The 57,531-nt window shown below is 72.4% G+C and carries 45 protein-coding genes and 2 pseudogenes (2 of these 47 running past the window's edge); 25 read left to right on the forward strand and 22 right to left on the reverse strand.

The annotated features are described in order from the left end of the window. Positions 1-1,191: the 3' portion of an alkyl/aryl-sulfatase gene (locus IEZ05_RS30710; RefSeq protein WP_189233561.1), read on the forward strand. Its footprint begins 690 nt before the window's first position; the window shows 1,191 of its 1,881 coding nt (coding positions 691-1,881); its start codon lies off the left edge, out of view; it ends in the stop codon at positions 1,189-1,191. 175 nt (positions 1,192-1,366) lie between these two features. Here the strand turns inward: IEZ05_RS30710 and IEZ05_RS30715 are convergent, their stop codons facing one another. Further along, a complete protein-coding gene (locus IEZ05_RS30715; RefSeq protein WP_189233562.1) occupies positions 1,367-3,997 on the reverse strand; it encodes a SpoIIE family protein phosphatase in 2,631 nt (876 codons plus the stop codon). A 350-nt stretch (positions 3,998-4,347) separates the two neighbouring features. Between IEZ05_RS30715 and IEZ05_RS30720 the strand changes: the two genes are divergently transcribed. Further along, complete coding sequence (locus IEZ05_RS30720) at positions 4,348-4,572, forward strand: hypothetical protein (RefSeq protein ID WP_189233563.1); 225 nt, start codon at positions 4,348-4,350, stop codon at positions 4,570-4,572. 222 nt (positions 4,573-4,794) lie between these two features. Next, complete coding sequence (gene rox / locus IEZ05_RS30725) at positions 4,795-6,276, forward strand: rifampin monooxygenase (protein WP_189233564.1); 1,482 nt, start codon at positions 4,795-4,797, stop codon at positions 6,274-6,276. Positions 6,277-6,353: 77 nt separating this feature from the next. Here rox and IEZ05_RS30730 read toward each other — a convergent pair whose 3' ends face one another. After that, positions 6,354-6,806, reverse strand: coding sequence for an Lrp/AsnC family transcriptional regulator (locus IEZ05_RS30730; RefSeq protein ID WP_189233565.1), 453 nt, complete (start codon positions 6,804-6,806; stop codon positions 6,354-6,356). 122 nt (positions 6,807-6,928) lie between these two features. Between IEZ05_RS30730 and IEZ05_RS30735 the strand changes: the two genes are divergently transcribed. Further along, entirely contained in the window at positions 6,929-7,858 is a 930-nt protein-coding gene (locus tag IEZ05_RS30735; RefSeq protein ID WP_189233637.1) for an SMP-30/gluconolactonase/LRE family protein, read from the forward strand. A gap of 17 nt (positions 7,859-7,875) precedes the next feature. Here IEZ05_RS30735 and IEZ05_RS30740 read toward each other — a convergent pair whose 3' ends face one another. Then, on the reverse strand, positions 7,876-8,688 hold the full coding sequence (locus tag IEZ05_RS30740; protein WP_189233566.1) for a phytanoyl-CoA dioxygenase family protein: 813 nt from the start codon (positions 8,686-8,688) through the stop codon (positions 7,876-7,878). 352 nt (positions 8,689-9,040) lie between these two features. Between IEZ05_RS30740 and IEZ05_RS30745 the strand changes: the two genes are divergently transcribed. Beyond that, entirely contained in the window at positions 9,041-12,661 is a 3,621-nt protein-coding gene (locus IEZ05_RS30745; RefSeq protein WP_189233567.1) for a TIM-barrel domain-containing protein, read from the forward strand. Positions 12,662-12,739: 78 nt separating this feature from the next. On the opposite strand, the gene IEZ05_RS30750 is transcribed toward IEZ05_RS30745, so the two are convergent. Continuing rightward, the gene (locus IEZ05_RS30750) at positions 12,740-13,474 is read right to left on the reverse strand and encodes a L,D-transpeptidase family protein (protein ID WP_189233568.1); all 735 of its coding nucleotides are present in this window, start codon (positions 13,472-13,474) and stop codon (positions 12,740-12,742) included. 378 nt (positions 13,475-13,852) lie between these two features. Here IEZ05_RS30750 and IEZ05_RS30755 point away from each other — a divergent pair, with 378 nt between their 5' ends. The 3 genes from IEZ05_RS30755 to IEZ05_RS30765 all read left to right on the forward strand — a co-directional run bounded on the left by IEZ05_RS30755 (position 13,853) and on the right by IEZ05_RS30765 (position 17,832). Then, on the forward strand, positions 13,853-14,056 hold the full coding sequence (locus tag IEZ05_RS30755) for a cold-shock protein (protein WP_028964611.1): 204 nt from the start codon (positions 13,853-13,855) through the stop codon (positions 14,054-14,056). A 277-nt stretch (positions 14,057-14,333) separates the two neighbouring features. After that, complete coding sequence (locus IEZ05_RS30760; RefSeq protein ID WP_189233569.1) at positions 14,334-17,159, forward strand: SpoIIE family protein phosphatase/ATP-binding protein; 2,826 nt, start codon at positions 14,334-14,336, stop codon at positions 17,157-17,159. Positions 17,160-17,226: 67 nt separating this feature from the next. Continuing rightward, positions 17,227-17,832, forward strand: coding sequence for a GNAT family N-acetyltransferase (locus IEZ05_RS30765; RefSeq protein WP_189233570.1), 606 nt, complete (start codon positions 17,227-17,229; stop codon positions 17,830-17,832). Positions 17,833-17,860: 28 nt separating this feature from the next. Here the strand turns inward: IEZ05_RS30765 and IEZ05_RS30770 are convergent, their stop codons facing one another. The 3 genes from IEZ05_RS30770 to IEZ05_RS30780 all read right to left on the reverse strand — a co-directional run bounded on the left by IEZ05_RS30770 (position 17,861) and on the right by IEZ05_RS30780 (position 20,939). Continuing rightward, positions 17,861-18,544, reverse strand: coding sequence for a GntR family transcriptional regulator (locus IEZ05_RS30770; RefSeq protein ID WP_189233571.1), 684 nt, complete (start codon positions 18,542-18,544; stop codon positions 17,861-17,863). 155 nt (positions 18,545-18,699) lie between these two features. After that, positions 18,700-19,425 (reverse strand): aspartate/glutamate racemase family protein, encoded by a 726-nt coding sequence (locus tag IEZ05_RS30775; protein WP_189233572.1) that lies wholly within the window; start codon positions 19,423-19,425, stop codon positions 18,700-18,702. A 26-nt stretch (positions 19,426-19,451) separates the two neighbouring features. Then, positions 19,452-20,939, reverse strand: coding sequence for an NCS1 family nucleobase:cation symporter-1 (locus tag IEZ05_RS30780; protein ID WP_189233573.1), 1,488 nt, complete (start codon positions 20,937-20,939; stop codon positions 19,452-19,454). A 200-nt stretch (positions 20,940-21,139) separates the two neighbouring features. Between IEZ05_RS30780 and IEZ05_RS30785 the strand changes: the two genes are divergently transcribed. Next, positions 21,140-22,069: a GNAT family N-acetyltransferase gene (locus IEZ05_RS30785; RefSeq protein ID WP_189233574.1), complete on the forward strand. Its 930-nt coding sequence runs from the start codon at positions 21,140-21,142 to the stop codon at positions 22,067-22,069. A 143-nt stretch (positions 22,070-22,212) separates the two neighbouring features. On the opposite strand, the gene IEZ05_RS30790 is transcribed toward IEZ05_RS30785, so the two are convergent. Next, positions 22,213-23,250, reverse strand: a complete 1,038-nt coding sequence (locus IEZ05_RS30790) for a C40 family peptidase (protein WP_189233575.1) — start codon at positions 23,248-23,250, stop codon at positions 22,213-22,215. A 666-nt stretch (positions 23,251-23,916) separates the two neighbouring features. Here IEZ05_RS30790 and IEZ05_RS30795 point away from each other — a divergent pair. From IEZ05_RS30795 to IEZ05_RS30805, 3 genes are read left to right on the forward strand one after another with little or no spacing between them, the layout of a single operon-like run. After that, positions 23,917-24,747: a PP2C family protein-serine/threonine phosphatase gene (locus IEZ05_RS30795; RefSeq protein ID WP_189233576.1), complete on the forward strand. Its 831-nt coding sequence runs from the start codon at positions 23,917-23,919 to the stop codon at positions 24,745-24,747. 51 nt (positions 24,748-24,798) lie between these two features. After that, positions 24,799-25,785: an MASE1 domain-containing protein gene (locus IEZ05_RS30800; RefSeq protein WP_189233577.1), complete on the forward strand. Its 987-nt coding sequence runs from the start codon at positions 24,799-24,801 to the stop codon at positions 25,783-25,785. A 59-nt stretch (positions 25,786-25,844) separates the two neighbouring features. Next, on the forward strand, positions 25,845-26,060 hold the full coding sequence (locus IEZ05_RS30805) for a hypothetical protein (RefSeq protein WP_189233578.1): 216 nt from the start codon (positions 25,845-25,847) through the stop codon (positions 26,058-26,060). A 24-nt stretch (positions 26,061-26,084) separates the two neighbouring features. On the opposite strand, the gene IEZ05_RS30810 is transcribed toward IEZ05_RS30805, so the two are convergent. The 6 genes and pseudogenes from IEZ05_RS30810 to IEZ05_RS30835 all read right to left on the reverse strand — a co-directional run bounded on the left by IEZ05_RS30810 (position 26,085) and on the right by IEZ05_RS30835 (position 35,274). Further along, on the reverse strand, positions 26,085-26,918 hold the full coding sequence (locus IEZ05_RS30810; RefSeq protein ID WP_189233579.1) for a class II glutamine amidotransferase: 834 nt from the start codon (positions 26,916-26,918) through the stop codon (positions 26,085-26,087). A gap of 51 nt (positions 26,919-26,969) precedes the next feature. Continuing rightward, complete coding sequence (locus IEZ05_RS30815) at positions 26,970-28,448, reverse strand: glutamate-cysteine ligase family protein (protein ID WP_189233580.1); 1,479 nt, start codon at positions 28,446-28,448, stop codon at positions 26,970-26,972. 194 nt (positions 28,449-28,642) lie between these two features. Further along, on the reverse strand, positions 28,643-29,140 hold the full coding sequence (locus tag IEZ05_RS30820; protein WP_189233581.1) for a peptidylprolyl isomerase: 498 nt from the start codon (positions 29,138-29,140) through the stop codon (positions 28,643-28,645). A 49-nt stretch (positions 29,141-29,189) separates the two neighbouring features. Further along, positions 29,190-30,188, reverse strand: a complete 999-nt coding sequence (gene gap / locus IEZ05_RS30825) for a type I glyceraldehyde-3-phosphate dehydrogenase (protein WP_189233582.1) — start codon at positions 30,186-30,188, stop codon at positions 29,190-29,192. Positions 30,189-30,296: 108 nt separating this feature from the next. Continuing rightward, positions 30,297-31,252 (reverse strand): annotated as a pseudogene (locus tag IEZ05_RS30830) (GlxA family transcriptional regulator). Positions 31,253-31,452: 200 nt separating this feature from the next. After that, positions 31,453-35,274, reverse strand: coding sequence for a CHAT domain-containing tetratricopeptide repeat protein (locus IEZ05_RS30835; protein WP_189233583.1), 3,822 nt, complete (start codon positions 35,272-35,274; stop codon positions 31,453-31,455). A gap of 79 nt (positions 35,275-35,353) precedes the next feature. Here IEZ05_RS30835 and IEZ05_RS30840 point away from each other — a divergent pair, with 79 nt between their 5' ends. Both IEZ05_RS30840 and IEZ05_RS30845 read left to right on the forward strand, forming a co-directional pair. Continuing rightward, on the forward strand, positions 35,354-35,746 hold the full coding sequence (locus tag IEZ05_RS30840) for a hypothetical protein (protein WP_189233584.1): 393 nt from the start codon (positions 35,354-35,356) through the stop codon (positions 35,744-35,746). 22 nt (positions 35,747-35,768) lie between these two features. Next, the gene (locus IEZ05_RS30845; RefSeq protein WP_189233585.1) at positions 35,769-36,695 is read left to right on the forward strand and encodes a hypothetical protein; all 927 of its coding nucleotides are present in this window, start codon (positions 35,769-35,771) and stop codon (positions 36,693-36,695) included. 30 nt (positions 36,696-36,725) lie between these two features. Here IEZ05_RS30845 and IEZ05_RS30850 read toward each other — a convergent pair whose 3' ends face one another. Then, on the reverse strand, positions 36,726-37,598 hold the full coding sequence (locus IEZ05_RS30850) for an SGNH/GDSL hydrolase family protein (RefSeq protein WP_189233586.1): 873 nt from the start codon (positions 37,596-37,598) through the stop codon (positions 36,726-36,728). Positions 37,599-37,908: 310 nt separating this feature from the next. On the opposite strand from IEZ05_RS30850, the gene htpG reads away from it, so the two are divergent. Beyond that, entirely contained in the window at positions 37,909-39,807 is a 1,899-nt protein-coding gene (gene htpG / locus IEZ05_RS30855) for a molecular chaperone HtpG (protein WP_189233587.1), read from the forward strand. 53 nt (positions 39,808-39,860) lie between these two features. Here the strand turns inward: htpG and IEZ05_RS30860 are convergent, their stop codons facing one another. Next, the gene (locus IEZ05_RS30860; RefSeq protein WP_189233588.1) at positions 39,861-40,193 is read right to left on the reverse strand and encodes a hypothetical protein; all 333 of its coding nucleotides are present in this window, start codon (positions 40,191-40,193) and stop codon (positions 39,861-39,863) included. A 124-nt stretch (positions 40,194-40,317) separates the two neighbouring features. Between IEZ05_RS30860 and IEZ05_RS30865 the strand changes: the two genes are divergently transcribed. Then, complete coding sequence (locus IEZ05_RS30865) at positions 40,318-40,761, forward strand: DUF3093 domain-containing protein (RefSeq protein WP_189233589.1); 444 nt, start codon at positions 40,318-40,320, stop codon at positions 40,759-40,761. A gap of 3 nt (positions 40,762-40,764) precedes the next feature. Here IEZ05_RS30865 and IEZ05_RS30870 read toward each other — a convergent pair whose 3' ends face one another. After that, on the reverse strand, positions 40,765-41,703 hold the full coding sequence (locus IEZ05_RS30870; RefSeq protein ID WP_189233590.1) for a TauD/TfdA dioxygenase family protein: 939 nt from the start codon (positions 41,701-41,703) through the stop codon (positions 40,765-40,767). 501 nt (positions 41,704-42,204) lie between these two features. Here IEZ05_RS30870 and IEZ05_RS30875 point away from each other — a divergent pair. The 5 genes from IEZ05_RS30875 (at position 42,205) to IEZ05_RS30895 (ending at position 46,833) form a co-directional block, all read left to right on the forward strand. Then, the gene (locus tag IEZ05_RS30875; protein WP_189233591.1) at positions 42,205-43,506 is read left to right on the forward strand and encodes a flavin-containing monooxygenase; all 1,302 of its coding nucleotides are present in this window, start codon (positions 42,205-42,207) and stop codon (positions 43,504-43,506) included. A gap of 10 nt (positions 43,507-43,516) precedes the next feature. Next, complete coding sequence (locus tag IEZ05_RS30880; protein ID WP_189233592.1) at positions 43,517-43,987, forward strand: RidA family protein; 471 nt, start codon at positions 43,517-43,519, stop codon at positions 43,985-43,987. After that, the gene (locus tag IEZ05_RS30885) at positions 43,984-44,658 is read left to right on the forward strand and encodes a DUF1028 domain-containing protein (protein WP_189233593.1); all 675 of its coding nucleotides are present in this window, start codon (positions 43,984-43,986) and stop codon (positions 44,656-44,658) included. The genes IEZ05_RS30880 and IEZ05_RS30885 overlap by 4 nt, the downstream gene beginning before the upstream one ends. Further along, on the forward strand, positions 44,655-45,788 hold the full coding sequence (locus IEZ05_RS30890; RefSeq protein WP_189233594.1) for a M20 family metallopeptidase: 1,134 nt from the start codon (positions 44,655-44,657) through the stop codon (positions 45,786-45,788). Before IEZ05_RS30885 ends, IEZ05_RS30890 begins: the two co-directional genes overlap by 4 nt. 97 nt (positions 45,789-45,885) lie before the next feature. Continuing rightward, a complete protein-coding gene (locus IEZ05_RS30895) occupies positions 45,886-46,833 on the forward strand; it encodes a LysR family transcriptional regulator (protein ID WP_189233595.1) in 948 nt (315 codons plus the stop codon). Here the strand turns inward: IEZ05_RS30895 and IEZ05_RS30900 are convergent. After that, on the reverse strand, positions 46,811-47,428 hold the full coding sequence (locus IEZ05_RS30900; protein WP_189233596.1) for a TetR/AcrR family transcriptional regulator: 618 nt from the start codon (positions 47,426-47,428) through the stop codon (positions 46,811-46,813). The genes IEZ05_RS30895 and IEZ05_RS30900 overlap by 23 nt on opposite strands. A gap of 240 nt (positions 47,429-47,668) precedes the next feature. On the opposite strand from IEZ05_RS30900, the gene IEZ05_RS30905 reads away from it, so the two are divergent. The 3 genes from IEZ05_RS30905 (at position 47,669) to IEZ05_RS30915 (ending at position 52,189) form a co-directional block, all read left to right on the forward strand. Then, positions 47,669-49,141 (forward strand): aldehyde dehydrogenase family protein, encoded by a 1,473-nt coding sequence (locus tag IEZ05_RS30905; RefSeq protein ID WP_189233597.1) that lies wholly within the window; start codon positions 47,669-47,671, stop codon positions 49,139-49,141. Between the two features lie 63 nt (positions 49,142-49,204). Then, positions 49,205-50,557, forward strand: coding sequence for an aminotransferase family protein (locus IEZ05_RS30910; protein ID WP_189233598.1), 1,353 nt, complete (start codon positions 49,205-49,207; stop codon positions 50,555-50,557). A 129-nt stretch (positions 50,558-50,686) separates the two neighbouring features. Further along, positions 50,687-52,189, forward strand: a complete 1,503-nt coding sequence (locus IEZ05_RS30915) for an APC family permease (protein ID WP_229869933.1) — start codon at positions 50,687-50,689, stop codon at positions 52,187-52,189. A 22-nt stretch (positions 52,190-52,211) separates the two neighbouring features. Here IEZ05_RS30915 and glpK read toward each other — a convergent pair whose 3' ends face one another. Together glpK and IEZ05_RS30925 are read right to left on the reverse strand one after the other, a co-directional pair. Next, positions 52,212-53,729 (reverse strand): glycerol kinase GlpK, encoded by a 1,518-nt coding sequence (gene glpK, locus IEZ05_RS30920; protein WP_189233599.1) that lies wholly within the window; start codon positions 53,727-53,729, stop codon positions 52,212-52,214. A 26-nt stretch (positions 53,730-53,755) separates the two neighbouring features. After that, the gene (locus IEZ05_RS30925) at positions 53,756-54,601 is read right to left on the reverse strand and encodes an MIP/aquaporin family protein (RefSeq protein WP_189233600.1); all 846 of its coding nucleotides are present in this window, start codon (positions 54,599-54,601) and stop codon (positions 53,756-53,758) included. A gap of 381 nt (positions 54,602-54,982) precedes the next feature. Between IEZ05_RS30925 and IEZ05_RS30930 the strand changes: the two genes are divergently transcribed. Then, positions 54,983-55,996, forward strand: coding sequence for a hypothetical protein (locus IEZ05_RS30930; protein WP_189233601.1), 1,014 nt, complete (start codon positions 54,983-54,985; stop codon positions 55,994-55,996). On the opposite strand, the pseudogene IEZ05_RS30935 reads toward IEZ05_RS30930, so the two are convergent. Together IEZ05_RS30935 and IEZ05_RS30940 are read right to left on the reverse strand one after the other, a co-directional pair. Beyond that, positions 55,997-56,332: pseudogene (locus IEZ05_RS30935) on the reverse strand (dihydrofolate reductase family protein); the annotation flags it as partial. Positions 56,333-56,559: 227 nt separating this feature from the next. Next, positions 56,560-57,531: the 3' portion of a PP2C family protein-serine/threonine phosphatase gene (locus tag IEZ05_RS30940; RefSeq protein ID WP_189233639.1), read on the reverse strand. It continues 267 nt past the right edge of the window; only the last 972 of its 1,239 coding nucleotides appear in the window; its start codon lies beyond the right edge, outside the window; its stop codon occupies positions 56,560-56,562.

Below are 57,531 nucleotides of genomic sequence, written 5' to 3' on the forward strand. Positions count from 1 at the left end.
GAGACCGTCGACGGCGTCCGCATGGTCTTCCAGCTCACCCCGGGCACCGAGGCACCGGCGGAGATGAACATCCACTTCCCCGACCTGCGGCTGCTCTGCGTGGCGGAGAACGCCTGCCACACCCTGCACAACGTCCTCACCCTGCGCGGCGCCCTGGTCCGCGACCCCAGCGCCTGGGCCCGGTACCTCACCGAGACCCTCCGCCTGTTCGCCGACACCACCGATGTCGTCTTCGCCTCCCACCACTGGCCCACCTGGGGCCAGGACCGCGCCCTGCGCTTCCTGGAGGAGCAGCGCGACGCCTACGCATACCTCCACGACCAGTGCGTGCGCCTCATCAACGCCGGGCACACCGGCGCCGAGATCGCGGAGCAACTGCGCTTCCCGCCCGCGCTGGAGACCCGCGCGCACATCGGCGGCCACTACGGTTCCCTCAGCCACAACGCCAAGGCCGTCTACCAGCGCTACATGGGCTGGTTCGACGGCAACCCCGCTCACCTGTGGCAGCACCCACCGCGCGAAGCCGCCCTGCGCTACACGGAGTTCATGGGCGGCGCGGACGCCGTGGTCGCCAAGGCACGCGCGTCCTTCGACCGCGGCGACCTGCGCTGGGTCGCCGAGGTGCTCCACCACGTCCTGTTCGCCGACCCCGGGCACGCCGAGGCCCGCGCCCTCCAGGCCGACACGTTCGAACGCCTCGGCCACGGCTCCGAGTGCGGCCCCTGGCGCAACTTCTACCTCACCGGCGCCGCCGAACTGCGCCACGGCGTCCTGCCGGCCCCCGGCCGCGGAGCGTCGTCGGGCATCACCGCCGCGCTGACCGTCGAGCAGATCTTCCAGTCCATGGCCGTTCGCATCGACGGGCTCCGCGCCGCCGCGGCCGGACGTCTCCTCCTGCGCTGGGAGATCACCGACGACCACACGCCCAGCCCTTCCGCCGACGTGTGGACGCTGCTGCTCTCCAACGGCGCCCTCACCCCGATGCCCGGCGGCGCCCCGCGCGGCGAGAGCCCGCACCTCACCCTGAGGCTGACCCGCGCCACCCTCGACGCGGTCGTCGGCCGCGCCACCACGTTCCCCGAGGCCGTCAGGGACGGCCGGATCACCACGGACGGCGACATCACCGCCCTGATGACCCTGGGCGGCCTGATGGAACGCCCCGACCCGCGCTTCGCCATCGTCACCCCATGACCCGGTGGACCCGACGGGCCCGGCACCCCGCATCCCCTGGAAGTCCGCCCAAGGGCCTCTGCCGAACCGCAGGCCCCGTCACCAGCCCGGGCCCTCAACGGATCGCCGGCCCCCTCGCGGCGGACCGGCCCGCCTGACTCCGCCCCGAGGCCCGGAGGTGCCACGGATCAGCGGATCAGGCGGGCGGGGTGGGGCGGAGGGCGAGGACGGCGATGTCGTCGGCACTGTCGGCGCCCAGCCCGATCAGCAACTCGTCGCAGAACGTGTCGAGGGACTCGCGGGCAAGGTCGGCCGCGTGCCGGCGCAGGCGGTCGAGAGCGACGTCGAGCACCTCGCCCCGGCGCTCCACCAGACCGTCGGTGTACAGCAGCAGCGTCGAGTGGGCCGGCAGCACGGTGCAGGCCGTGGGGCGGGCCACCTCCGGATCCATGCCGAGCAGCAGGCCCGCGCCCTGTTCGAGGTAGCGGGTCTCGCCGTCCCGGGTGGTCAGCAGGGGCGGCGGATGACCCGCGGAGGAGTGGTGCAGCTCCCAGGGGCCCTCGGCGGGGCCCTTGACGATGCCGTAGACGCAGGTGGCGGTGGCCTCCCGGTAGAGACTGTGGTTCGCCAGGTCCAGTCGGCGCAGCACCTCCGCGGGCGGCTCCTCGCGGTCCACGGCGATGCCCCGGAGCATGCTCCGCAGCTGGCTCATGGCGATGGCCGCGTCGAGGTTGTGCCCGGTGACGTCGCCGATGACCACGGCGGTGTCCCCGCTGGGCACGACGAAGCCGTCGTACCAGTCACCGCCGACCTGCGCGGTGGTGGACGAGGCAGCGTAGCGGGCGGCCATCTGCAGGTGCCCGACGTCGGGCAGCACGGGTAGCAGGGAGAGCTGGAGCCGTTCGGCGATGCTGCGGGTCCGCTGGTACAGCCGGGCGTTGTCCACGCCCAGGGCGAGGCTGTGCACCAGGTCGTCGACGAGGGACAGGTCCTCCTCGGTGAAGGGCGGGGCCCCGGCCGTCCGGGTGACGGTCAGCGCACCGAAGATCTCCCTGCGGGCGCGCAGCGGGGCGACGACGGCACTGCCCGCGCCGAGCCTCCGGAACAGGTCGGCGTAGTCCCGGTCGAGCTCGCTCACGGCCTGTCCCGGCGTCGGCGTCCCGGTGAGCAGCAGGGGCCCCGCCCCGCGCAGCGCCCGGGCCAGTGGGCCGCGCGAGACCTCGGAGACCGGCGGGAGCGGGCCCTCGTACGACTCGGGACGCAGCCCGCGTGGATCCCGGTGCACGACACAGACCCGGTCCACCTGGGCGTGTTCGGTGAACAGGTCCACCGCGCACCAGTCGGCCAGCCGCCGCGTGAGCAGCCGGCCGACGCGCCGCAGGCCCTCGCCCAGGTCCAGGGTGTTGTTGAGTTCGGCCCCCGTGTCGGCCAGCAGGGACAGCCGGTCCAGCGCGGACATGCCGTGGCCGTTGCCGTCCGGCCTCGGAACCCGTTCCGGAGCGGCCGGAGAGCGGCTCCTGCCGGGGTCCGGCAGCGGGGCCTGCCGGTGCCTGCCGGCCGGTCCGGGAGAGTCGAGGGACGTGGTCGCCCGCGGGGAGAGCTGGGCGACGAAGACGGTGCGGCCGTCGGCGGTCTCCTGGGTCTGGATGTACAGCCGGACCGGCACCAGCCGGCCGTCGTGGTGCAGTGCCGGAAGCGGCACGGACCGGCCCACGATGCGGGTGCGACCGGTGAGCAGCAGGGACGTGAAGGCCGCGGTGTGCCGGTCTCGCAGGTGCTCGGGAATGAGGGTGGTGAGCTTGCGCCCGACCAGGTCGTCCACGGTCCAGCCGAGCATGTCAGCCGCCGGCCCGTTCGCCGCGATGATCCGGTTGGCCTCGTCGGCGGCGATGGTCGGAAGCCGGCCGGCCCGCACATGGGTGACGTCCCACGGCACCAGGTCCGAGGAGCTGACCTCCGGCTCGCGGGGGAGGACGGTCCACGCGGTGGGCCGGCCCCCGGAGAGCTGGCCGACGATCTCGTCGAACAGCCAGTCCTGGAAGGCGCGTCCGCGCGGCAGGGCCGGCAGGGTCAGGAGACGCTCCTCCCGGGCCGCTTCCTCTGCCGTCTCCAGGACGCGGCGCAGGGTGCGTACGGCCGGTGTCGCGTCGGCCGGCAACGTCAGCGACACGGAGCGCAGCCCCGCGTCGGGGAGCGGCTCGGCGGGGGCGGCCAGACCGGCGCTGATCATGTTGTTGGTGTCATGGGCGGTGGTGAGGTCGTGCGGCAGCACCTCCAGGTGGTCTCCGGTGAAAGCGCCGAGGGTGAGCTCGCGCAGCAGTGCGTGCCGGTGCTGCTGGGATGCCGCGCACAGGGCGCTGGGCACGTCGACAAGTGCCACCGTCCTCCCGTGCGGGTCCGGCGGGGCGGCCTCCCACCCGGGCGCCGGCGGTGGGGGACCGTCGGGCCACAGCTCGAACCACACGGTCTTGTGCGTGTCGCCGGCGTCGGCCCCGTGCCGCGACGCCAACTGCTCGACCAGCGCCAGCCCTTGCCCCGTACCGGCGTACGGCGGGGAGTGGCGCGGTACGGGACCACGGCGGGGCCGGCGATCACCGACCTCCACGCGCACCCGGCCGTCGTGCACCCGGACACCGACCTCGATCTCCGTGCCCGCGTGCAGCACCGCGTTGGTGACCAGCTCGCCGGCGAGGAGCTGGGCGGTGTCGGTGAGGTCCGGGGCGACGTCGTCGAGAGCCGCGCGCACGAACCGTCGAGCCGACGCCGCGCTCCGCGGCTCGCCGGGAAAGCGCCGTGACACCGCCTCCGGCGGATCGGGATGGTCCATGGCACCCAGTGTGTGCCCGGCACGGCCGGGATCGCGGGACGCCGTGCGGCGGGCCCCGGCCGGGCCGCCGCCGCCGTCCGCCGTCCGGGTGACGGCCCGGACGGCTCGCACGAAGGGGGCACAGGAGGAGCCAGGGGGAGCCACCGGGGGCCGCTCTGGTAGGCGGCGGACGACTCCGATAGCTTTCTCGTGTGGCCCCGCGTTCTCCCCCGTGCGCGGGGCCACGCCACCGAGCGGAGCCTCGTGATGGTCGACGTGCCCGGTGATGCGGAGCGCCGACCGGGCAGAATCCCTCACAACAGGCCGAGCTGCGGCAACCGCGGCTCGCGGTGCGAGAGAGGTGTCGGTGCGTGGGTGAGCGGCAGGACCGGGAGTGGACGGCGATGACCCCGGGGGACTTCGACCGGGAAGCCCCGCTGCGGCTGAACGTGGGCACCGGTCCCACCGCCGTTCCGGCCGAGCCGGACGAGTACGGCACGGCTCCCCTGTTCGGGGACACGGCACCCGAGCGGGCCGCCCCGCGCCGGGACCGGCCGCGCGCCAGACCGACCGGCGCGCAGGAACGCCTGTTCTGACCCGGAGGTCATGATCACGCGGCTGGCGAACGAGCTGCCAAATGACTGGACGGCGCGATGCTCGGGCTTGTAGCTTGCGGCGGACCGTGACACCGCCCGAGGAGGTGAGACCCATGAACGCAGTATCGACGTGGGTGCTCCCCCTTTCCGTCACGGCCGGCGATTGACGTAGGTGTCGCCGGGAGCGCCTCCCGCCAAGGCACTCCCGAAAGGCAAACACCTATGGACTCTTCGCAGTTCGCCGCAGAGCCGTCGGCCTCCGGCGCCGATCGCGCGTCCCTCGTGCACGATGTGATCATTGCCGGGTGCGGGCCGACCGGCGCGACGCTGGCCGCCGAACTGAGGCTGCACGGCGTGCGGGTACTCGTCCTGGAGAAGGAGACCGAGCCCGTGTCGTTCGCCCGCATCGTCGGTCTGCACATGCGCAGTCTCGAGCTGATGGCGATGCGCGGACTCCTGGACCGCATGCGCGACCACGGAAGGCAGCGTCCGGCCGGCGGATTCTTCGCCGGCATCGACAAACCCGCACCCAAGGGCCTGGATTCCGCGCACGCCTATCTGCTGGGCATCCCGCAACCGGTCGTCGTGCGACTGCTCGAAGACCATGCGACCCGACTGGGTGCGCAGATCCGGCGCGGTCGTGCGGTGGCCGGTCTCGAGCAGGACGAGGAAGGTGTGACCGTCGAGCTGGTGGACGGCGAACGGCTGCGCTCGCGCTATCTCGTCGGCTGTGACGGCGGGCGCAGCACGGTGCGCAGACTGCTCGGCGTCGGCTTCCCCGGTGAACCCTCGCGGACCGAGACGCTGATGGGCGAGATGCACGTGGGGGTGCCGCAGGAGGAGATCGCCGCCAAGGTGGCCGGGCTCGGCGCGACCGGCAAGCGCTTCTGGCTCAGGCCCGTCGGAAGGGCCTACAGCGTTGTGGTCCCCGCCGCGGGAGTCAGCGATCGCACCGAACCACCCACCCTCGAGGACTTCAAGCGACAACTGCGCGCCATCGCCGGAACCGATTTCGGCGTGCACTCCCCGCGCTGGTTGTCCCGCTTCGGGGATGCCACCCGGCTGGCCGAACGCTATCGGGTCGGGCGGGTGCTGCTGGCCGGCGACGCGGCACACATCCATCCGCCCACCGGCGGACAGGGCCTCAACCTGGGCGTCCAGGACGCGTTCAACCTCGGCTGGAAACTGGCCGCACAGGTCCGCGCCTGGGCGCCGGAGACACTGCTGGACACCTACCAGGCGGAGCGTCATCCGGTCGCCGAGGACGTGCTGGACAACACCCGCGCCCAGATGGAACTGCACTCCACCGAACCGGGCCCGCAGGCCGTGCGCAGGCTGCTCACCGAACTGATGGACTTCGACGAGGTGAACCGCTACCTCATCGAGAAGATCACCGCGATCGGCATCCGCTACGACTTCGGCGAAGGCCCCGACCTGCTCGGCCGCCGCCTGCCCGACATCGACGTGAAACACGGCCGCCTCTACGGTCTGCTGCATCGCGGCCGCGGCCTGCTGCTGGACCGCACCGAACGCCTGACCGCCGGCGGCTGGTCGGACCGGGTCGACCACCTCGCGGACCCCACCGCGGCCCTCGACGCCCCCTGCGTCCTGCTGCGCCCGGACGGCCACGTCGCCTGGATCGGCGACGATCAGCGGGATCTGGACGAGCACCTCTCCCGCTGGTTCGGCAGGCCCGCCGGCTGACCCTCGGACGGCGAAGGCGGCCCGACCCGTATCAGAGGGCCGCCTTCCGGAAGTGCCGGGACGGCACGGCCCGAGGATCAGAGCTGCTCGGTGGCTTTGGGGGAGACAGCCCGCTCGAAGAAGGTCTCCAGGACGACGGTGGCCTGCGTCCCGCTGACGCCGTCGATCGCGTAGATCCGGCGGAGCACGTCCTGCAGTTGCTCGGTGGTCGCGGTCCTGACCTTCACCAGCACCGAGGCACTGCCGGCCGTGATGTGCGCCTCGAGTATCTCGGGAATCGCGGCGAAGCCCTCCGAGGAATCACCCATCCACGCGGTCGAGTCGACCGTCACATAGGCCAGGACGCCGCCGCCGACCGCCGTCGGGTCCACCTCGGCGACGGTGCGCCGGATGACGCCGCGCGAGCGCAGCTTGCGAACGCGTTCGTGGGCGGCTCCCGCCGACAGACCGACTGCCCGGCCGAGAACGGCGTAGGACTGTGTGGCGTCCTGCTGGAGCAGCTCCAGCAGGACACGATCGATGTGATCCACGACTCTCCATTCGGCTTCTGCTTGATTGCACCATATCCGATCCAGCAATCTTGCCAATGTGCCGTACATGATTCGGCGCTGGCGAGGATAAGGGGAGAGTCGTGGCCGACGAGCTGTACGAAATGTTCGACGACCGGTTCCGTACCGGGCGGTGCATGAACGGTGACGCGGGCCTCGAGGTGCTGGCAACCGGTTGCCGGTGGGCCGAGGGACCGATCTACGTGCCCGCCTGGCGGCAGTTGATCTGGAGCGACATCCCCAATGACCGGATGCTGCGCTGGGACGAGGAGACCGGCGAGGTCGGCGTCTTCCGCCGCTCCGCCGGGCACCCCAACGGCAACACCCTCGACCGGCAGGGCCGGCTGATCACCTGCGAACAGGGCAACCGCCGGGTGACCAGGACCGAACACGACGGCAGCCGCAGCGTGTTGGCCGATCGCTGGCAAGGTAAGCGTCTGAACAGCCCGAACGACGCGGCTGTGAAGTCCGACGGCTCGATCTGGTTCTCCGACCCGGACTTCGGTATCACCAGCGACTACGAGGGCCACCGTGCCGAGAGCGAGATCGGCGCCAACAACGTCTACCGCATCGACCCGGACAGCGGCGAAGTGCGCCTGGTCGCCGACTGCTTCGAAGCCCCCAACGGCCTGGTCTTCTCGGCCGACGAGCGGCAGCTCTTCGTCTCCGACACCCGGGCCGGCTGCATCCGGGTCTTCGACGTGCGAGAGAACGGCACGCTGTCCGAGGGCAGGGTTTTCGCCGACGCCGCCGGCCGCACGAACGCCCGCTTCGACAATCTCCGCTTCGACGACGGGGGCCGGCTCTGGGCTGCCGCGATGAACGACGGAGTGCACTGCTACGACCCCGACGGCACGCTCATCGGGCGGCTCGACGTGCCCGAGGCGGTCTCCAACATCGCCTGGGGCGGCGCCAAGCGCAACCGACTCTTCATCACCGCGGAGACCAGCCTCTACTCCCTGGTCATGGGGGCCACGGGCACCCATCCGACCGGACCGGGACACCAGCCGTGGCGGGACGCGGCAGCACGCTGAGCGTCGCGGAGGGGTGTCTACCCGGCGCTGCGGTCGGTGCCGTCCCCGTCCGGACCGGGGGTGGGCTGTCCGAGTCCCCGGCGGATCGCGACCTCCACCGGTGAGTAGGCGCCGTCGGCACGCTCCAGTTCGTACGGCGCGGCCGGCAGCAGCGGCGGCTGGGCCATGAAGCGCGGCCGCACCCCGTGGTGCGGTTGCGCCGCGTGCACCAGGAACGGGTGGCACAGGAAGACGTCGCCCGGGGACCCGGTGGCGAGGGCGAGGGGCCGGTGGTCGGACGCCGCCACCAGATCGGGCGCGAGCGTCAACCCGCTCGCCCCCTCCTCCCCGTACTTCTCCAGCACCTTCGGCACGTCGAGGTGCGAGCCGACCCGGATCCGGGTCGGGGCGTCCTCCTCACCGACCTCGCTGAACAGGAACAGCATCAGCAGCGCCCGGCCCCGGGAGCGCAGATTCGTGAAGTACCAGCTCTCGCCCTCCGGCAGATAGCTGCCCTCGATGTGCCAGCCCGCGTCCGCCGGCTCCTCCTCGTGCGGGAAGCGCAGCGGGAAGGTGCCCAGTGAGTAGCGCGGCTCCCAGCGTCCCGCGCCGACGAGCAGGTCGTACGCGCGGTGCAGGGACGGCGAGTTGGGTGCGGCGGCGAACGGCCCCTGCCCCATGCCGGGCACCCAGTGCACCGGCTGCGTCCACGTCGCCGGATCGTCCGGGTCGCAGCCCGTCTCCCGCCACAGCAGCCGCGTGCAGTCCGCGGCCACGCGCGGCGCGACGGCGCCTTCCAGCTTCACGAAGCCGTCGCGGAGGAAACGGGATACCAAGATCGTGTCGTCCATGCCCCCATCGTGCGGCGACTCCGCCCCCGGGCACCCGACAGCAACCGCACCGCCTTTGTCGGGTGTCGACGGAGCGGCGGGTACACCGACGCGGTCCAAGCCACCGGGTGGACGCGGCGGTCATGCTCGGAACTGCTCGAAACGGCTTTGCATCGAGCACGTATTGACATGCCCGGGCCGAGCCCGCCAGAGTCGTGCACCGACAGTGCTCCGGCAGTGACGCGGACAGCCCACTGGGGGAGTGTTGCCGTCATGCCCGGAATGCCTGCTATGTCACGCCTGCCGCCTCGGGACGCCACCGTCACCACCGACGCGCACGCGGCCGCAGCGCCGACCGACCCCGGAGGGCACCATGAACGGTCAGTCCCGAGCGCGTCTGCTCGCCGCCGCCCTGGCCGCGGCGCTGCTCACGGCCGCGGTGCCGTCGTACGCCGGCGCCCGCGACGCGTCCGCCGCCGACGGCCGGCTCGGCGACGCCACCGGCTTCACCGCGGACGGCGACACCTACACCGTCACCTCGGGCGACGCGAAGCTCCGCATCAGCTTCCCCGACGACGACCTCTTCCGCGTCCGCCTCGCCCCCGACGGGCACTTCACCGACCCGGCGAACGACGACCCCGCGGATCCCGCCGCCCCGGACGCCGACATCGTCGTCAAGACCGACTACAAGGGCGCCCACTCGACCCACACCGAGACCGACGACGCCTACGTCATCCGCACCGACGAGGCGACCCTGACGGTCACCAAGTCGCCCGTCACCCTGGCCCTCGCCGACGAGGACGGCAGACAGCTGTGGCGGGAGACCGCACCGCTGTCCTGGTCCGCCGGCGGAACCGCGCAGACCCTCGGCCAGGGCGCACAGGAGCAGTTCTTCGGCGGCGGCATGCAGAACGGCCGCTTCAGCCACCGCGGCCGGAGCATCGACATCAGCCGCGACTACGACTGGAACGACGGCGGCAACCCGAACGCGGCGCCGTTCTACCTCTCCAGCAACGGCTACGGCGTCCTGCGCAACACCTTCGCCCCCGGCCGCTACGACTTCGGCGCACCGGTACGCACCACCCACCAGGAACAGCGCTTCGACGCCTACTACTTCGTCGGCGACGCCAAGCAGGTCATCGACGGATACACCGAACTCACCGGCCGCCCCGCCATGCTGCCGATGTACGCCATGGAGCTCGGCGACGCCGACTGCTACCTGCACAACGCCAACCGCGGTGAACGCGAGACGCTGCGCGACTCCCGCGCGATCGCCGACGGCTACGCCCGCGAAGGCATGCCGCTCGGCTGGATGCTGGTCAACGACGGCTACGGCTGCGGCTACGAGGACCTCCCCGCGACCGGCGACATGCTGCACGGAAACGGCGCCGAACTCGGCCTGTGGACCGAGGCCGACCTGACCGAGCAGGAGTCCGAGGTCGCCGCCGGCGTACGGGTGCGCAAGACCGACGTCGCCTGGGTCGGCCCCGGATACCGCTTCGCCCTGGACGCCTGCGAGAAGGCGCAGAACGGCATCGAGGAGCACAGCGCCGACCGCGCCACCGTGCTCACCGTCGAGGGCTGGGCCGGCACCCAGCGCTGCGGCGCCATGTGGAGCGGCGACCAGTCGGGCTCGTGGGACTACATCCGCTGGCAGATCCCCACCTACGCCGGTTCCACCATGTCCGGCCAGCCCGTCACCACCGGCGACGTCGACGGCATCTTCGGCGGCAGCGCCGAGACCTATGTGCGCGACCTCCAGTGGAAGATGCTGCTGCCGATGACGTACGCCATGAGCGGCTGGGCGGCGAGCGACAAGCAGCCCTGGCGGTACGGCGCGCCCTACACCGCGATCAACAAGAAGTACCTGCTGCTGCACGAGCGGCTGCTGCCCTACCTGTACACGCATCTGGCGAACGCCTCGAAGACCGGCGTCGGCCCCACCCGCCCGCTGTACCTGAACTACCCGGACGACCCGGCCACCTGGGGCGACGCGGCGAAGTACGAGTTCCTCGCCGGCGACGACCTCCTGGTCGCCCCCGTCTACGAGGACAGCGACGTCCGCAACGGCATCCACCTCCCCGAGGGCCGCTGGGCCGACTACTGGACCGGCCGCGTGTACGAGGGCGGACAGACCCTGGACGGCTATCAGGCACCGCTGGACACGCTCCCGCTGTTCGTGCGGGCCGGCGCGATCGTGCCCATGTTCCCCGAGGGCACGACCGACTGGGCGCAGGGCAAGAAGTCGGGCCGTCTCGACCTCGACATCTACCCCGAGGGCGACTCCGCCTTCACCCTCTACGAGGACGACGGCCGCACCCGGGCCCACACCGAGGGCGAGTCGGCCACGCAGCGCATCGACGTGACCGCGCCGGACGCCCGCCGCCGCGGCCCCGTGGACATCCGGATCGGCGCGCTCCGGGGCGCCTACGAGGGCAAGCCCGCCCAGCGGCGCTACGGCCTGACCGTGCACACCGACACCGACCCCTCCGGCGTCCGGGCCGCCGGACAGCGGCTGCGGGAGGTGGCGTCCGAACGCGAACTGCGGGCGGCGCCGTCCGGCTGGTACTACGACGCCGGGACGGGTGTCGTCCACGTCAAGACCGCCCAGGTGTCCTCGGGCGAGCAGGTGACGGTGCGCATCGACGGAGCCGGCTCCGTCGGCGGCACGCATCCCCAGGACCGCGCCGTCGGCCTCGACGCCCGCACCGCCGCCATCGGCACCATCGGACAGTCCCAGCAGGTCGACGTCGCGGTCACCAACAGCACCGGCAAGCCGGTCGCGGTGACCGGATCGGCCGTCGACGCCCCCGAGGGCTGGCAGGTCGCCGCGACCGGACCGACGGGCACCCGTGCCCTGCCGGACGGCGGCACCTTCACCGCGCGCTTCACCGCGACGCCCCCGAAGGGCGCCGCCCCGGGCAGGTACGACCTCTCCGCCCGGGCGTCGTACACGACCCGGCAGCACAGCACCTACGCCGTGAACACCCGGACCGCCACCACACTGGCGCACCCCTCGCTCGCCTCGGCCGCCGACAACGTCGGCGTGACCAGGCAGGACGACCCGGACCCCGGCGACATCGACGGCGGCGGCTCCAGCTTCATCGCCGAACGGCTGGCCCACAAGGGCGTCACCCCGGGCGCCGCCGTCGAGGCGAACGGCTTCGCCTTCACCTGGCCCGACGCTGCACCGGGCACCCCCGACAACGTGACGGGCAAGGGCCAGACCATCCAGGTCTCCGGCGACGAGAAGGGCAACGCGCTGGCCTTCCTCGGCACCGGAACCAGCGGCAGCGCCGAGGGCACGGCGACCGTCCACTACACCGACGGCACGACCGCCGAGGCCAAGCTGGGCTTCCCCAACTGGTGCTGTCTGCCCACCGACCGGTACGGGGCGAAGACCGCGATCACCACGAAGGGCAAGAACACCCCGTCCGGCCCCGCCTACGACACCGTCGAGTACCGCCTCTACACCAAGACGCTGCGCATCGACCCGGACAAGGACGTCGCCGCCGTCACCCTGCCGGCGAACAGCGCCGTGCACGTCTTCGCACTGGCCGTGGGCGACGAGGACGTCGTGCCCCCGGCGATCCCGGACGGCCAGTACGCCCTGGCCCACACCGGAGGCGACGAACGGCTCGAGGCACCCGGCGACAGCGAGGCCGGCCCGCTGCGGGTCGGCGCGGCCTCCACGTCGCCGGCACAGAAGTGGAACGTCACCCGGAACGACGAGGGCGCCTACCAGCTGAAGAACGCCGGCAGCGGCCTCTGCGCCGACGTGGCCGGCAGCTCACAGGCCGCCGGAGCCACGGTGGTCCAGTACACCTGCACCGGCACCGCCAACCAGCAGTGGACCGTCACCGCGCAGGACGGGACGCTCACCCTGAAGGCCCGGCACAGCGGACTGACCCTGACCGCCACCGCCGACGGCCTCGTGGTCCAGTCCGCCGACGAAGGGGGAGCCCGGCAGCGCTGGCGGGCCACGCAGAACTGACCCCGCGCGCACCGCACCGGTCCCGCCACGGCCCACGGCTCATGCCAGGCCCCGGCGGGACCGGTGCCGTCGTGCCGGCTACTGCGCCAGCGCCGAGGCGGGCCCCATGACGACGACCGGCTGCCGGTCCGGGTCCAGGGCACGCAGCAGCGCGCGCAGGTGCTCCTCGTCCAGGGACACGCACGCGTTGGTAGGCCCGCCGTGGTCCACGTGGATCCACACCCCGCCGCCCTTGTCGTCGCCCAGCGGCCGTGTCTTGTCCAGCGGGGTGGTGCCGGGCACCCGGTTGTAGTCGACGGCGATCACGTAGTCGAACGAGCCCTCCAGGTCCTCGCCCAGGTGCCCGGTGCCCGAGAGCGCGAACTCCGGGTCCTGGTCGTAGGGCAGCCGGGTCCCCGGGTCGGGCAGCCGGCCTCCCGCGTCGCTGATCCCGAAGACGCCGATGGGCGTGCGCAGGTCGCCCGCGCTGTGGTCCCTCGTCCAGCCGCGCAGCCCGTTGTGCGCGGACCAGGGTCCGGCCACGGCCTGCCAGCCCCGCACGGGGTGCCGTTCGTACAGCACCACCTGGGCCCGGTTGGAGTCCGCTGTCGCGCCCCGCACCACCAGGGCCTGCCCGGTGGCCGCGGGCACCCGGGCCCGCACGGCGGGCCCGAGCCCGGGAAGCGGCCGGGCGGTGGGGCCCGCCGGAGCGGGGCGGGGGGATGCCGGCGGCGCGGGGGGTGTGCCGGGCGTCCGCGAGGCGCAGCCCGTACCCAGCAGGCCGGTGCACATCACCGCGCCGATCACCAGGGCCAGGGCTTTCCTGACGCTCATCTCAACCTCCGGTTCGGTAGGTGGGCAACTCATTGGTTGACCACCCGCGCAACCGGGTCGTGCCGATGCCCCGCGTCTCGCCCGTATGGCGCACGGACGACGCCGTGTGCGGGGAGTGACGGAAGGGGGCGCCGGCGGCGCCGGTCAGGTCGGACCGTCCGGGACCGGAGGGGCCCGCGGGCGCAACACCGTTCGTGCTCGGACCCCTTACTCACTGGTGAGGCGCGGACATGCCGTGTAGCGTCATCGGCAGATGTCGTGGTTCGACCCGACCGCCCGCACCGTGGTGCGGGCGGTCTGCTGTGCAGTGCCTTGGACCAGGACGACCACCTCCGGGTCCGCGCGGTGCGGATCCGATATCGGCTGAAAGGCAAAGGCATGGCCAGCGGTACCGTCAAGTGGTTCAACTCGGAAAAGGGCTTCGGCTTCATCGCGCAGGACGGGGGCGGCCCCGACGTCTTCGCGCACTACTCCAACATCAACGCCAGCGGGTACCGCGAGCTCCAGGAAGGCCAGGCTGTCACCTTCGACATCACCCAGGGCCAGAAGGGCCCGCAGGCGGAGAACATCACCCCCGCCTGACCGGGATGCGTTGAACCCGGCACGGCCCCCGGAAGCGGTTCGCTTCCGGGGGCCGTGTGCTTTTCCGGGCGGCGTACGACACGCGGCGCCGTGAGGCCGCAGCGGGTACGGTTGACTCATTCGTGAGGAATGCGACGAGCATCCCGGAAAGCGGCCCGGCAGGCGACGGCGGCGTCACTCGATCCGCGGCGCGCCCCGCTCCCCGTCGGATTTCTCGGCCGGCGAACGGCGGAACCCCACCCAGGGCCCGGACACTTGGGAGGGAGGAACACGGAGCGTGAGCGCACACCCACGTCGTCCCCGGGCCACGTCCCCCCACTCCGTCGGCGGGCGGCGCTCGCGAACCTCCTCCGGCCGGCACCGGGACGACCGGCGCGGCGACGACTCCCGGCCGGCGCGACCCCCGGGACGGCTGGGCTCCCTGTTCGACGTGCGCAGCGTCGCCGGCCAGGTGCTCCTCTTCCAGGTGATCGTCGTCGTCCTCACCGTCGCCGCCGCACTCGTGGCCCTGGTGCTGCAGTCCCGGAACGACAACACCCGTGCGGCCCGGCTCCGGTCCCTGGACATCGCCACGACACTCGCGCAGGCGCCGGGCACGGTGAGCGCGATGACCGGTCCCGACCCCACCGCCGTGCTGCAGCCCCTCACCGAGCGGATCAGACGCGACACCGGCGTCGACCTCGTCGTCGTGTACTCGCCTGAAGGGGTCCGGTACACCCACCCCGACCCCGCCCAGATCGGTGAGACCATCCCCGGTCCGCCCGAACCGCCGCGCGAACCCGTGACACGGACCATCGACACCACCCAGGGGCTGTCGGTCGTCTCGACCGTCCGCGCCACCGCGGCCGACGGCACCGCGGTCGGTTCGGTGGCCGTCGGCATCACGGTCCGCAAGGTGGCGGGCATGGCGGCCGAGCAGATGCCGATCCTCCTCGGCGCCGCCGCCGGGGCGCTGGCCGTGTGCGCGGGCGGCACCGCGCTGGTGAGCCGCCGGCTGCTGCGCCAGACCCACGGCCTCGGCCCGGTGGAGATGACCCGCATGTACGACCACCACGACGCGGTGCTGCACGCGGTGCGGGAGGGCGTGCTGATCACCGGAGGCGACGGGCGGCTGCTGCTGGCCAACGACGAGGCACGGCGCCTGCTCGACCTGCCACCGGACCTGGAGCGGCCGCGGATCGCCGACCTGCGCCTGGACCCGGGCATCGCCGAGCTGCTGACGTCGGTCCGGACGGCCACCGACGAGGTGCACCTGACCGCCGACCGGCTGCTCGCGGTCAACAAGCGGCCCACGGCCCCCGACGGCGCGTACGCCGGGAGCGTCGTGACGCTCAGGGACACCACGGAGCTGCGCGCCCTGTCCGGACGGGCCGAGGTGGCGCGCGAGCGCCTGACACTGCTCTACGACGCCGGCATGCGCATCGGCTCCACCCTGGACGTGGAGCGCACCGCACGGGAGTTGGCCGAGGTGGCGGTGCCGCGCTTCGCCGACCTCGTCACCGTGGAACTGGCCGAGGAGGTGCTGCGCGGAGAGGAACCGGCGGCCGTGACCACCGTCATGCGCCGTGCCGCCGTGAGCGGCAGCGGTGCCGGCCCGTCACCGCTGCCGGTGGGCAGGGCGGTTCCCCTCGCCGACGCCACGCCCCAGGCGCGGTGCGTGGCGAGCGGCCGGGCGGTGCTGGAGACGGACCCGAGCGCGGCCGGGGCAGGGCCGGCGCGGGACACCGAGCACCCGGCGCGCCCGCCGGACCACGACGCCGACGCCCTGATCGCGGTGCCGCTGCGCGCTCGCGGTGCGGTGCTCGGAGTGGTGAGCTTCTGGCGGGCCGGCGGAGCGGGGCCGTTCGACGAGGAGGACGTGCCGTTCGCCGAGGAACTGGCCACCCGTGCCGCCGTCGCGCTCGACAACGCCCGCCGCTACACCCGTGAGCACGCCATGGCGGTCACCCTGCAGCGCAGCCTCCTGCCCCGCGACCTGCCGGAACCGAGCGCCCTGGAGCTGGCCCACCGCTACCTGCCGGCCCAGGCGGGGGTGGGCGGCGACTGGTTCGACGTGATCGAGCTGTCCGGTGCCCGGGTGGCGCTGGTGGTCGGGGACGTGGTGGGACACGGGCTGCACGCGGCGGCCACCATGGGACGCCTGCGCACCGCGGTGCACAACTTCGCCACCCTCGACCTGGCCCCCGACGAACTGCTGGCCCGCCTGGACGACCTGGTCGCCCGGCTCGACCGGGAGCGGGCGGCCCAGGGAGAGGAGGAGGGACTCATCGGGGCCACCTGCCTCTACGTCGTCTACGACCCCGTCACCGGCACCTGCTGTACGGCCAGGGCCGGACACCCGCCCTTCGCCCTCGTCCTCCCGGACGGCACCGTGTCCTTCCCCGACCTGCCCGCCGGACCGCCCCTGGGCCTGGGCGGCCTGCCGTTCGACAGCGCCGAGTTCCGGGTGCCCGAGGGAAGCCAACTGGTCCTCTACACCGACGGACTCGTCGAGGACCGCGACCGGGACATCGACGTCGGCCTCGACATCCTGCGCACCGCGCTGTCCCACCCCGACCGGCCCCCCGAGCAGACCTGCCGGGCCGTGCTCGACGCCCTCCCGCCGGACCACGCGCGCGACGACATCGCCCTGCTGGTCGCCCGCACCCGGGTGCTCGACCCCGGCCGGGTCGCCGACTGGGACGTACCCCGAGACGCCGCGGCCGTTTCCGCCGTCCGCGCCGACGTCGGCCGGAAACTCGAGACATGGGATCTGGCGGAGGTGGGCTTCACCACCGAGCTCATCCTCAGCGAACTCGTCACCAACGCCATCCGCTACGGCAGCGCCCCCATCCACGTCCGCCTGCTGCGCGACCGCGGCCTGATCTGCGAGGTGTCCGACGGCAGCAGCACCTCGCCCCACCTGCGCCACGCGGCGGCCACGGACGAGGGCGGACGCGGCCTGTTCCTCGTCGCCCGGTACGCCGAACGCTGGGGAACCCGGTACACCACCACGGGCAAGGTCATCTGGACCGAGCAGTCGCTGGACGGCCGGACCACCGGGCTCGGCGGGTTCTCGGACGACGCCGACCCGCTCGACCAGTGGTCCGACGTGACCTTGTGACGTCCCGCGGTCAGGAGCGGGGCGGTACCCGGACCCCCGTGACCCGCCCAAGATCATCAAAGGCAGAATGACCCGTATGCCGATGACGAACACGCCGAGGACGGCGACGGCCGACGACGCTTCCGCGATCAGCCGCATCCTGGCCCGCGCCTTCGACGACGACCCGATGATGTGCTGGTTCTTCCCCGACGACGCCACCCGCGGCGCGGCGCTGGACCGCTACTTCGCCACCATCTTCACCCGCCAGTACGTCCGCCACTGCCTGTGCGAACGGACCGAGGCGGCAGCCGCCTTCTGGGTGCCGCCCGAGGCGCAGGCCAAGGCCGTTCCCGACGCGGAGACCGTCCAGCAGCTCCAGGACATCCTCGGCGACCGGGCCCCGCTGTTCCGGGACGCCGTCGAGGCGGCCGCGGCGCACACACCCCGGGAACCGCACTGGTACCTGGCGGTCATCGGCGCCGATCCGGCCGCCCGGGGCCAGGGACACGGGGCCGCGCTGCTGCGCTCGGGACTGGCCAAGGCCGACGCGGCGGGCATGCCCGTCTGCCTGGAGTCCTCGAAGCCGTCCAACCTGCCCTTCTACGAGCACTTCGGCTTCACCGTGCGTGAGGAGCTGCGGCTGCCGGGGGAGGGGCCGGTTCTGTGGTCGATGCGGCGCGAGCCGCGCCGCTGACCGGTGACGGGGCCGGGCGGCGCAGCGGCTAGCCCTGTTCCCGCTCCGGCTCCGTCTCCTGTTCCTTCTCCTGCCGGGTGTGGCGGCCCAGGGCGGCACTGCGGCTGGTGGCGAGGTGCTCCAGGACGAGTGCCTGCACCCGCTCGACGTCGCGCTCCGCGATCGCCTGACAGAGCGCCTCGTGTTCCAGCGCGACGCCCTCCAGGTCGTCGTGCTGGCCCATGAGCCACCGCAGCCGGCTGCGCAGGACGCCTTCGAGCTCGTTGAGCAGCTCGTTGGCGGCGAGGGAGATGACGGTCTGGTGGAAGTCGGCCGCCGCCCGGTGGGCCCGTACCGCGTCGCCGGCCCGGGCCGCCGCCAGCTCGGCGTCCACGGTCGCGCGCAGTCTCTCCAGTCCGGCGCGGGTGTGCCGTTGCGCGGCGAGCCGGAAAGCGAGGGTCTCCAGGCCCGAGCGCACTTCGTCGAGGTCGGCGATGTCGCTCGTGGTGAACTCGCGCACCACCGCCCACGTGCGCGGCCTGGGCGTCACCAGCCCTTCGGACACCAGTGTCCTGAGGGCCTCGCGGACGGGCAGCCGGCTCACCCCGAGTGCCTCGGCCAGCTCCCGCTCGACGAGCCTGCTGCCCGGCTGTCGTACACCGTCGAGGATCTCGTCGCGCAACTGCCGGGTCACCCGCTCGGACTCGGGCATGAAATCCCCTGACGCAGCCATTGCCGTCCTTCGTCGTTCGTCCCGTTCCACGGCGCACCGGCTGCGGCGGTGCGGTGCGGCAGCCGGGCGGCCCGTCAGAATACCGTGCGGCCGGTGTGACCGGCGGCCCGGTCCGGTGCCGGCGCGGAGGGCGGAGGCAGGGACGACGGGGGACGTCAGCGGGCCGCCGGTGGCCAGTTGACGATCTGTTTGGGGCGCGGCGCCGCGTACGTGCGGACCTTGGACGTGGACAGGCCGAGACGGACCAGCGATTCGGCGATCGTCACGGCGGCGGTCACTCCGTCCACGACGGGTACGCCGGTACGGTCCACGACGCGTTCGGCGAGTCCGGCCATGCCTCCGCAGCCCAGGCAGATGACCTCGGCCCGGTCGTCCTCCACCGCACGGGCGGCCTGTTCGGCGATGGCGTCCACGGCGGCCTGCTCGTCGCGTTCGAGTTCCAGGACGGCGAGCCCGCTGGCCCGCACGGACGCGCACCGGGCACTCATCCCGGCCGCCTCCAGCCGCTCCTCGATGAGCGGCACCGTACGGTCGAGGGTGGTGACGACGGAGTAGCGGCGGCCGAGGAACTGCGCGGTGCTCGCCGCCGCCTCGGTGATGTCGACGACGGGGACGTCGAGGAGTTCCTGCAGTCCCTCCCGCCCGTGTTCGCCGTACCCGGCCTGGATGACCGCGTCGAACGGCTCCGGATGGGCGCGGACGGTCTCCATGACGGCCACCGCGGCGAGGTAGCTCTCGTAGTTCCCCTCGACGGACTCCGCGCCGAAGGAGGGGGTGAGGGGGACGATCTCGGTCCCGGGCGAGGCGGCGCCGGCCGCCTGCTTGCCGATCGCGTCGGTGATGGACTGGGTGGTGTTGACGTTGACCACGAGGATGCGCATGGGGTGGGGCCTTCTGCTCGGGCTGGTCATTCGGCGGCGACGGCGATGGCCTCGCCGTCCACGTCGCGGATCGGCACGGCACGGTCGGCGACGACCGCGTACAGCGCGGCGGCGACGACGGCGCCGATGAACCAGGAGAACCCGGCCGCGGCGTGGAAGAAGGGCACGAGGGCGACCACGACGGCGATCGCGGCACTCGGGAGGAAGGCGGCGACGGCCCGCGGGTTGTAGCCGCGCCGGTAGTGGTACTCGGCGTCCGTGTCCTCGGTGTAGAGGGCGGGCACGTTGACCCGGGCCTTCCGCAGCAGCCAGTAGTCGGCCATGATCACGCCGAAGAGCGGTCCGAGCAGCGCGCCGAGCCCGCCGAGGAAGTAGTTCACGACGACCGGGCTGTTGTAGAGGTTCCAGGGCGTGATCACGAGGCCCAGCACGGCGCTCACCAGACCGGCCCGGCGGAAGTCGAGCCGGCGGGGGAAGAGGTTGACCAGGGCGTAGATGGGCGCCACGAAGTTGGCCAGCAGGTTCACCGCGACCGTCAGGGCGATGAGGGCGAGCGAGGCGACGGCCAGCAGGAACATGTTGGGGACGGACCTGACGATGTCGGTCGGACTGGTGATGACCCGGCCGTCGAGGCTGAACTGGGCCCCGCTGAGGACCGCCACGATGCAGGCGAAGAAGAGCATGTTCACCGGGATGCCGATGACGTTGCCCCGGACGATGGAGCCGCGGTTCCTCGCGGACCGCGTGAAGTCGCAGAAGTTGAGGACGAACGTCCCGTAGATCACCACCCACAGCGCGGCGGCCTGGAGGACCTGGAGCCACATCGCGCCGCCGGTGAGCGGGTCGCCGTCGGACAGGGAGATCGAGCCGTCCGCGCGGACGAACATCCACACCGCGAGCGCGCACATGGTGAGCAGCGTGACGGGTGCCGCGAAGGCCATGTACCGCCGGATCATCTGCATCCCGTAGCTCACGATGAGCACCTGGAGCGCCCACAGGGCCAGGAACGTGATCCAGCCGAGCGTCGACTGGCCGAGCAGGGAGTCGGTGTCCAGGCGGCTCAGTTCCGGGAACAGTGCCACCAGGAGTGCGCTGAGTACGGCGGAGGCCAGATAGGTCTGGATACCAAACCAGGCGATGGCTACGGCGCCGCGCACGGCGGCCGGGATCTTCGCTCCCTTGATGCCGAACGCGATGCGGCTCATGACGGGGAACGGCACACCCGTTTTGTGACCCATGAACCCGGACAGGGTGAGCAGGAGGAAGAGCAGGACGGACGCGAGCGCAAAGGCGGCCAGGATGCCCCACACGTTCAGCCCCAGGGCGAACAGTCCGATGGCGAACGCGTAATTGCCCAGGCTGTGCACGTCGTTGGCCCAGAGTGTGAAGACGTTGTAGGCGCCCCAGCGGCGCCCCTCCTTCTTCGTCGGGGCCAGGTCGTAGGTGTAGAGGGCGGAGCTGGTCGCGGTGTCGCCGGTCGGCGCGGACGAGCGGCGGTCTTCCAGGGCAGTCATGCGGGGACTCCTGGTTCGGGGTGCGGGGAGCTGGCGGTTTCCACGAAGTGGAAGCGGGATTCCGTGCCCCAGAACGTAGTTTTCGCCAAACGGCACCGTCAAGGGGTCGGCGGTAAATGGAATACCATTTATTGGCCGCCCGGACGCCTGGCCGCCGAAAACCCGTTGCGTCCGGCGACCGTGCCCCCGAGGCTGCACCCATGTCCCCCGCCTTCCTGCGGCCGGCCGCTCTCTCCGACGCCCCGGCCATCACCGAACTCCTCAACGAGGTCGACCGGATCGAGATCGGCCGTGCCGAGACCGACCTGCACGAGGTCGAGGCCGACCTGAAGCGCCCGGACACGGACCTGGAGCACGACTCGTGGGTGGCCGTCGACGACGGCAGGATGGTGGCCTACGGCCTGCTCTGGGACGAGTCCGGCGGCGAGCGCGTCGACATCGACCACTACGTGCTGCCCGACCACCAGCAGACCGGGCTGCGCCTGCTGGCCGCGATGGAGACGCGCGCACTGGCGAAGGCGCGCGCCAACGGAGCCGGCCGGGCCGTCGTCCATCTGCACCTCAACGCCCGGCCCACGACCGACACCGCGCTGCTCACGGCGCGCGGCTGGCGAACCGTACGCCGCTACCACGTGCTGCGCCGCCCCGTGGACGCGGCGGGCGATCTGCCGCCCGCCCCGCCGCCGGGCGTGCGGGTGCGGACCTGCGTCACCGAGGCCGACCGGTTGCGGGTGCACGAGCTGTACCAGTCGGCGTTCGCCGGCCACTTCGACTTCCAGTCGCGCGACTACGAGCGCTGGCTGCACGACATCGGCGGGGAGCGGCTGGACTGGTCCCTGGTGTGGATCGCCGGCACCGACGACCTGGGCGACGCCGGGTTCCTGCTGGCCCGGGACGACCGGGAGGCCATGGGCTGGATCCGCAGCATCGGGGTCCTGCGCGAGGCGCGCGGCCGCGGCCTGGGTGGCTTCCTGCTGCGGCAGGCCTTCGCCGGGTTCGCCGCGCGCGGACGGGACACGGTGGGTCTCGGCGTCGACACCGAGAACGCCACGGGCGCGCCGCGCCTGTACGGCCGCAACGGCATGACGGTGCACTTCGCCGTCGACACCTGGGAGGCGGTACTCACCTGACGCCCGCCCCGCCCGCCCGGGGGCCAGGGTGCAGACAGCGCGAGGCCCCCGGCCGGCACGGTCCGACGGGGGCTCCGCGTGCTCGCGGCTCAGGAGGAACGGCACGGCGGGGTGCCGCGCCGGTAGCCGCTGCCCGCGTCAGGTCAGACGCGGACGCCGAACATGAACGGTCCGCCGATGGTGTCCATCGACTCGTACCGTACGACCGTGCCGGTGCGGGGGGCGTGCAGGATCTGGCCGTTGCCCGCGTACAGGCCCACGTGGTGCAGGTCGTTGAAGAAGAAGACCAGGTCGCCGACCTGGAGCTGGCTCCGTGTGAGACGGGTCCCGATGCCCGACTGGGCCTCGGAGGTGCGCGGTATGTGGACGTCGGCCTGGGCGTAGGCCCAGGAGGTCAGGCCCGAGCAGTCGTACGAGGAGGGTCCGGTGGCGCCGCGGATGTAGGGCTTGCCGAGCTGGCTCTGCGCGGCGGTGAACGCGGCGCCGGCCCGGCCGGACGCGGGGGTGTGGTGGCCGGTGTTCACCTGCTCGGCGGAGGCTTGGCCGGCGCGCTGCTGCTCGGCGGCGAGGGCCGCCTTCTCCTGTGCGGTCAGGGTGTTGAGCAGCTTCTGCGCCTCGGCGAGCTTGCTCTGGACCTCCTTCTTCCTGTTGCCCAGCTCCGTGCGGGTGGTGGCGAGGTCCTCGAGCTTCTCGGTGGCCTCGGCGCGCTCCTGGGCCAGTTTCTGCTGTTTGCCCTGGATCTTCTTCAGGGCGTCGACCTGTCGGCCGCTCAACTGGTCGAGCGTGCCCGCCTTGGCGAGGAAATCGTCCGGGTCCGACGAGAGGAGGAGCTGCACCGAGGCGTCGATGCCTCCGGAGCGGTACTGGGCGGCGGCCAGTGACCCCAGCCCGTCGCGCAGTGCGTTCAGCTCCTGCTGGCCGCGGGCGACGCTGTCCTGGACGGCGGAGACCTCCTTCTGCAGCTTCCGCTGCTTCTCGTCGGCCGCGTTGTACTTCTCCGTGGCCTGCTCCGCCTGCACGTAGAGCTTGTCGACCTTCGCCTTGACCTCGTCCTTGCCGAGCTTCTGGCCGGGCGTGGCGTCGGCGGCGTTCGCGCTCAGGGCGACGGCAGCGGCGGCCGCCGTGGTCAGCACGCTCACGCGCGTGCGGCTGGGCTGTCTGGGTCGACGATGGGAGGTCACAGAAACGGACTCCTGTTCCTTGGGCCACCGGCCGATGCGTCGGTGGCCTGAGCGGGGGGTGGGGAGTGTGCGTGGTCCGGCCTTCCCGGACAGCGGTACGAGCGGGGATGCCGCCGGTGTCACGCGCCTGCGGCGGTCACGGGCGCCCGGGGCCGTCCTGAAGGGCGCAGTTCATTGCCACACGGTCGAGGTGCCCTCCTCGCGGAGGTCTCCGCATGTGCATGCTCCTTTGCCGAGTGGCGTGGTCGTGCGAGGGGGAGGGAAGAACCCGCGTCCCTCCCGGCCACTGGCGAGTGGATCACGAGCACGTGGGGGCGGACCATGCAGAACTACCGGCAGAAGTAGCCGTCTTCTCCCTACTGCCTTGCAAGGCTCGGCGGCCAGGACGCGTCCAGGGGCCTGGGCGATCACGCCTCCCGTCAGGGCTCGTGGCCGTCGGCACCCGGACGGCCTACGCCGCGTCGGCGGGAGAGCAGGGCGTGGCCACGACGGGCGCGAGATGCTCGCCTCGTACGTGACGCCCCGAGGGGGGCCGGCGTCGTCGTCCGTCGGCTGCGCCGGCCACGCCCCGTGACGGCCGGCCCGGCGCGCTGAGGGGACGAACGGTGCCATAGTGATACGTGTCCCCCGCGGACTCATCCTGTGGAGCCGGAGCTGGAGCGGTCGATGTTCCGCAAGCGCCCTGTACACGACGGCGACGAGCTGCTGGCCAGGCTCGGATCGCTGACCGCACAGGCGCGCGAGCTCGCGGAGCTGCAGCGCTCCCGGGTGGAGCTGGCCATCGCCCTGCAGCGCGGCATGCTCCCGAGCGACATGCCCGACGTCCCCGGGTTCCACCTGGCCGCCCGGTACTCGCCCGCCTACGCTGGGCTCAACGTCGGCGGCGACTGGTACGACGCCTTCACGCTGCCCGACGGCCGCATAGGCCTGTCCGTCGGGGACGTGCAGGGCCACACCATCGACGCGGCGGCCTTCATGGGACAGATCCGCGTCGGCCTGCGGGCGCTCGCGTCCGTCACCAGCGAGCCCGGCGAACTGCTCGCCCGGACCAACGACCTGCTCCTGAGCCTGGGCACCGACCTCTTCGCCACCTGCACCTTCATGCGGTTCGACCCCGACACCGGCACCGTGGAGAGCGCGCGGGCCGGGCACATCCCCTGCGTGTGGGCCACGGCGGACGGGAAGTCCGGAATCTCCGAGGACGAAGGGGGCCCGCCGCTCGGTGTCCAGGAGGGCATGGAGTACCCGGTGACCCGGTACCGGCTCACCACGGGCGGTGTCTTCCTCCTGCTCACCGACGGTGTCGTGGAGGGCCCCTCGCTCCCCGTCGACGAGGGCCTCGAACGGGTCGTGCGGCTCGCCGGTATCGCGGCCGTCGCGGGCATGGAGGCGACCTCGCTGGCAGCCGCCGTGATCAAGAACGCGGCGCTGGTGGGGCACGAGGACGACGCGGCCGTGCTCGTCGTCGGCCACGACCGGCGGGCCGTTCAGCCTTAGGGCGGGAGCCGCGCGCCTCTCGCCTCGCCGACGGGGCGGCGCCGGTGTCTGATGGCTGCTGTGGTGGGTATCGCTGCTTGGCCGCGCCCGCTCGTCCGGGTCCTGGAGACACTGCTCGTCGCGGGCTGCTACTACGCGGCGGGCCGGCTCGGGCTGCTGCGGCACCTGGTCGTGGAAGGCGCGGTGGTCGCCCCCATGTGGCCGCCCACCGGCGTCGCGGTGGCCTGCCTGCTGATCCTCGGGCTGCGCTGCGCGCCCGGCATCGCCCTCGGCGCCCTCCTGGTCGTCATGTACCTCTCCCCGCTGCGGCCCTCGGCGCTCGGGATCCTCGCCGGCAACACCGCCGCCCCCGTCTGCGCGTACCTGATGCTGCGTGCGGTGGGCTTCCGTACGGACCTGAGCCGCCTGCGTGACGGCCTGGCGCTGGTGTTCCTCGGCGCGCTCACCGCCATGCTGATCAGCGCCGGCGCCGGCGCCGGCATGGCCGTCCTCACCGGCGAACTCCCCACGGACCGCTTCTGGCCCGTGTGGCTGGCCTGGTGGGCGGGCGACGCGATGGGCGTCGTCCTCGTCACCCCGCTGCTCCTGCTGCTGTACCGGGCCCGCCGGCCGCCCCCGGGCACCCGGTGGTGGGAGGCATCGGCCCTGGCTCTCGTCGTCTGCGTCCTGGTACCGCTGATCAGCCAGACCCGGATCAGCCTGCTGTTCCTGGTCTTCCCCCTGCTGATCTGGGCAGCGCTGCGCTTCCAGCTGGCCGGCAGCCTGCCGTGCGCGCTCTTCGCGTCCGTCCTGGCGTCCGTAGCCGCCACGGACCGGTCCGGTTCCTTCGCGCGGCTGACCGACGTCGAGGTGATGATGAAGCTCCAGGCGTTCAACGGGGCCATGGGCCTGACCGCGCTCCTGCTGTCCGCGGTGATCACCGAGCAGCGCAACACCCGGCGCTCGGTGGAACGGGCCTGTCAGGAACTGGTCGAGGCGTTGCAGCACCTGTCGGCGGGCGAGTCGGCGCGCAACCGGTCAGTCGAGGAGGACCGCTGAACGGCGCCCACCGGCGGTGTCCGGGTGCGCGCGGCCGGCATCCGGCACACCCTGGGAGCATGTCCGGTGACCCTGCCATCGTCGTCTATCCGCCCGCCCGGGACGGCGGCCGGCGCGTCCGCTTCGACGGCGCCTTCCTGGGCATGGCCTACACGCTCGTCGACATCGCGGAGTTCCTGCGCCGCGCCGGCATGGAGGACGTGGAGGCGTCGGACGTCCAGGCCGCTCAGTGGATCGAGTGGCGCGGCGGCGGGCCGCACGACTGGACACCGTGACGACAGGCGGCCCCGGCGCAGGCGTCAGACCGGCTGCGGGGTGAAGGGGTACATGGCGTCACCGTCCGGCTGGACGACGCCGTAACTGCTCTCGGGGACCTTGTTCCACACGCCCGGCAGATCGCCGAGGGGCTCCGAGACGATCAGGCGGGTGTCGTCGGACGCCTCCCGCAGGAACGGCAGGTCGGGATGGAGCGCCCGCAGGCTCTCCACGGCCGAGCTGTAGAAGAGCGACCGCGAGTCCTGCTGGCTGGAGTAGCGGAAGGCCCACAGCCGTTGCCCGTCGGTCACGGCGACCGTCATCTGCAGCGGGTACTCCACGTGGTGCTCGTGCCCGATCTCCTCCACCAGCCCGGCCATCCGCGCCACGGCCGCCGGCGGATCGTCCTCCAGGCCCAGCGTGAGGGCCAGGTAGAACATCATCTCCGAGTCCGTCGACCCCTCCATGTCGGGAAAGAGCCCCGGGTCCACGGCCAGGGCGAGGTCCCGGCGCAGCCGGTGGAACTCGGCGATCGCACCGTTGTGCATCCACATCCACCGGCCGTGGCGGAACGGATGGCAGTTGGTCTGCTGCACCGGGCTCCCGGTGGAGGCCCGGATGTGCGCGAAGAACAGCGACGACCGGACGTGGCCGGCGATCTCCCGCAGATTGCGGTTGCTCCACGCCGGGCCGATCTCCCGCACGATCGCGGGCGTCCTCATCTCCGGGCCGAACCAGCCGACGCCGAAGCCGTCCCCGTTCGTGGTCTCCACGCCCATCCGGGAGTGCAGGCTCTGGTCGATCAGGGAGTGCTCGGGCTTGTAGAGGATGGTCTCGAGCAGCACCGGCGTACCCGAGTAGGCGAGCCATCGGCACATCGTCTGCCGCCTCCCTGGTCTTGGGGCACGTGCCGCACGGGGCGCCGCACGTCAGTCGACCGGCCAGGTGTGGACCGGGGCGTTGAGATGCATGTAGTCCATGTACTGCTGGGTCATCCGCCGCAGGGCCTCGTGCCGGCCCACGTGGGTGGAGTCGTCGATGTGATGGAACATCTCCTTCTGCCAGACCGCGCCGTTGCGCCCCGTGACGCACCGCTGCTCGATGATGCCGAGCAGCGGCTCCCGCCAGGCCGCGTCCATGCCGGACAGCTCCAGTCCCCGGTGCGCCAGCGGCAGCAGGCGCCGCAGCACGAGTTCGGGCACGGGCACCTCGCCCATGCCGGGCCAGTACAGCAGTGCCTCGATGCCGTGCCGGGCCGCGGTGTGCAGATTGTCCTCGGCGACCGAGAACGACATCCGCGACCACACCGGCCGGTCCTCCTCCACCAGGGCGCGAGTGAGCCCGTAGTAGAAGGCGCCGTTGGCGAGGGTGTCGGCGACCGTCGGCCCGGCGGGCAGCACCCGGTTCTCCACCCGGACGTGCGGCTTGTCGTGGGCGACGGCGTAGACCGGGCGGTTCCAGCGGTAGATGGTGCCGTTGTGGAGGGTGAGTTCGCCCAGTTCGGGAATGTCACCGCGGTCCAGCGTCTCCGTCGGATTCTGGTCCTCGCACAGGGGCAGCAGCGCGGGGAAGTAGCGCAGGTTCTCCTCGAACAGGTCGAAGACACTGTTGATCCACCGTTCGCCGAACCACACCCGCGGCCGCACCCCCTGCGCCTTGATCTCCTGCGGCCGGGTGTCGGTCGCCTGTTCGAACAGCGGGACACGGCTTTCGTGCCACAGCTCCTTGCCGAGCAGGAACGGCGAGTTCGCCGCGAGTGCGACCTGCACCCCGGCGATCGCCTGCGCGGCGTTCCAGTAGTCGGCGAACTCCTCCGGGGACACCTGGAGGTGGAACTGGGTGCTGGTGCACGCGGCCTCCGGGGTGATCGTGTCCGCGTAGGTCCGCAGCCGGTCGACGCCGTCCACCTCGATGTGCAGGTCCTCGCCGCGGGCCGCGAACACCTGGTCGTTGAGCATCCGGTAGCGCGGATTCTCCGACAGCGCTGCCTCACCGACGTCCGACTGCCGCAGCGTGGGCAGGATGCCGATCATGATCAGATGCGCGCCGACGGACTTCGCCCGGTCCTCCGCGTGGTTCAGGGCGCCGCGGATCTCGGTCTCCCAGGAGTCGGGGCCGCCCGCCGTCAGCCGGCGGGGCGGGATGTTGATCTCCAGGTTGAACCGGCCCAGCTCGGTGGACCAGGCGGGGTCCGCGATGGCCTCCAGCGCGTCGCTGTTGCGCATCGCGGGTTCGGCCTCGTCGTCGACCAGGTTGAGCTCGATCTCCAGTCCCACCTGGGGCCGCTCGGTCTCGAACCGCGACTCGCGCAGCATCTGCGCGAAGGCCTCCAGGCACTCCTGCATCTTGATCCGGTACCGGCGGCGGTCCTCGCGGGTGAAGACCAGCGCCGGGACGTCCCGTCCCATCGGCCCTCCCGGTTCCCTTCCTCGGACGCCTCTCCACCCCAGCGTCGCACCGCCGGGCGCCCCGCACCACGCGGGGCGCCGTGCGGGGCGGCGGGCCGGGGGCATCGAGGAGACGGCGGAAACGGGACGGCGCCCGCCGCACTGGGTGCGGCGGGCGCCGTGTCCGGGCGGGCCTTCGCCCGGCCGGTGCGGGCTCAGAGCTTGCCCGAGTCCCGCACCGTGATGGTCGCGGAGGTGCGGCCCGACGGGGAGGAGCCGTAGCCCTCGATCGTGTCCACCACGTCCGTGCCCTCGACGACCTTGCCGAAGACGACGTGCTTGCCGTCCAGCCACGGGGTGGGGACGGTGGTGATGAAGAACTGCGAGCCGTTGGTGTTCGGACCCGCGTTCGCCATCGAGAGCAGGTACTTGCCGGTGTGCTTCAGCTGGAAGTTCTCGTCCGCGAACTTCTCGCCGTAGATGCTCTTGCCGCCGGTGCCGTCGCCCCTGGTGAAGTCACCGCCCTGCAGCATGAACTGCGGAATCACACGGTGGAACGGGGAGCCCTTGTAGCCGAAGCCGTGCTCGCCGGTCGCCAGCTCGATGAAGTTCTTGGCGGTCTTGGGGGTGACGTCCTCGAAGAGCTCGAAGACGATGCGGCCCGCGTCCTTGCCGTCGATGTCGATGTCGAAGAAAACCTTGGAATTGCTCATCGCACCATTGTGACGGGTGTGGTCCGCGGACCGTTAACCGGCTGTCCCCTCAACGGGTGGCGAGCAGCAGCAACGTGTCGATCACGCGGTTGGAGAAGCCCCACTCGTTGTCGTACCAGGCGACCACCTTGACGTGGCGGCCGTCGACCCGGGTGAGTTCCGCGTCGAAGATCGACGAGGCCGGGTTGCCGGTGATGTCCGACGACACCAGCGGGTCCTCCGAGTACTCGAGGACACCGGCGAGCGGGCCCTCGGCCGCGGCACGGTAGGCCGCCAGCACGTCCTCGCGCGTCACCTCGCGGGAGACGGTGGTGTTGAGCTCGACGATCGACCCGACCGGGACCGGCACGCGGATCGAGTCGCCCGACAGCTTGCCGTCGAGGTTCGGCAGCACCAGACCGATCGCCTTCGCCGCGCCCGTGGTGGTGGGCACGATGTTCACGGCGGCGGCCCGGGCGCGGCGGGCGTCGCGGTGCGGACCGTCCTGGAGGTTCTGCTCCTGCGTGTAGGCGTGCACCGTCGTCATGAAGCCGTGCTCGATGCCGGCGAGCTCGTCGAGCACCGCGGCCAGCGGCGCGAGCGCGTTGGTCGTGCACGAGGCGTTGGAGACGACGGTGTGCACGTCCGGGTCGTAGGCGTCGGTGTTGACCCCGTACGCGAGCGTCACGTCGGCGCCGTCCGACGGCGCGCTGACGAGCACCTTCCGGGCGCCCGCGTCGAGGTGGGCGCGCGCGGCCTTGGCCGACGTGAAGCGGCCCGTCGCCTCCAGCACGATGTCGACGTCCAGCTCGGCCCACGGCAGCTGCGCCGGTTCCCGCTCGGCGAGCACCTTGATCCGGCGGCCGTCGACGACCAGGGCGTCCCCGTCGGCGGTCACCGGGCGGCCGAGCCGGCCGGCCGTGGTGTCGTAGGCGAGCAGGCGCGCCAGCGTGGCGGGCTCCGTGAGGTCGTTGACGGCGACGACCTCCAGGTCACTGCCGCGTTCGAGCAGGGCACGCAGCACATTGCGTCCGATGCGGCCGAATCCGTTGATGGCGATGCGAGTCATGAGTGTGTCCCTTCGTCTCGCCACCCAGGGTGCTGCGTGGCGGACACCCGGGACAGCGGCGCGATCGCCACGGTTCGAAAGGATCCCGCCAGGCCCGTGTCGAGCGCGTCACTCGCCCTGGGCGAAGGTGCGGCGGTACTGGGTCGGCGTGGTGCCGAGGATGCGCTGGAAGTGCAGCCGCAGATTGGTGGCGGTGCCGAGCCCGACGTCGTCGGCGATCTGCTCCACGCTGCGCTGCGACCGTTCGAGCAGCTCACGCGCCATGTCGATGCGGGCGCGCATGACCCACTGCATCGGCGTGTATCCCGTGTCCTCGACGAAGCGCCGCGACAGGGTGCGCGGCGACACCGCCGCGTGCCGGGCCAGCGTCTCCAGGGTGAGGGGCTCGCCCAGCCGGTGCAGCGCCCACTCGCGGGTGGCGGCGAACCGCTCGCCGAGCGGCTCGGGCACGCTGCGCGGCACGTACTGCGCCTGGCCCCCGCTGCGGTAGGGCGCCGCCACCAGGCGCCGGGCCGCGTGGTTCGACGCGGCCACCCCGAGGTCGCCGCGCAGGATGTGCAGGCACAGGTCGATGCCGGAGGCGGCGCCCGCCGACGTGAGCACCCGTCCCTCGTCGACGAACAGCACGTTCTCGTCGACCCGGACCAGCGGATGCCTCGCCGCCAGCGCCCGCGTGTAGTGCCAGTGCGTCGTGGCCCGCCGGCCGTCGAGCAGGCCCGTGGCGGCCAGCGCGAAGGCGCCCGTCGAGATGGCCGCGAGCCGCGCGCCCGGTCGTGGGCGGCGACCAGCGCGTCGACGACGGCCGGTGGCGGGTCCTCGCGGTCCGGGAACCGGTAGCCGGGCAGGAACACGAGGTCGGCCCACGCGAGGGCGTCGAGGCCGTGGGCGACGTGGTACGACAGGCCGTCGCCGCCGGTCACGAGGCCGGGCGTCGCGCCGCACACCCGCACCTCGTACGGCATGCTGGCGCGGGTCGTGAACACCTGCGCGGGAATGCCGACGTCGAGCGGCTTGGCACCCTCGAACACAAGGACGGCGACGCGACGCAGGCGGGGGTCTGGCACGGTGACAGGGTATGCGGACACGCCCGGGCCGTGTCCGCACAGCCCCTCCGCCCCGCGACGCCCGGCGCGAGCTCTCGCCGCAGGGGGCGAAGGCCCGCGTACACCCCGGTACGGGACCCAAGCCCGGCCCGCCGGAAAGCACCCGCCGGACGCCGCGGGACCCGCCCTCCGGGCGGACGGAGGGACTGTGCGGACACGCCCTAGGGACCGGCGTGGACCTGGCAGGCCCAGAGGCTGGGCGTCTCGGGGTACTGGTCGCGCAGCGCGCGCACCGTCGCGTGCAGGGCACCGGACGTGCGGGCCACGTCCAGCGCGCCGCCGCCGGTGTGGAGCTCCTCGTACACGCCCCGCGCGACCTCGGCGCCGATGGCGTCCACGACGTGCCACAGGGAGCCCACGACGTGCGGGAAACCCGCCATCTGCAGGGCGCTGACGATGTGGACGGCCTCGTCGGCGAGCTCCGGGCTGCTGCGCAGGGTGTCGCAGGCGGAGAGGTACGCCAGCCGCGCTGACGGCAGCCGCAGGCGGGCGAGGTCGCGGACGGTCAGCGGACGCTCGGTGGCGTCGTGCAGCACCAGCCGGCTCTCGGACAGGCGCTCCAGATCGCTGAGGGCGTGGCAGGCGAAGTGCGCGTGGGCGTGCCGGGGCAGGGCGGAGACGACCGCGGAGCGCGTGGCGGCGGTGTCCGCCAGCACCGCGGCCCCCGGCAGCAGGCCCGCCAGGTGCTCCCTCTCGCGGCGCGCGCCGGGCAGGGGAGCGGCGCCGGCGGCCTCCGACACGCCGACCACGAGCGTCGTGGCGCCCGCGGGCCGCGCGACACGCTGCCGGGCATGGTGCAGGGCCCGCAGCGTCGGTGTGTACGAGGACGTCACCCGGTCGAGCGCCCCGGACACGCCGTCGGCGGGAGCCGCCGCGTGCAGTGGCAGCGTGCCCAGGGCGCCGCCGGGCGACCACCACACGCGGGGCCACGGCCCGGCGGGCCGGGCCGGGAGGCCCAGGTGGTCCAGGACCGGGCCGGTGACCGTCCGCCACAGCCAGTCGAGGGTGTCCCGGACGACCTGCTGGGCGCGCCGCGCGTGCTTGCGTGAGGTTCCGGGCGTCTCGATACGCACGAGCGCCTCCTCGAACGCCTCCCGGTGAGCCGCCGTCGTCCGCGCATCTAGACCGGGCAGCGGCACGGCGTCGACGGAACGCCCGGTGACGACCAGGGCGTCGCTGCCGTAGGGGGAGACGTTGACCAGGACCACCGGGCCGGCCGCGGCGGTCGCCCGCAGCTCGCTCTCGTCCCACTCCCGCACCGGGCGCAGCAGACCGAGGCCGGGGTGCTCGGCACGGATGCGGCGCGTGAGTTCCTGCCATTCGGCGGCCAGCCGCTGGCGCCGGTCGGCCCGCGCGTCCGCGGCGCGGGACGGGTGCGCCGGGCCGCCCGGGCCGCGGTCCGCGGACTCCTCGCTCAGCTGCTCCCGGCTCTCGGTCGCCGTGTCGAGCGCCGCCCGGAGCTCCTCGAACCGCTCGGCGAGTGCCGGCGCCCTCTCCCGGAGCCGGGTGAGGTCGCTGTCCGCGTCGAAGGCATGGGACAGCAGGACGCCCCTGGCCTGTTCGAGGAGCCCCACCGCGAGCCCGGGCCGGCCGCAGCGCACCGCACAGGCGGCCGCGGCGGCCCCCAGGCCGACGGTCCGGCCGAGCAGCAACTCCTGGTCGTCGCGCAGCAGATGGCGCGGCGCGACGGAGTGCAGCAGGTCGACCGCCCGCACATAGCCGTCCAGAGCGCGGTCCCACACACCGAGCTCCGCCCAGAGGTCGCCGCAGGCCCGCGCGGCGTTCAGCCGCTCCGAGGGCGGGCACTGCTGCTCCAGTGCGGCCGTGCGGAACACCTCGGCCGCCTCCGCCAGATCGGCGTCGCGGCTCCGGCCGGTGCTCCGGTCCCGCAGGACGGCACCCAGGTTCGTCAGCCGCAGCGCGCGCCGCGCGTGACCGGGCGGGGTGACCTCGACCGCCCGGCGCAGCAGGGCGAGCGCCTCGGCCCGGACGCCGGGCGACACCAGGGAGCCGAGGCCCGACAGACGGGAGTCGGCGGCCACCGTCAGCGCTGCGGGCAGCTCGGGGGAGTCGTCGGGCAGCGCCGCGACGACCGCGTCGGCCAGCCGGCGCGCCTCCCGGACGTCACCGGGCCGCCACGCCCGCTCGCAGCGGGCCATCAGGGCCATGGCCAGGTTGTGGCGCCGGCGCGGCAGGAGGGGGTCGTCCGCCGGGGTCAGCGCGAGTGCCTGCCGGAACAGCGCGACGGCTTCGTCGAGCCGGGCGGCCGGGTCGGGGGCACGCTCGGAACCGGTCATCACACTGATCCCCGTGGACCCGAGCAGCGTCGCGCGGTGCGCGCGGCCGAGCCCGGGCAGCCGCCCGGCACGGTGCCGGCACTCCTGTGCCTCGCGCAGGTCCTCGCCGTCGCCCGAGAGCCCGTGGCGCAGCCCCAGGGCCATCCCGAGGTTCAGCAGCCGCACGCCGAGCACCTCGTGCCCGTCCGGGGTGAGCGCCACGCCCTCCCGCAGCGCTTCGATCGCCTCGTTCAGCTCCGCCGGGCGGCCGCTGTGCTCGTAACTGTCGCTCAGCACCAGGCCGAGATCGCAGAGCGTCACGGGTCGCTCCGGGTGACCCGGCGGCAGCAGCGACTCGGCCCGCCGCAGGAGCGCGAGGGCCTCGGCCAGGTCCGCGCGGTTGCCCTCGGGGTCGAGCCGGTAGCGGGCGTGCAGCGCCATCGCGGGCGCGAGCAGCCGCGTCGCGGTGCGGGGCGTCGCCTGCGTGGACACGGCCGCCACGGCGGACAGATGCGAGATCGCCGCGTCCAGATCGGCGGGATCGCCGCTCAGCGCGTAGCGGGCCCGCAGCGCGTTGCCCAGCGCGGCGCGTATACCGACGCGCTGATCCGGGTCCCGCGCCGCGTTCAGGGCCTCGCTGAACACCGCGACCGCCTCGTGCAGATCGTGCGGCCGGCCGGCGCGCTGGTAGCGCAGGACGAGTGCGAGGCCCAGGTTGATGCCTGCCGCGGCCGGGCCCTTCGGGTCGCCGGGAGCGGCCCGGCGGAACAGGTCCACCACCTCGTCGCACTCCTCGACGGTGCCGCCCTCCCGGTGCCGCAGAGCGAGCAGCGTGGCGCCCAGGGTGCTCAGGCAGTGGGCCAGATGCGGGCTGCCGGCGGGAAGTTGGGCCAGCACGTCGCGGGCGATGCCGGCGGCGTCGTACAGGTCCTCCGGGTCGTGCGCGCGCTGGTAGCGGTCCAGCAGCTGGATGCCCAGATTGCTGAGGGCGGGGAGCCGGTCGGGGGAGTGGCCGGGGAGGGCCTTGAGGGTGCGGTGGGTGAGAAGGAGCTCGGTGTCCGGGCCGGCCTCCGCCCCGTCCCGCTCGCCGAGGGACAGGGCGTGGGTCAGATCGGCGACCAGGGCGCCGTACGCGGGGTCGTCCTCCGGGGTCGCGAGGACGGCGAGGCTGCCCGCGGCGACGGCCGTGGCGAGCAGTATCTCGCGGCTCGGTGCCGAGGCGCTCACCCGCTCGGCCAGTGCGTACAGACGCAGGTCGTCCTCGGTGGCGTCGCGCGGCGGCCGGTGCTGCCGGCCCTCGGCCGCGATCAGGGACGCGGCGCACTGCGCCGACCACTCGGCGACACCGTCGGCGTTCGCCGGGTCGGGGAGGTCCGCGGGGTCGGCGGCGGCGAAGCCGGCCGCCAACTGCGGTGGCACGAGCCGGGGATCGGCCACCCACACGGGGAAGAGCAGCGTGCCGGCCATCGCCCCGTGGATGCTGCCCTCGATGCCGGAGGTGGCCGACGCGCGGGCGACGCACAGCCACCCGGCCACGTGCCGGGCCTCCAGATCGGTCCTCGGGTCCGTGGCCCGCAGCAGCGCCCGCAGTTCGGAGTCCGCGGCCGGGCCGAACACCACGCCCGGGTCCACCCCCGTGTCCGCGGTGCCGGCCCGCGCGAGGCGTGCGCCGACGGCCTGTACGAGCCGGTCCCGGTCGTCCCTCACCCTGTCGTCCCCCTGCAGTCGACTCCGGCGGCTTGGCGACTCACTCTCCACTGTGCCCGTCCTGAGGCACACTGGGACCATGACCGTATCGCCCGACGTTCCCGAACTCTTGCACCGGCAGGCGGCGTTGTGCGCCCTGCTCGGCTCCCGGGAGGAGATGCAGCGGCCCGGCGTCGGGGAGGCGGCCGAGCGCGCGCGGGACCTGCTGCGCGCGGGCGCGGGCGCCGACGAACTCGCCGCCTGCTTCGACGCCCTCGACCACGCCCTGCGCCGGGCCGGGTACGCGGGCGGGCTGCTCGTCGCGTCCCGGGGCGTCGGGGTGCCCGGCGTGAGCACCCACCTCAAGGTGGCCGTGTGCCCCGGACCGGCACGCTGCAGCCGCACCGAACGGGTCCGCGACCTGCTGCCCGCCCCGCACTGTGCCGTCCACGACGCACGCATGCACAAGGCGCGCCTGCGCCCCGACCGGTGACCGCGCCCGGGCCAACGACACCGTGAACCCACTCCTCGCCACCCTGGGCGGCAAACTCACCGAGCGCTGGCTGAACCTGCTGGTGCTGCCCGGCGCCCTCTTCCTCGCCGTCGCGGCCGTCGGCACCCGCCTCGGGCACCGTCACTGGCACGACGTCGACCGGCTGCGCGGCACGCTGGACGACCTCGCCGCCCGGCCCGCGCTGGACCGGACCGGCACGGCCGCACTCCTGGTGGCGTTCGTCCTGCTGACCGCCGCGGCGGCGGCGCTCGCCGCGCAGTTCCTCGGCGGCGCGATCGAGCGGTACTGGCTGCGTGCGGGCCGCGATCCGCTCTCGCGCGCCCTCACCACGCGACGGCGGCGCCGGTGGACCCGGCGGGACGCCGAGCTCGAGGAGACGGTGGCCCGCACCACTCCGTCCGGCGGGGGAGCGGACGGCGCGCTGACGGTCCCCGCGGCCGTGTGGGCGCGGATCCAGGACCTCGCCGAGGCCCGCGACCGCATCTCGCTGCGCGCGCCGGTGCGGCCCTGCTGGTACGGGGACCGCATGCAGGCGGTGGCGGACCGCGTCGAGGACGCCTACGGTGCCGACCTCGCGGCGCTGTGGCCCCGGCTGTGGCTGATCCTCCCCGAACCCGCCGTACGGCAGATCCAGTCGTCCCGCGACTCCTTCGGCGCCGCGGGACGGCTCGCGGCCTGGGCGGCCGGCTATGCCCTGGTCGCCTGCTGGTGGTGGCCGGCCGCGCTGCCCGCCGTCGCCTGCGCCGCCGTGTCCCGGGCACGGGCCCGGGCGGCGCTGGAGGCGCTGGCGGAACTCGTCGAGGCCGCCGTCGACGTCCACGGCAGGGAACTGGCCGCCCGGGTCGGCCTGGTGGCCCCGGACGCGGCCGGGCCGCTGGCCGCCGCCACGGCCGACCGGATGTCGGAGCTCTTCCGGAAGGCCGGCTGAGGCCGTGGCCGGATCGGCCGGGCCGCCGGATCAGTCCAGACCGAGGACGTCCATGGTGTGCTCGGCCATGCGGCGCTCTCCCAGGGCGTTGGGGTGGACGGGGACCAGGTTCCGGCCGAACAGCAGCGGTTCGATCCACCGGGTGCCGGCGGCCTTGCAGGCGTCGTGCCCCTCGGAGGCCCCGGCGAAGTCCACGTAGGTGACGCCGGTCTCCTCGGCGGCGCGCCGGACGACCGCGTTGAGGTGCGCCTGGATGCCCCGCAGATAGGGCACGTCACCGGAGGCGACCGGCAGCTTCAGGAAGCAGGACGGATCGGCGGTGGCTGGCACGATCCACGGGTAACCCAGGGCCGCCACACGGGCGTTGGGCGCCTTCGCGCGGACGGCGCGCAGCGCCTCCTTGAGGGCGGGGTACGTGTTCGCCTCGATCTGGTCGTCGAAGGACGTGCCGTGCTTGTCCTTGCAGGGGCTGCCCTTGCCGCCACTGAGCAGTCCCGCGGTGCCGCAGGCCGTCACCGCGTTGATGAAGGTGCCGTTGTCGTTGCCGCCGATGGTCAGCGTCACCAGGTCCGTTCCCGCGCCGAGCGCGTCCACCTGGGGGGCGACTCCCGGGTACTGGGCCTTCGTGAAGTGCTTGGTCTCGGCGGCGCCGCACGTGACGTCGTCGAGGCGGGCGCCCGTCCGGGAGGCGATGACGTGCGGGTAGTTCGCGGTGGAGCGCAGACACAGCAGGTTCGTCGGGTCCACGGGCAGGACGCCGGAGCCGGCGCTGTAGCTGTCGCCGAGGGCGACGTAGTCGAGGGACGGTGTGGTGTCGGCGGCGGCAGTGGTGACACTGAGGGCCAGCGTGCCGACCACGGCTGCTGTCGCGGTCATGACACGGCGCACGGCATGCTTCGGCATGTGCTCTCTCTTCTCGGGAAGCGGGCACGCGAAAGCGGGCACGGCGGTGCCCGCGCAGGCGTGCTGATAGGTGAGAGTGCGGCGGCTCGAGCGAAGGAACGTGGAGTACCGAACGCGAGTTACCAATCGGTTCTACCGTTAAGTAATGTGCCCGCGCCCTCGTCACCGCGTCAACGTTGTTGACTGAACTTCTTGCAGCGGACCCGGCCGTGCCCGACGACGCCTGACAGCACCCGGGGAGTGCCCGAGCTGTTCTAAAGTGGCCTTCACCAGTGCAGACGACTGCGGATCAGTGAGGTAGTCACCAACCATGCCGACCGAAACGTTTGAGTTCCAGGTAGAGGCGCGTCAGCTCCTGCAGCTGATGATCCACTCGGTCTACTCGAACAAGGACGTCTTCCTGCGCGAGCTCGTCTCCAACGCCTCCGACGCGCTGGACAAGCTGCGCCTGGCCGCCCTGAGGGACGACACGCTCGACGTCGACGTGAGCGACCTGCACATCGAACTCGACATCGACAGCCAGGCCCGCACCCTCACCGTGCGGGACAACGGCATCGGGATGTCGTACGACGAGGTCACGCGGCTCATCGGCACCATCGCCAACTCGGGCACGGCCGCCTTCCTCAAGGAACTGCGCGAGGCCCAGGACGGTGACGGGACCGACGGGCTCATCGGGCAGTTCGGCGTCGGCTTCTACTCGGGCTTCATGGTGGCCGACGAGGTCACCCTCGTGACCCGCCGCGCCGGCGAGCCCCAGGGCACACGCTGGACCTCACGAGGCGAGGGCACGTACACCCTGGAAACGGTCGACGAGGCGCCGCAGGGAACCGCCGTCACCCTCCACCTCAAGCCGGCGGACACCGAGAACCAGCTCCACGACTACACCTCCCCCTGGAAGGTGAGGGAGATCGTCAAGCGGTACTCGGACTTCATCACGTGGCCCATCCGCCTCGTCGGGGGGACCGGAGACGACGGCGAGCCCGGTGAGGCCGAGACCCTCAACTCGATGAAGGCCCTGTGGGCGCGCCCGCGCGACGAGGTGTCCGACGACGAGTACCACGAGCTGTACAAGCACCTCAGCCACGACTGGCGCGAGCCGCTGGAGACGATCCGGTTCCAGGCGGAGGGCACCTTCGAGTACCAGGCCCTCCTCTTCGTCCCCTCCCACGCCCCGCACGACCTGTTCACCCAGGGACACCGGCGCGGCGTGCAGCTCTATGTGAAGCGCGTCTTCATCATGGACGACTGCGAGGAACTCCTCCCGCCCTACCTGCGCTTCGTCAAGGGCGTCGTCGACGCGCAGGACCTCTCGCTCAACGTCTCCCGCGAGATCCTCCAGCAGGACCGCCACATCCGGATGATCCAGCGCCGCCTGACCAAGAAGGTCCTGTCGACGGTCAAGGACATGATGGCGTCCGCGCCGGACCGCTACGCCACGCTGTGGCGGGAGTTCGGCGCCGTCCTCAAGGAAGGCCTGATCACCGACTCCGAGAACCGCGACGCGATCCTCGCCGTCTCCTCGTTCGCCACCACCCACGACACCGAAGCGCCGGTCACGCTGAAGCAGTACGTGGAGCGGATGAAGGAGGGACAGGACACCGTCTGGTTCATGACGGGCGAGTCCCGGCAGGCCATGGAGGCCTCCCCGCACATGGAGGCCTTCCGGGCCAAGGGCGTCGAGGTCCTGCTGCTCACCGACCCGGTGGACGAGGTGTGGACCGACGCGGTGGGGGAGTACGAGGGCAAGCGGCTGCGGTCCGTGACCAAGGGCGAGATCGACCTCGACGGCGACGAGGACGAGAAGCCCGACGCCGAGAAGGACCGGCGGAGCGAGGAGTACGCCGGGCTGCTCGGCTGGATGACCGAGCACCTGGGCGAGGACGTCAAGGAGGTCCGCCTCTCCTCCCGCCTCACGGTCTCCCCGGCCTGTGTCGTCTCCGACCCCGACGACCTCACGCCCGCGCTGGAGAACATGTACCGGGCGATGGGCCAAGAGGTCCCCCACGCCAAGCGCATCCTCGAACTCAACCCGGAGCACCAGCTGGTGAAGGCCCTGAACCGGGCCTACACCGAGCGCGAGGACCGCACGGAGGTCACCGAGACCGCCGAACTCCTCCACGCCCTCGCGGTGCTCGCCGAGGGCGGCCGGCCCCAGGAGCCGGCCCGGTTCGTCAAGCTCGTGGCGGACCGCCTGGAGCGCACCCTGTAGGCCCACCGGCCGGCACGCGGGACGGCCGGCTGAGGGCGCCCCCCCGGCCGCCCTCAGCCGCCGTACTCGATGGCCACCCCGCCGACGCCGGTCGTGAGCGGTCCGCTGCAGCCCACGCCGACCGAACTGGTCCCGCCGGGCGACACGTAGATCCAGTTCGAGTAGGTGTCGACGGACCACCCGCAGATCGCGCGCACCGAGAACGCGTGCAGCTGCGTCCCGGGGTTGTGGCACTCGCCGTAGGCCGTGTCGTCGGCGATCCAGGTGCGGCACTGCAGCACGTTGCCCTCGGCGGCCGCGGGTGAGGCGGTCACGAGGCCGACTCCCCCCGTCAGAGCGACCGCGGCCGCTCCGGTGACGAGTGCGCGCTTGAAGAGAACCTTCATGTCCTGCCCTTCCGTTCACCGACGTTCCGTTCAGTGAAGTCCCTGGGTGCGTCGGCGTGAACCTGTGACCTGACAGGGAGGGCCCGAGCCGCGCGCCACCGGCCGGAGCTGAGAGGGTGGGGGCATGCGTCTGTACGAAGAACGTCTCGGCGTCCCGAGATCCGCGTTCTGGGTCGCCGCCCTGCTGAGCGTGATGGCGGCCGTCGTCCTGCTGCCCTTCGGGCCCGTCGCCGCCGTCACCGGGCTGGCGGTCGTGGCCGCCCTCACCGCACTGGCGCTGCACGCCTACGGTGCCGCCGCCATCGTGGTGACCGACCGGCACCTGACGGCCGGACAGCTCAGGTTCCCCCTCACCGCCCTCGGACTGGCGGAGATCCTCGACGCCGAAGAGGCGTTCCTGTGGCGCACTCGGCGGGCCGACGTCCGCGCGAAGATGCTGCTGCGCAGCCACATCCCGACGGCCCTGCGCATCGAGATCGACGACCCGGACTGCCCCGCCCCCTACGTGTACCTCTCCACCCGGCAGCCGACCACCCTCCTCGCCGTGCTGTCCTTCGCCCGCCGCTGACCGTCAGCGGGGGCGGTCGCCCGCGATGGCCACGCGTTCGGCGACGCGGCGGGCGTCGCCGTAGTCGTTGACGGCGTAGTGCTGGGTGGCCCGGTTGTCCCAGAACGCGATGTCGCCGGGCTGCCAGCGGAAGCGCACCTGGTACTCGGGCACGTGCGCCTGCTGGAAGAGGAAGCGCAGCAGCCGGTCGCTCTCGTCGCGCGCCATGCCGGTGATACGGGTCGTGAACGAGGCGTTGACGAACAGCATGCGCCGCCCGGTTGCGGGATGCGTGCGTACGACGGGGTGTTCCACGGGCGGGAACAGGTCCTGGTGGCGCAGCAGCCGCTCCGGTGCGTAGAAGCGCGCGAATCCTGGGATGAAGTCGTGCACGGCCCGGGCGCGGTCGATGACGTCCGTCACCTCCTCGGGGAGGTTGTCGTAGGCGGCCGCCATGTCGGCCCACATGGTGTCGCCGCCGAACGGAGGCACCTCGCGCAGCTGGAGAACGGCTCCGAGCGCCGGCCGTTCGCGGAAGGTGACGTCGGTGTGCCAGACGTTCTCGAACGTCGGGGTGGTCCCGCTCGCCCTGTCGAAGCGGACGACGTCCTCGCTGGAGCCGGCGGCGAGCAGGGGATTGGTCTCCAGCTCACCCCAGTTGCGCGCGAAGGCACGCTGCTGGTCGGAGGTGAGGTGCTGCGCCCGGAAGAACAGCACCTTCCACTCCAGCAGGGCCCGGTCGAGCTCCTCGCGCAACGCCGGGCCGAGCGGCCGCGACAGGTCGACCCCCTTGATGACGGCGCCGATCGTGCGCGCCTGGGGCTCCACGTCGAACAGTTCGTACGGCCGCTCCGGACGGCCCTCGGGCAGGCGGCGCAGGATGCGCCGCCCCTCGTACATCCCGTCGCCCGGGACGCGAGCTTCGCGCAGTCCTCGGGCCGGGCGGGTGTTCATCACGGTCATGGGGTTCTCCCTCGTTCACGTGGGGTCTGATCCGGTCGTGCGTGAGCGCGGACGGGCCTTCGGCGCCCGACGGCAGACCACCGGGACGCCCAGGAGCCCCCGATCACTGCACGGCGCAGGGGTCGGGGGTGCCGGGTCGGCGGGGGAGAGGTGGTTCGACGCGCTCAGGTCGCGGGTGGCTCGCCGGGCTCGGGCTCAGCGGCGGCCCGTCATCGACCGGAGCGTTCACACCCTGTTCGGTCCGGGACGCGCAGAGGCCCCGTCGTCGTGCCGAACCGGTGGGTGGTCATGACAACGATGGTGTGATCTTGCCGGGCCGTCTGTCAAGGGGCGGCCTCGGCGACGGTCATGGCCTCGACGCGGGCTTGCGCATCCAGAAAACAGATCACCTGCAACGGAAACATCTGTTGGACAGAACTCCGGGCCCGCGCCGAGGATTTCCCGTGCGGTGGCGCAGCCGACGCGACATCGGGACGAGCTGCCGCCTGAGTGGAGGCTGACATGCCGAGTGAAGAGACAGAAGTGGTCGCGACAGAAGTGGTCGTCGTCGGGGCGGGCCAGGCGGGCGTGGCGATGAGCGAGCACCTGGCGGCCCACGGCGTACCGCACCTCGTCCTGGAGCGGCACCGCGTCGCCGAACGGTGGCGCTCGGAGCGCTGGGACTCCCTGGTGGCGAACGGCCCCGCGTGGCACGACCGGTTCCCGGGCCTGGAGTTCTCCGACGTCGACCCCGACGGCTTCGCCTCGAAGGACCAGGTCGCGGACTACATCGCCGCGTACGCCGAGAAGATCGGCGCCCCGGTCCGGTGCGGGGTCGAGGTGACCTCGGTGCGCAGGCACACCGGCCGGCCCGGCTTCCGCGTCGAGACGTCGCGGGGCGCCTTCGACACGCGCTTCGTGGTGGCCGCGACCGGACCGTTCCAGCGTCCCCTGATCCCGCCCGTCGTCCCGGACGGCGCCGTCCCCGTACAGATCCACTCCAGCGGGTACCGCAACCCGGAGCAGTTGCCCGAGGGCGCGGTCCTCGTGGTCGGGGCGGGCTCCTCGGGGGTCCAGATCGCCGACGAACTGCGCCGGTCGGGCCGTCGGGTCCTCCTGTCGGTCGGCCCGCACGACCGTCCTCCCCGCGAGTACCGCGGACGTGACTTCTGCTGGTGGCTCGGTGTCCTCGGACTCTGGGACGCCGAGACGCCTCCCACGGGCGCCGAACACGTCACCATCGCGGTCAGCGGCGCCCGCGGCGGCCACACCGTGGACTTCCGCGCCCTGGCCGGCACAGGCATCGAACTCGTCGGCGTCACCACGTCCTACGACGACGGCGTACTGCGCTTCGCGCCGGACCTCGCCACCAACATCGCGCTCGGCGACGCCAAGTACCTCGCGCTGCTGCGGGCGGCCGACGCCTACGTCGAGCGCAACGGCCTCGACCTCCCCGAGGAGCCGGAGGCCCACGTCCTCGGACCGGACCCGGGATGTGTGACCGACCCCCTCCTGGAACTCGACCTGGCCGGGGCCGGTGTCACCTCGATCGTCTGGGCGACCGGCTTCGCCACCGACTACGGCTGGCTCCAGGTCGACGCGTTCGACGAGAGGGGCCGGCCCGATCAGCGACGCGGAGTCTCCCGCGAACCCGGCGTCTACTTCCTGGGGCTGCCCTGGCTGTCCCGCCGGGGGTCGAGCTTCCTGTGGGGCGTCTGGCACGACGCCCGGTACATCGCCGACCACATCACCACCCAGCGGGGCTACCTCGCGTACGGCACCACCGACCGGGCCGGCGCGGCCCCGGCGACCCGGACGAACTGAGGAGCAGACGATGACCTCCACGAACGGGGGCCGGCAGGCCAAGGCCCCGGTCGTCACCGGCGGGCACACCCGGATCCGGCCCTTCAACACCCGCGACACCTACCCCGAGCAGAACCTCGACAACGACCTCTGCCAGGCCGTCGTGGCCGGCGGCACCGTCTACGTGCGCGGCCAGATCGGCCAGGACCTCGACACCAGCGAATCGGTCGGGATCGGTGACGCCGAGGCCCAGGCGGAGCGGGCGATGGCCAACATTGCCCTGCTGCTCGACGAGGCGGGCAGCCGCATGGAACACCTGGTCAAGCTGACGGTCTACCTGGTCGACCCCCGTTACCGCGAGGCGGTGTACCGCACGGTCGGCCGCTGGACCAAGGGCGTCCACCCCATCTCCACCGGCCTGGTGGTCTCCGCCCTGGCCCGTCCGGAGTGGCTGTGCGAGATCGACGCCGTCGCGGTGATCCCCGAGGAGGAACGGCCATGACCCTGTCCCTGGTGGTCCGTGACGGCGAGCGCTTCGGCATCGTGGTCAGCTCGTCGAGCCCGGCGGTCGCGGCCCGCGTCGCCCATCTGAGGCCCGGCGTCGGCGCCGCGGCGTCCCAGAACGTCACCGACCCCTCCCTCGGCACGAGCCTGCTCGCCCGGCTCGCGGAACACGGCGACGCGCAGCGCGCCCTGGCCGAGGTCACGGGTGCGGCGCGGCACGCGAAGACCATCCACCACCGGCAGCTGACCGTGCTCGGCCGCACCGGCCCCGGCTTCGCCCACAGCGGCTCGGGGACGCTGGGCACCCACGCGTCGGCGACGTCGGACGGTGCCGTCGCGGCGGGCAACATGCTGGCCGGCGAGCACATCCCGCGGGTCCTCCTCGACTCCTACGCGGCGGCCACGGGCGAGCTGGAGGAACGACTGGTCACCGCCCTGCGGGCCGCCGTGGCGGCCGGCGGCGAGGAGGGGCCGGTGCACTCCGCGGGGCTGGCGGTCGTCGCGGACGTGGAGTGGCGGGTGACCGACCTGCGCGTGGACTGGGCCGACGACCCCGTCGACCGGCTCGCCGAACTCCTCGACATCTGGCTGCCGCAGCGCGACGACTACGTGCGTCGCGGTCTCGACCCGGCGTCCGCGCCCTCGTACGGCGTCCCGGGCGACCGGTGACGGGCGCCGCGAAGGAGGCCGCCCGGCGCGCGGTCGACCGCCGGGCCGACGAGCTGACTGCCCTGTCCGAGCGGCTGCACGCCGACCCGGAGACCGCCTGGGAGGAACACCGCGCCGCCGTCGTCGTCCCGGACCTGCTCGACCGCGCCGGTTTCGACGTCACCTCCTCCTACCTCGGCCTGGACACGGCGTTCCACGCCCGGTTCGGCAGCGGCCCCACCCGTATCGCCCTGTGCGCCGAGTACGACGCCCTGCCCGGTCTCGGGCACGCCTGCGGGCACAATCTCATCGCGGCGAGCGCGGTCGGTGCCGCGCTCGGGCTGTCCGCCGTCGCCGACGACGCCGGCCTCACCGTGGAGGTGTACGGCACCCCCGCGGAGGAGGGCGGGGGCGGAAAGATCGAGATGCTGGACCGGGGGGCCTTCGCCGGGGTGGACCTCGCGATGATGGTGCACCCGGCGCCGGTCGACGTCGCCGAGGCCCGCCCCTTCGCGGTCAGCCACTCCAGGATCTCCTACACCGGCAGGTCCGCCCACGCGGCGGCCTACCCCGAGGCGGGGATCAACGCGGCCGACGCCTTCACGGTCGCCCAGGTGGCCATCGGCCTGCTCCGCCAGCACCTGCCGGCCTCGGCCCGGGTGCACGGGGTGGTGACCCACGCCGGGGACGCCCCGAACGCCGTCCCCGAGCGGACCACGGGACGTTGGTACGTACGCGCCGAGACCCTCGCCGAGCTGGCCGGGCTGGAACCGCGCGTGATGAGGGCCTTCGAGGCGGGGGCCCTCGCCACCGGGTGCGAGCTGGAGATCGAGCCGGAGAGCAGACCGTACGCGGAGTTCCGCACCGACGAGACGGCGCTCGGGCACTATCGGCTGAACGCCCTCGCGCTGGGGCGGGAGTTCGCGCCACCCGGCCAGGCCGCCCGGATGAACCGCGCCTCCACCGACATGGGCAACGTCTCGCAGGTGGTTCCCGCCATCCACCCCTACATCGGCATCGGCTCGCTGCCCGCCACCAACCACCAGCGCGAGTTCGCCGCCTTCTGCGTCGGCGAACAAGCCCGGCGGGCCCTGCTCGACGGCGCGGTCGCACTGGCCTGGACCGGCATCGACCGGGCCGCTCAGGCATGACGGTACGGTCACGGCGTGCGACCGCCCGAGCGCCGCCGGCCGCCGCCGCATAGGGTGCCGCGGACAGGACACGCAAGGCCAGGCGCAGGGGTCGTACATGACGTCACCGGTGGGTTTCACCCTCGTTCAGCTCCGCTACTTCCTCGTCGCCGCGGAGTGCGGATCGATGACGGCGGCCGCGGCGGAGCTCACCATCGCGCAGTCCGCCGTGTCCGCCGCCGTGCACAACCTCGAACGCGACCTGCGGGTGGACCTGTTCATCCGCCGCAGGGGCCGAGGGCTCGTCCTGACACCGGCGGGGGAGCGGCTCCGGCACCAGGCCCGTGAGCTGCTGGCCCGCGCACGCGAGGTGGAGGAGGAAGCCCGGGGCAGCGGGGGGACGCTGTCGGGGCCGGTGACCGTCGGATGCTTCGTCACGCTGGCGCCGTACTACCTGCCCGCCCTGTTCAGCGAGTGCACCAGCCGCTACCCCGGCATCGAGATCGACGTGGTGGAGGCGGAGGCCGAGCAACTGCTCCAGGCGCTGTACTCGGGTCGCGTCGACTTCGCCCTCACCTACGACCTCGGCCTGTTCGCGGACTCAGAGGTGCGCGGGGAGACGATCGCCCGCTTCCCGGCCCACGCCATCGTCGCGGCCGGACACCCGCTGGCCGGCCGGGGCACGGTGGAGCTGGCCGAACTGGCCGCCGAGCCCCTGGTGCTGCTCGACCTGCCCCACACCCGCGACTACTTCCGCGCGCTGGTGGCGGGCACCGGTACCGCGCCCGACGTGCGCTACCGCACCCAGAGCTACGAGACCGTCCGCTCCATGGTGGCCAGAGGACTCGGGTACTCGGTGCTGAACCAGCGTCCGGCGACCGGGCAGACCTATGGAGGCGGTGAGGTCGTGGAACTGGAACTCACGGACGGACACCCACCGCTGGAACTCACCCTGGCCACCGTGCGCGGGGTGACGCAGTCCGTGCGCGCCCGGGCCGTCATGGAGCTGCTGCGGGACATCGCGGCGGGACGCGGCGCGGTCCCTACAGACCGGCGCAGCCCGTGACCGCACGGGCGTGCGCCAGGACCAACTGACGGATCCGGTCCGGCCGCAGGGACACGTTGTGGCTGATGATGTGCAGGCCGTACCCGTCCTCCAGCGCGACGAGACCGTGTGCGAGGTCCTGGGCGCTCGCGGCGAGGGTGAAGACGCCGGTCGCGGCGCCGACCTCCAGGACGGTCGTGTAGAGAGCGACCTCCCTGGCGAACAGCGAGGTCATCAGCTCCGCGTGGCCCGGACTGCGGCCGGCCCGCCGGTGCAGCTCGTACAGCAACCCGTGGACGGGATCGTCCACCCCGCCGGGCAGACCGCTGCCGAGCAGCGCCCGCAGCCGTGCCACCGGATCCCCCGCGGGCGCCTCGTCGCAGGCCCGCTGCCGTGACGCCAGGAAACTCTCGACCGCTCCCCGGTGCACCTCCAGGACGAGGTCGTCGAGCGCCGGGTAGTAGTACAGCACCGAGCCCTGGGAGACCCCGGCCGCGTCCGCGATGTCCTTGATGCGCAGGCCCTCCAGCCCGCGCTGCGCGATGGCGCGCCCCGCCGCGGAGACGAGGGCCTCCCTGCGTGCCGTCTGGTTGCGTGGTCTGCCGGCTTTCCCCATGGTGGTCAATTCTCTGACACCCGTACCAGGTTTCGCAACAAGGTGTCGTCAGGGGCATTGACGACCGGTTCGCCAATTGTTTGAATCTCGACTCAAAGAAAGCGACGGGCACTCGTCATCGAGCCGCCCCGCTCCCCGGCCGCGCCCACCCGTCCCGGCCGGCGCTTCTCGGACGACCCGCACGAGATCCGCACGAACATCGCGTTCGCCCCCTCCCACGACGCAATCGAAGGCCACAGCATGACGACGCACTCGTACTGGCGGCAGCGCGCCGCCGACCTCGCGCCACGCACACGCCTGTTCATCGACGGAGCGTGGGCCGACCCGGGCGACGACCGGTGGTTCCCGACAGTGAACCCGGCGACCGGCAAGACCACCGCCCAGGTGGCGGCCGGCTCGGCCGCCGACGTCGACCGGGCCGTCACCGCGGCCCGCACCTCCTTCGAGGACGGCCGCTGGTCGCGCACGGCCCCCGCGGAACGCAAGCGGGTCCTCCTCGCCCTGGCCCGCCTCATCGAGGAGAACGGCGAGGAGCTCGCGCTCTGCGACACCCTCGACATGGGCAAGCCCATCGCGGAGTCCCACGGCACCGACGTGCCCGGCGCCGCCGGCGTCTTCGCCTGGTACGCCGAGGCCGTCGACAAGCTCTACGACGAGGTCGCCCCCGCACCGCCCGGCAACCTCGCCCTGGTGCGCCGCGCGCCGCTGGGCGTGGTCGGCGCCGTCGTGCCCTGGAACTTCCCCCTGGACATCGCCAGTTGGAAGCTGGCGCCCGCCCTCGCGGCCGGCAACAGCGTCGTGCTGAAGCCGGCCGAGCAGTCACCGCTGTCGGCGCTGCTGCTGGCCGAACTCGCCGCCCGGGCCGGCCTTCCCGACGGCGTGCTCAACGTCGTCCCCGGCCCGGGCGACACCACCGGCCGCGCCCTCGGTCTGCACGGTGACGTCGACAGTCTCGTCTTCACCGGCTCCACGGCCGTCGCCAAGCGGTTCCTCGCCTACTCGGCCGAGTCGAACATGAAACAGGTCTGGCCCGAGGCCGGCGGCAAGAGCCCCAACGTGGTCTTCGCCGACGCCGACCTGGAGGCCGCCGCCGAGCGCGCCGCCTGGGGCTTCGCCTACAACGCCGGACAGGTGTGCTCCGCCAACACCCGACTGCTGGTCGACGCGTCCGTCGCCGACGAGTTCACCGCCAGGGTCGCCGAACAGGCCCGCACCTGGCTGCCGGGCGACCCGCTCGACCCCGCGACCCGCCTCGGACCACTCGTCGACGAGGCCCAGGTGGAACGAGTCCTGGCCGCCCTCGACCGGTCCGGCGGAAACATCGTCTGCGGCGGCACCCGCCCCGCCCGGGACGGCGCCTATCTCGACCCCACCCTCGTCACCGGCCTCGCACCCGGCGACCCGCTCGTGCGCGAGGAACTGTTCGCCCCCGTCCTGACGGTGCTGCCCTTCCACGACGAGGCCGAGGCCGTCCGCCTCGCCAATGACTCCGCCTACGGCCTGGCCGCCTCCGTGTGGACCCGCGACCTGAGCCGCGCCCACCGCGTCGCCGACGCACTCCGGGCGGGCACCGTCTCCGTCAACACCGTGGACGCGCTCAGCCCGTTCACGCCCTTCGGCGGATTCAAGCAGTCCGGCCACGGCCGGGACCTCTCCCTGCACTCCTTCGACAAGTACACCGGCCTGAAGACGACCTGGATCGCCTACGGCTGACACGCCGGCGAGCGGCACCCCTCCCGGCACAGCACCCGCCACCGAGCTAAGGACGCCTCACCCATGACCCTGGACACCGCGGACCTCACCCGTCTGGACCGGCAGCACATCATCCACCCCTACCTGCCGGGCAGCGCCACCGAGCGCGTCGTCATGACGGAGGGATCGGGCTGCCGCCTCACCGACTCCGAGGGCCGGAGCTACCTCGACGCCACCGGCGGCCTGTGGCTGGCCCAGGTCGGACACGGCCGCGCGGACCTGGCCGACGTCGCCCATCGGCAGATGGGGAAGCTGGAGTACTTCACCAGCTTCTGGGAGTTCTCCAACGACCGCGCCATCGCCCTGGCGTCGCGGCTCGCCTCCCTCGCACCCGACCCCCTCAACCACGTCTACTTCACCTCGGGCGGCTCCGAGGGCAACGAGGCGGCCATCAAGATGGCCCGCTACTACCACCACCGACGCGGCGAGAGCAGCCGGACCTGGATCCTGGCGCGCAGCAAGGCCTACCACGGCATCGGCTACGGCGGCGGCTCCGCCACCGGCTTCCCCCTGTACCACGAGGGCTTCGCCCCGATGATGCCGCACGTCTCCCACCTCACCCCGCCGTGGCCGTACCGCACCGAGCTGTACGACGGCCAGGACCCGACCGACTTCCTCGTCCACGAGCTGGAGGAGCGGATCGCGGAGATCGGTCCCGAGAACATCGCCGCGATGATCGGCGAGCCCATCATGGGTGTCGGCGGCATGCTCGTGCCGCCCGCCGACTACTGGCCGCGGGTGCGAGAGGTCCTCGACCGGCACGGCATCCTGCTGATCTTCGACGAGGTCGTCACCGCCTACGGCCGCGTGGGGGAGTGGTTCGCCGCCCAGTACTTCGGTGTCACGCCCGACATCATCGTCACCGCGAAGGGCATCACCTCCGGCTACGTGCCGCTCGGCGCCCTCCTGGTGGGCGACCACGTCGCCGAGGTCCTCCTGCGCGAGCACGGCTTCCCCATGGGCTACACCTACAACGGCCACCCCGTCGCCACCGCGGTCGCCGCCGCCAACCTCGACATCATCGAGAAGGAGGGCCTGCTCGCCCGCGCCACCAGCCTCGGCTCCTTCCTCCACTCCGAGCTGGAGGCGCAACTGGGCGATCTGCCGGTCGTCGGCGAGATCCGCTCCGTCGGCATGATGCTCGCCGTCGAACTCGTCCAGGACCGCGCCACCCGCACCCCCCTGCCCCTGCGCCCCGACCGGATGCCGCACGACGTCATCCGCCGGGAGACGGGCGTGATCGTGCGCGACTCCGCCCACAGCCTGGTGCTGTCCCCGCCGCTCGTCATGACCGAGGCCGAGGCCAAGGAGGCGGCCTCCGCCCTGCGCGGCGTCCTTGAGCGCACCGATCCCACCGGTGGGATCCGCGCCCTGTGACACCGCCGGGAGGCCCGGCACCCCATCGGGCCTCCCGGCGCCCGGCAGCACCCGACACGGACCCCACGCCGTCCCCGCGTCCACACGCGCCCTTCCCGCGGTCCCCTCTCCCCGTCCAAGGAACTGCCCGTGTCCTTCCACCTCCCGTCCACCGAATCGCGTGCGCCCGGGGCCACGAGCGCCCTGCAACGCAGCCTGAAGCGCTTCGACATCACCGCGATGGCCGTCGCCGCGGTCATCTCCTTCGACACCGTCGGGCAGATCGCCACCGGCGGCGGCGAGGCCGCCACCTGGACCGCGGTCATCGCCCTGTTCTTCCTCGTCCCCTACGCCCTGCTGTTCGCGGAGACCGGCGCCGCGTTCCCGCAGGAGGGCGGCCCCTACGTGTGGGTCAAGCTCGCCTTCGGCCGTTCGGCGGCAGCCCTCACCACCCTGTTCTACTGGGTCACCAACCCCATCTGGCTGGGTGGCTCCCTGGTCTTCCTCGCCGCCGAGACCTGGGACGGCTTCGTCTTCCCCCTGGGCTCCGGCACGTTCGCCGACTACACGTTCAAGCTGCTGTTCGTGTGGGTCGCGATCCTCACGGCCGTCGTCTCCCTGCGCCGGGGAAAGTGGATCACCACGGCCGGCGCCGCGGTGAAGGTCCTCGCCCTCGCCCTGTTCACCGTGACGGCCGTGCTCTACGGGATCGAGCACGGCTTCCAAGGACTCACCGACGCAAGCTTCACCCCCACGACCGCCGGGTTCCTCGCCCTCGTACCGATCCTGCTCTTCGCCTACGTCGGCTTCGAGGCCCCCAACGCCGCCGGCGAGGAGATGCACGACCCGCAGCGCGACGTGCCCGCCGCCCTCGGACGGTCAGCGACGATCGCCGCCTGCTGCTACCTGCTCCCCGTCCTGGCCCTGCTGGCCGTCGTACCCGCCCACCAGGTGACCGGCATCGGCGGCTTCATGGAGGGCGCCCGTCTCGTCTTCGGCGTCTACGGCGGCGCCTCCGGCTTCCTGCTGACCCTCACCGCCGTCATGTTCGTCTTCGCCCTCCTCACCCAGGGCAGCGCCTGGATGATCGTCAGCGACCGCATGCAGGCCATGGCCGCCGCCGACGGAGGCTTCTTCGCCCGTTCGCTCGGCGCCTTCCACCCCCGGCTCGGTACGCCGGTGCGCACCAATCTCCTCTCCGGAGCGGTGGCCACGCTGTTCATGCTCGCCGCCATGCAACTCGTGGACGGCGACGCGGGCGCCGTGTTCGCCGTGGTGCTGACCGTGGCGGTCACCACGCTGCTGCTGTCCTACCTCGTGGTCGTCCCCGCGCTCGTCGTCCTCCGCCTCCGCAGGCCCGACACCCCGAGGCCCTACCGGGTCCCGTTCGGCGACCGCGGATTCCTGACGTGCGCCGTGCTGGTCTACGCCTGGATCCTGGTCGGTTCCTGGTCGGCGCTCTTCCCCGGGGTCCTGGAGGGGCTCTTCGGCATCGACTACGTCTTCAGCGACGTCTGGGGCGTCTCCCGGGCCTCGTTCGAGGCGTTCACGCTCGGAACCGTCGCCGTGCTGCTGCTCGTCGGAGCCGCCGGCGTGACCGCGGCCCGTCGCACGGGCGCCCGGCCGGCCGTCGCCGGCCGGCCGGGTACCTAGGCCCGTCCGGGCCGTCGCGTCCTCAGGGGATCTTCACCCAGTCGAGTGTGCGTTCCACCGCCTGCTTCCAGCCGGCGTAGCCCTCCGCACGCTGCTCGTCGGTCCACCGGGGCTCCCAGCGCTTGGACTCGTGCCAGTGCGTGCGCAGTTCGTCGGTGTCCCGCCAGAATCCCGTGGCCAGCCCCGCCGCGTAGGCGGCGCCCAGCGCGGTGGTCTCGGCGACGACGGGACGGCTGACCGGGACGCCGAGGACGTCGGACTGGATCTGCATGCAGAGGTCGTTGGCGGTGACACCGCCGTCGACCTTGAGCACGTCGAGATGGACCCCGGAGTCCTGCTCCATGGCCTCCACGACGTCGCGGCTCTGGTAGCAGATGGCTTCCAGGGTGGCCCGGGCCAGGTGCGCGTTGTCGTTGTACCGGGCGAGGCCGACGATCGCCCCACGGGCGTCGGAGCGCCAGTACGGTGCGAAGAGGCCGGAGAAGGCGGGGACGAAGTACATGCCGCCGTTGTCGTCGACGGTGCGGGCGAGGTCCTCGCTCTCGGCGGCGGTCTTGATGATCTTCATCTGGTCGCGCAGCCACTGCACGGCGGAGCCGGTCACCGCGATGGAGCCCTCGAGCGCGTACACGACGGGGTCGTCACCGAATCGGTAGGCCACCGTGGTCAGCAGACCGTGCTGGGAGCGGACCAGTTCCGTCCCGGTGTTGAGGACCAGGAAGTTGCCGGTGCCGTAGGTGTTCTTGGCCTCGCCGGGGCGGAAGCACACCTGCCCGACCGTGGCCGCCTGCTGGTCACCGAGGACCCCGCCGATCGGGAGGGGAGCGCGCAGCGGCCGGGTCGTCCGGGTCACCCCGTACGCCTCGGGGTGCGACGATGCGTTGATGGCCGGCAGCATCGCCCGCGGGATGTCGAAGAAGCCCAGCAGCTCGTCGTCCCAGTCGAGCGTCTCCAGGTTCATCAGCATGGTGCGGCTGGCGTTCGTCACGTCGGTGGCGTGGATGCCGCCGTCGGGTCCGCCCGTCAGGTTCCACAGGACCCACGCGTCGGTGTTGCCGAAGAGCGCGTGGCCCCGTTCCGCCGCTTCGCGTACTCCGTCGACGTTCTCCAGGATCCACTGGATCTTGCCGCCGGAGAAGTACGTCGCCGGGGGCAGGCCGGCCTTGCGCCGGATGACGTCGCCCTTGCCCGAGCGTTCCAGGTTCGCCGCGATCGCGTCGGTGCGCGTGTCCTGCCACACGATGGCGTTGTAATAGGGGCGGCCGTTGCGGGGATCCCAGACCACCGTGGTCTCACGCTGATTGGTGATGCCGATCGCCTGGAGGTCGGTCGCCGAGAGCCCGCCGTAGCGGAGGGCGTTCTGCATCACCGAGTTGGTGCGCTCCCAGATCTCCACCGGGTCGTGCTCCACCCACCCGGAACGCGGGAGGATCTGCGCGTGCTCCAGTTGGTGCTTCGCCACCTCGTTGCCGCCGTGGTCGAAGATCATGAATCGGGTGCTGGTGGTCCCCTGGTCCACCGCGCCGATGAAGTCCGCCATGATGCCTGCCTCTCCAGCCGGTGTGGTCAGTCCGCGGATGCCGGGACGCGTCCCGGGGGCTCGGGTGCGGCGGTGGGCAGGAAGCGGCCGATGAACGCCTTGTACAGACCCGCGCCGAGCACGCCACCGATCAGCGGCGCGACGATCGGCACCCAGAAGTAGAAGTTCCCGTACTGATCCCGCCACGCTCCGCCGTACCCGGTGATGAAGCTGGCCAGCCGGGGACCGAAGTCGCGGGCCGGGTTGATGGCGTAGCCCGCGTTCGTGCCGAAGGCCATGCCGATCGCGACCACGACCAGGCCGATGATGAAGGGGGCCAGGTTCGCGCCCGGCGGATTGTTCAGCAGGTCGGTGAGCGCCATGATCAGCAGCAGCAGGATGGCGGTGCCGATGACCTGGTCGCGAAAGGCGCCCCACTCGTGGACCGGGAGAGCGGTGTTCCCGTTGGCGGGCAGCGTGGAGAACACGAACTGCGTCTTGAGGGTGTGGCCGGGGTCGGCCTTCGCCAGGGCTTCGGTGTAGTTCCAGCGGACCAGCAGAGCGGCCACGAAGGCGCCGGCCGTCTGGGCCAGCACGTAGGGCACCACCTTGCGCCACGAGAACCCCTTGAACACGGCGAGGGCGACGGTCACCGCGGGGTTGAGATGGGCGCCGCTGAGCCGCGCCGCCACGTAGACGCCCAGCGTGACGGCAAGACCCCACGCCCAGGAGATGCTGTCGTGGTTCCCGAGGCCGCCTTCCGGGTCCGTGAGGGCTCCGCCCGCGACCACCTGGGCGACCACGCCGCAGCCGAAGAGAATGAGGATCATCGTGCCGGCGAATTCAGCCGACACTTCACCGATCAATGAGGACCGTTTGTTCCGCTCAGCCATGACAGCTCGCCTTCCGCCGGCTGGGCCGGCCGTCGATCACCCGAGCGACGTCCGTCACGCTAGGACCGATCGAGGACGGGCGCATGTCGGGCGCGGCGGAGGGGCCACGGGCCGCGGACCGCGAACTCCGCCCCGCGGTACCGCGCTTCGGGGAGGACACCCGCGGCCGGGCGCGGTGACAAAGGCTCCCGCACGTTGCGCCGTCCGTGTTCCGGCTTTGCCCGGTGATCGAGGGCAACCTTGTGAGCGGGTTGTGAGTCTTCTGATCGATCACGCCGTGATCTGACTCACGAGGAGACCATCATCAGCGCCATACGCAAGACCCTGACCGCCACCGCCGTCGTCGGTGCCGTCCTCGCGGGCTCGGCCGCCTGCGGCACGGTGGAGCAGCTCTCCGCCGGACAGAAGCTGGACCGGGCCTTCGACAAGCTCGGCAAGGAGAAGACGATCTCCTTCGAGCTGGATCTGGACACCGACGTCAAGACGCTGAAGGCGCTGGACGCGAAGTCCGACCCCGAGCCCGGCGAGGAGATCCCGGACGAGGTCGCCGAGCTGATGAGCGGCGCGAAGGTCTCGGTCACCGTGGAGTCGAAGAAGCCGATCGAGGAGTCCGGCGAGAAGGACTTCGTCGGCATGGCCATGAAGGTCAGCAGCCCGGACGGCGACCTCGTCGAGTACCGGGTCATCGGCGACTACGTCTACCTCCGCTCCGACGTCGAAACCCTCGGCAAGGCGATGGGCAGCCCCATGCCGTCCGTCGAGGACCTGCCTCCGGAGGCCGGGGGTCTCAAGGACGCCCTTGAGGGCAAGTGGGTGAAGTTCAGCACCAAGGAGATGGAGGACTTCGCCGCCGAGGGGGAGGAAGGCGGAACCGCTCCCGCGCCCGAGCCGACCCTCGACGCCAAGACGCAGAAGAAGCTCATGAAGGCGCTGCGCGGGGTCGTCGCCCGTGAGGTGGAGCTGAAGACGTCCGACGGCGAGGGCGGCGACGAGCACGTCACCGCCACCGCTCCCTTCCGCACCCTGATCACCGAGCTGCTGGGCGAGATCCGTCCGCTGGCGAAGGATCTGCCGCCGGGCATGGACCTGCCGACGGACAAGGACCTGAAGGACGCGCCCGACACCGATGTGACGGCGGACTTCACGCTCAAGAACGGCGAGCTGACCGAGGTGGACATCGACCTCGCCAAGCTGGCGGAGGACGCCGACGTCAAGAAGCTGGGCCTGACCCTGCGGATCAGCGACGGCACCCACCCCACCGCCCCCGCCGGCGCCACCGAGCTGGATCTGGCGGAGCTGATGGGGGGCTTCTTCGCAGGCCCGGGGCCGATGGACGAGGAGGAGTTCGCCGAGAGCGGCCTCGCCGACCCGGACTTCCCGGCCGACGAGTTCTGATCACGGACGTGCTCGGAGCACCTCGTAGGTCAGGTGCGTCGCCGTCGAGGTCGCGGTCACGCCGCGCTGCACCAGCGTGCGCGGCGCTCCGCCGGTGAACAGCGGTGCCCCGGCACCCAGCACGACCGGCGCGAGGTGCAGGCTCAACGTGTCGACCAGCCCGGCGTCGAGCGCCGAGCCGACGGTGGCGCCGCCGCCCATGAGGACGACGTCGAGGTCCTTTCCGCCGGCCGACGACGCCGTCTCGGCGCGCTCGCGCGCGGCGGCGACGGCGTCGGGCAGACCGGTGGTGACGAACGTCCAGTCGAGGCCGGTGAGCCGCACCGACTCCGGCGGGCGAGTTCGCCGGACCTGGACTGGCTGATCACGCACCGACTGCGGCTCGACCAGGTCGACGAGAGACCATCGATCTCCTCACCGGGGATGCCTGCAAGGTGCTGCTCGTTCCGGGGCTGGGCTGACGCTTCGGTCCCGGGCCGTCGTCCCACTCGCGCAGCCGCGGGCACGCGTTGCGGACTCGTACGAAGCCTTTGGTGTTGTGGGACCCGTCATGCGGCCCGAGTTCAACGCGTTGCAGTGGTTGGTCCCGTTCTTGACGGGGGCGAGGCGTCGGTGAGGTCGGCGCCGGTGGCGGCGTCACGCTGGGAGTGGCCGACTCCGTGCCAGTCCAGGCACATGACGGTCGCATCGTCCTCCAGATGACCGTGGCCGGCGTCGACGACCGCCCCGATGAGGGTACGAGCGGCCTCGCGAGGATGCAGCCCGCGGGTGCGGGCGATCAGGTCCGGCAGGTCCATGCTCCGGGCGTTGCGTTCCAGCATGCCGTCCGTGAGCATCACCAGCCTGTCGCCGGGTTGCAGGTCCAGCGACTGCACCCGATAGGGATGCGGGCGCTGGAAGCCGAACGGCAGGTCGACCTCCGGGACGATCTGCTGCACTTTCCCCTCCCGCATCCGCAGCGGCCAGGGGTGCCCAGCGTTGATGAAGTGCGCCTCGCCGTCGAGCAGGCTGATCCGCAACAGCTGACCGGTGACGTAGCCTCCCAGGCCGTGCTCGCGCATGGCCTGGTCGGCCTGGCGGGCTTGCTCCTCGAGGCTGGTACCCGCCCGCCGTGCCCGGCGCAGGGCACCCACCACCAGGGTGGCCAGCAGCGCGGCGGCGACGTCGTGACCCATGGCGTCGGTGACGGACAGCTGGACGGCGTCCCGGTCGATGACGTAGTCGAAGGTGTCACCCCCGACGTGGTCGGCAGGCTCCAGCGCCCCGGCCACCGCGAACTGGGCCGCCTCGCACGCCAGCGAAACCGGGAGCAGCCGGTGCTGGATCTCCGCGGCCAGGCTCAGCGGGGCAGTGCGCCGGCCCCACTGGTAGACGTCGGTGAAGGACCGGTTGGCGATGACGATGTAGGCCAGCGCGTGCGCCGTCTCACCGATCTCCCGCATCGTCTCCGCATCCGGCGCCGCGGGCAGAAACAGTTCCAGGACGCCGATGGGATCCCCGCGATTGGTCACCGGAGCGACGATCCGCACCGGCGC

It is taken from the genome of Streptomyces flaveolus (genome assembly GCF_014648815.1).
Classification (GTDB): domain Bacteria; phylum Actinomycetota; class Actinomycetes; order Streptomycetales; family Streptomycetaceae; genus Streptomyces; species Streptomyces flaveolus.

Excerpts from the sequence above, each read along its gene's own strand:
- IEZ05_RS30715 (WP_189233562.1), bottom strand. The coding sequence starts at position 3,997 with ATGGACCATCCCGATCCGCCGGAGGCGGTGTCACGGCGCTTTCCCGGC.
- IEZ05_RS30895 (WP_189233595.1), top strand. The coding sequence starts at position 45,886 with ATGACGTCACCGGTGGGTTTCACCCTCGTTCAGCTCCGCTACTTCCTC.
- IEZ05_RS30885 (WP_189233593.1), top strand. The coding sequence starts at position 43,984 with ATGACCCTGTCCCTGGTGGTCCGTGACGGCGAGCGCTTCGGCATCGTG.
- rox (WP_189233564.1), top strand. The coding sequence starts at position 4,795 with ATGGACTCTTCGCAGTTCGCCGCAGAGCCGTCGGCCTCCGGCGCCGAT.
- IEZ05_RS30880 (WP_189233592.1), top strand. The coding sequence starts at position 43,517 with ATGACCTCCACGAACGGGGGCCGGCAGGCCAAGGCCCCGGTCGTCACC.
- IEZ05_RS30780 (WP_189233573.1), bottom strand. The coding sequence starts at position 20,939 with ATGACTGCCCTGGAAGACCGCCGCTCGTCCGCGCCGACCGGCGACACC.
- IEZ05_RS30755 (WP_028964611.1), top strand. The coding sequence starts at position 13,853 with ATGGCCAGCGGTACCGTCAAGTGGTTCAACTCGGAAAAGGGCTTCGGC.
- IEZ05_RS30775 (WP_189233572.1), bottom strand. The coding sequence starts at position 19,425 with ATGCGCATCCTCGTGGTCAACGTCAACACCACCCAGTCCATCACCGAC.
- IEZ05_RS30910 (WP_189233598.1), top strand. The coding sequence starts at position 49,205 with ATGACCCTGGACACCGCGGACCTCACCCGTCTGGACCGGCAGCACATC.
- IEZ05_RS30840 (WP_189233584.1), top strand. The coding sequence starts at position 35,354 with ATGACCGTATCGCCCGACGTTCCCGAACTCTTGCACCGGCAGGCGGCG.
- IEZ05_RS30820 (WP_189233581.1), bottom strand. The coding sequence starts at position 29,140 with ATGAGCAATTCCAAGGTTTTCTTCGACATCGACATCGACGGCAAGGAC.
- IEZ05_RS30765 (WP_189233570.1), top strand. The coding sequence starts at position 17,227 with ATGACCCGTATGCCGATGACGAACACGCCGAGGACGGCGACGGCCGAC.
- IEZ05_RS30900 (WP_189233596.1), bottom strand. The coding sequence starts at position 47,428 with ATGGGGAAAGCCGGCAGACCACGCAACCAGACGGCACGCAGGGAGGCC.
- IEZ05_RS30810 (WP_189233579.1), bottom strand. The coding sequence starts at position 26,918 with ATGTGCCGATGGCTCGCCTACTCGGGTACGCCGGTGCTGCTCGAGACC.
- IEZ05_RS30745 (WP_189233567.1), top strand. The coding sequence starts at position 9,041 with ATGAACGGTCAGTCCCGAGCGCGTCTGCTCGCCGCCGCCCTGGCCGCG.
- IEZ05_RS30750 (WP_189233568.1), bottom strand. The coding sequence starts at position 13,474 with ATGAGCGTCAGGAAAGCCCTGGCCCTGGTGATCGGCGCGGTGATGTGC.
- IEZ05_RS30925 (WP_189233600.1), bottom strand. The coding sequence starts at position 54,601 with ATGGCTGAGCGGAACAAACGGTCCTCATTGATCGGTGAAGTGTCGGCT.
- IEZ05_RS30905 (WP_189233597.1), top strand. The coding sequence starts at position 47,669 with ATGACGACGCACTCGTACTGGCGGCAGCGCGCCGCCGACCTCGCGCCA.
- IEZ05_RS30870 (WP_189233590.1), bottom strand. The coding sequence starts at position 41,703 with ATGACCGTGATGAACACCCGCCCGGCCCGAGGACTGCGCGAAGCTCGC.
- IEZ05_RS30805 (WP_189233578.1), top strand. The coding sequence starts at position 25,845 with ATGTCCGGTGACCCTGCCATCGTCGTCTATCCGCCCGCCCGGGACGGC.
- IEZ05_RS30850 (WP_189233586.1), bottom strand. The coding sequence starts at position 37,598 with ATGCCGAAGCATGCCGTGCGCCGTGTCATGACCGCGACAGCAGCCGTG.
- IEZ05_RS30800 (WP_189233577.1), top strand. The coding sequence starts at position 24,799 with ATGGCTGCTGTGGTGGGTATCGCTGCTTGGCCGCGCCCGCTCGTCCGG.
- IEZ05_RS30875 (WP_189233591.1), top strand. The coding sequence starts at position 42,205 with ATGCCGAGTGAAGAGACAGAAGTGGTCGCGACAGAAGTGGTCGTCGTC.
- IEZ05_RS30785 (WP_189233574.1), top strand. The coding sequence starts at position 21,140 with ATGTCCCCCGCCTTCCTGCGGCCGGCCGCTCTCTCCGACGCCCCGGCC.
- IEZ05_RS30770 (WP_189233571.1), bottom strand. The coding sequence starts at position 18,544 with ATGGCTGCGTCAGGGGATTTCATGCCCGAGTCCGAGCGGGTGACCCGG.
- glpK (WP_189233599.1), bottom strand. The coding sequence starts at position 53,729 with ATGGCGGACTTCATCGGCGCGGTGGACCAGGGGACCACCAGCACCCGA.
- IEZ05_RS30740 (WP_189233566.1), bottom strand. The coding sequence starts at position 8,688 with ATGGACGACACGATCTTGGTATCCCGTTTCCTCCGCGACGGCTTCGTG.
- IEZ05_RS30735 (WP_189233637.1), top strand. The coding sequence starts at position 6,929 with ATGTTCGACGACCGGTTCCGTACCGGGCGGTGCATGAACGGTGACGCG.
- IEZ05_RS30815 (WP_189233580.1), bottom strand. The coding sequence starts at position 28,448 with ATGGGACGGGACGTCCCGGCGCTGGTCTTCACCCGCGAGGACCGCCGC.
- gap (WP_189233582.1), bottom strand. The coding sequence starts at position 30,188 with ATGACTCGCATCGCCATCAACGGATTCGGCCGCATCGGACGCAATGTG.
- IEZ05_RS30860 (WP_189233588.1), bottom strand. The coding sequence starts at position 40,193 with ATGAAGGTTCTCTTCAAGCGCGCACTCGTCACCGGAGCGGCCGCGGTC.
- IEZ05_RS30795 (WP_189233576.1), top strand. The coding sequence starts at position 23,917 with ATGTTCCGCAAGCGCCCTGTACACGACGGCGACGAGCTGCTGGCCAGG.
- htpG (WP_189233587.1), top strand. The coding sequence starts at position 37,909 with ATGCCGACCGAAACGTTTGAGTTCCAGGTAGAGGCGCGTCAGCTCCTG.
- IEZ05_RS30865 (WP_189233589.1), top strand. The coding sequence starts at position 40,318 with ATGCGTCTGTACGAAGAACGTCTCGGCGTCCCGAGATCCGCGTTCTGG.